We start from the raw sequence: 57,121 nt of genomic DNA on the forward strand, positions 1-57,121 counted from the left end.
CACCTGGTGCAGCACCTCGGGGCCGCCGAGAACGTCCTGGCTGATGGCCCGCATGGTGGCCGGAATACTGAAGTCCTGATTGGTCATGACTCCTAGATTGCCGCGCGCCGCCGCCCCGGGAAATGGCACGATTGCCATTATTCGATAGAATCGTGCCATGCACCTCGAGGTTGCTCGTCCGCATCGAGTCGTCGTCCTGGCCCTGGACGGCGTCTACCCCTTCGAGCTGGGGATCCCCAACCGAGTCTTCGGCACCGCCGACGGCCGCTACGAGGTCATCACCTGCTCCCTCGACGGCCGCCCGGTCCACAGCAATTCCGATTTCGATATCGCGGTAGCCCACGACAGCACCCTGCTGGACACCGCCGACACCGTCGTCATCCCACCCTGCGATGTCCGCCCCTACCTGGATAACGGCCTGCCGCAAGAGATTTCGGATGCCCTGGCACGAATCCGCCCCGGCGTCAGACTCGTCTCCATCTGCACCGGCGCGATTGTCGTAGCAGCCGCGGGCCTGCTCGACGGCCGCACCGCCACCACCCACTGGAATTTCAGCAGCCGCTTCCGCGAAACCTTCCCCCAAGTCCACCTCGACCCCGACGTCCTCTACGTAGACGACGGCGACATCCTCACCTCAGCCGGAGCCACCGCAGGCGTAGACCTCTGCCTCCACCTAATCCGCCGAGACCACGGCAGCGAAGTGGCAAATATGGTCGCCCGCCGCTGTGTAGTCCCACCCTGGCGTGAGGGCGGCCAAGCCCAATTCATCGAACAGCCCGTCCCCGCAACCACTTCCGCGGGCACCGCCGAAGCCCGCCACTGGGCCCTGGAAAACCTCCACCTCCCCCTCTCCATGACCGACCTCTCCGCCCAAGCCCGCATGAGCCCCCGAACCTTCGCCCGCCGCTTCCGAGACGAGGTCGGCATGCCCCCCGGCCGCTGGCTCATCCAACAACGCATCTTCCGAGCCCGAGAACTCCTCGAATCCACCGACCTCGCCATAGACCGCATAGCCGGAGAAGTCGGATTCGCCACCGGAGCCTCCCTCCGCCAACACCTCCACGAAGCCATAGGCGTCTCCCCCCTCACCTACCGCCGCACCTTCCGAACCAGCACCACCCTCGCCGAATCCTGAACCACTGGAGAGCATCTCAACAGCGTCTGATCGTCAGCGCACCCAATCCTTGAGGGGTTCGGTATCCATGTCGATGTCCACGGGCTCGGGAAGATGCACCACGCCGCCGAACGGCACAGTCAAAATGCGTTCGTACCGACCATCATTCGGTTCGCTGTAGACCTTTATTTCGCACGAGCCCCGGTCGATCAGCAGGTAGACGGGAATACCGGTATCGGCATACGCCCGCGGCTTCTCTCGCCGATCACGACGCTCGGTGTCCTGATCGTTCGACGTCACCTCGACAACCATGAGCACCGGCATGGGATCTGCCCATTCGCCCACGCCGACGAACGAGTCGGCACCCGCCAACGCACCGTCTGGTCGAGCGCGACCCTCTCGGTATCGATCGACCTTCAAGCCTCGTCCGGGAGTCAGGAACAACTCGGGACGGACCATAAGGAACAAGCGAATCAACCACTGGATGATCAGTCCGTGGTCCCCATCAGGCAGTGTCTTGGCCCCCAGGTGCCCGCCGATGAACTCGAGTCGCACACCTTCCGCAATACGATCGGCCGCCCGTGCGAGTTCCTCGAACTCCTCAGCGGTCATGAGTGACTCATGCACGTCGGCCATGTCCTGACGATACGGGGATGCCACTGGTCAACGGGGCAAAGATGACGCCAGAATATCGTGATTGCGGCGCGTCGACTCGGTGGCGCGTCGGGGCGCCCGGCGATGTTGTCGGTTGCCTACTTGGGAACGTGGAATCTCGCAATGAATCTCAGTCCGGGCACTACGCCGAGGGAGCTCTGGTGGTGGGATTCGGCTCGTTTTCCCACCACCACAGCTCCCTCACCGGTTCGGGCGTCGTTATTGTGCGCTCTCCAGTTGGTGCGCGACCAGGTCGAGGAATGCGTCGACTTCTTCGCGGTGGTATGCCGCCACGCCTGCGGGCGCGGTGTGGAATGCCGTGGTGCGGACCTCGTCGGCGGTGAGCCCGTTCGGCCCGTGGTGGGCGAGGGTGGCGGCCAGGCGATCGAGGAAGGCTCCCACCTCGTCGGCCGGGTAGCCCGAGAATCCGAATGGGGGAGCGGAGAACTGGATGCGGAGAACGTCGTCGTGGGTGAGGGGGTCTTCCTCCCGCCCGGCGGGCAGTCTCGTCCGACCTCTGCGTAGGAACTCGAGGTCGACACAGAGCTGGTCGAGGAACTCATCGACCTGCTCGATGTCATAGCCCCGATTGCCTGGCGTGGGCCCGTCGAATTCGGCCATCCGGATATCGGCTGTGCTGAGGTGATCGCGTCCCAGCAAGGTGTCGGCGATGCGCGCGCAGAAGGCGTCCACCTGGGCGGGGTGGTAGCCGTGCTGCCCCGGCGCTGCGTTGCCGAAGCGCTTGCGGCGGACGTCCTCGGGAGTCACGCGGGTCATTGTGCCAATGGGGTCATGTCCGAATTGCTGCCGCCCCAGTCGAATCCGGGCGGTTCGGTCAGTCCTTGCGGACGCCGTCGATGAGCAATCGGCGTATGGCCTGGCTGAGGTCGTCGATCGCCTTCGCCTCCGGGCGGCGCAGGCCGTGGATGATGGCGGCGAGGAGCATGCCGGTGACGGCCCGCGCGGTATTGACGGGGTCCAGATCCGCACGCAGGTAGCCGAGCTCCACACCGTGTTCGAGGTAGCCCGCCGTCAGCGTGTCGGCGGTATCGAGCAGGCCGTACAGGCGCGCGGTGAGTTCGGCGTCGATGCCGGTGGCCTGGAACAGCAGCAGTTGCGGCACCCGGTGATCCTCGAGCAGGAGGCGATTGAGCGAGTCGCCGATGCGATCGACCTGCGCCCGGTACTCCTCGAGACTCTCGGCCGCGTCGGGTGCGTTCTCGGTGCCCAGCGATTCGATGATGCGGGCGGCCAGATCGTCGATGACATGGTCGATGATGTCGCGCTTATTGGTGAAGTACCGGTAGAACGTCCCGTGCCCGATGCCCAGCTCATGGGCGATATCGGCAATGCCGGTGGCGTGATAGCCCTTCTCGGCGAACAAGGCGAACGCGGTGTCGATGATCTCCTGGCGGAGTTCGGCCTTGCGGCGTTCGATTCTCGAGGATGGCTTCGTCACGACCCCGATGATACGGTGATCATAAACGGAATGAGATGTCATTCCGTGACATGTGATTCATCTCTTCAGGTTCTTGAATACAGGAGGTTCGGCGTGGCACCTCAGTACGACGCCATCGTGGTCGGGGCGGGATTCGGCGGCATGGGGGCCGGCATCCAGCTGGATCGGCTCGGCCTGAGCAATTTCGTGATTCTGGAGCGCGAGGACGACCTCGGCGGCACCTGGCATGTGAACCACTACCCGGGTCTGGCCGTGGACATCGCCTCGGTCACCTATTCCTATTCTTTCGAGCCCAACCCGCACTGGTCGCGCCTGTTCGCGCCGGGCACCGAGCTCAAGAAGTACGCCGAGCATGTCGCCGACAAGTACGACCTGCGCCGCCGCATGCGCTTCAATACCGTCGTCGGCGGTGCGCGCTGGGACGAGGAACACCAGCACTGGGTGGTCGCCATCGAGAACGGTGAATCCCTCACCGCCCGTTATATTCTCGCCGCTACCGGCTTCCTGTCGCAGCCCTACACCCCGCCGTTCCCGGGTATCGACACCTTCAAGGGCAAGATCATCCACACCACCGCGTGGGAGGACGATTTCGACCTGACCGGCCGCAAGGCCGCCATTATCGGCACCGGCGCGACGGCCGTGCAGCTGATCCCGGAGGTCGCCAAGAAGGCCGCGGCCCTCACCGTCTTCCAGCGCACCCCGATCTGGGTCGTGCCCAAGGTCGACACCGCCATTCCCAAGCCGGTGCAGAAGCTCTTCGAGCGAGTTCCCTTGACCCAGAAGGCCGCTCGCCTGGCCAACACCACCGCGCTGGAAGCCCTCATGGTGGTCGGCGTGCTGCACTTCAAGCAGGCCAAGCCGCTGAACAAGGCCGCCGGTGTGCTGGCCAAGGCGCATCTGCGGGCCTCGGTGCGCGATAAGGAAACCCGCAAGAAGCTCACCCCGGATTACGACTTCGGCTGCAAGCGCCCCACGTTCTCGAACCTCTACTTCAAGACGTTCAATGAGGACCATGTGCGCCTGGAGACCAACTCCATCGATCACATCGAACCCGATGGCATCGTCACCGCCGACGGCCACAAGACCGAGATCGACACCCTGATCCTGGCCACCGGATTCAACCTGTGGGACGTCAACTTCCCGGCCATCGAGATCATCGGCCGCGAGGGCGTCAACCTTGGAAAGTTCTGGCGCGACAATCGCTTCCAGGCCTACGAGGGCATCACCGTGCCGAAGTTCCCCAACTTCATCAGCCTCAACAGCCCGTACTCCTACAGCGGCCTGTCCTACTTCACCACCATCGAGGCCCAGATGAAGCATATGGGCCGCCTGTTCGGTGAAATGTTCCGCCGCGGTGAGAAGGTCTTCGAGGTCACCGAGCACGCGAACACCGAATTCCTGGACCGCGTGACCACGAAGCTGGATTCCTCGGTCTTCTACAGCGGCCAGTGCTCCACTGCCCGCAGCTACTACTACAACCAGCACGGCGAAGCGGCCCTGCTGCGCCCGACGAGCACCCTCAACGCCCATCGCGAAGCCGTCAGCTTCCCGCTCGACGACTACACCTACGGGACGAAGTCGGCCTGATCGGGCGGGCACTGCGCGGTCGGCAAGTCGGCGCCGACCGCGCAGTCGCGTGTCCGCAGGGCACTCACTTCGAACCGGCAGGTTCGCTCCAAGTCTGTGAACAATCGAGTCGGCGAGGCCTGTCTCAGCCATTGCTGGCAGACTGTGGGGGAAACGCACCCATCCGACCATTGACTAAGGACTGACTTCGACGATGGACCTTCTGCTGCCGCTGCTGCTGGTTGCTCTGCTCATCCCGATGTTCCTCGGTGTCCGCCGCCAGAAGCGCGAGATGGCCAAGGTGACGGAATTGCAGGACAGCATCAAGATCGGCGACCGGGTCGTCACCACGTCGGGGCTGTACGGCACCGTGGTCGACTCCGATGAGACGACCGTCGATCTGGAGATCGCCGAGGATGTCGTCACCACCTGGCTGCGCCACGCCATTCGCGAAGTGCGCACCGAGGATGTTGTCGAGACCACTCCCGATGATGCCGCCGAGCTCGATGAGGCCGCCTCCTCGAACGGCGCTGCCACCAACGGCACCGCCGATCACGCCGCCGCCAATGGCGTCGAAGCCGCCGAGGATGCTCCGCGGCTCACCAAGGACTGACATTCCCAGCGCCATCGGCTGCCGTGATCCGGCGGCCGATGGCGCTGCGGTGTGTACCCGCTCGTTCCACACCCGATTCCGCCTAGGAGATAAGTACTGTGCCACCTTCCCAGGGAACGGCGCACCCACTGCGCCTGCTCGGCGTCTACGCCGCACTGGTGGCCGTCATGTTCGGCCTGATCTTCTTCACCGGAGACAAGTCCGCGACGCCCAAGCTCGGCATCGACTTGCAGGGCGGCACCCGCGTCACGCTGACCGCCCGCACGGTCGACGGCGGTAAGCCGAGTCAGGACAGCCTGCGCCAGGCGCAGACCATCATCGAGAAGCGCGTCAATGGCCTCGGTGTCTCCGGCTCGGAGGTCGTCATCGAGGGCGACAACCTGGTGATCACGGTCCCGGGTGAGGATGGCGCGCAGGCGAAGTCGCTGGCGACCACCGCCAAGATGTATGTGCGCCCGGTGCTGCAGACCATCGCCCCGCAGGTGAAGGACGGCAAGCCGGTCGGCCAGGCCCCGGCTTCGGGAGCTCCCTCGGTCGCGCCGTCGGGCGCTCCGGCGGTCCCGCCGACCGACGCCAATGCCCCCACCACCGAGCCCGCCGCGCCGACGACCGAGGCTCCGGCCGCACAGAATCGGGTGTTCCCGGCCCAGGCGCCGACCACCCCCTCGGTGCCGCCGACCACCCCCGGTCAGCAGACCACGCAGCAGCAGCAAGCGGCGGAGATCGCGGCGGCGAAGGCCTTGCGCCAGAGCACCGATCAGACGATTCAGCAGACCGCCATGCTCACCATGGACTGCTCGAAGCCGGATCCCTTGGCGGGCAATGACGATCCGACCCTGCCGCTGGTGGCCTGCTCCTCCGACGGCACCGCCGTCTACCTGCTCGACAAGAGCGCCCTGGACGGCCAGGAGATCAGCAATGCCTCCGCGCAGCTGGACACCAAGTCCTCGCGCTGGGTCGTGAATGTGGACTTCAAGTCCGCCGGTGCGGACACCTGGGGCAAGCTCACCACCCAGTACCTGCAGAAGCAGCTGGCCTTCGTGCTCGACTCGAAGGTCGTCAGCGCGCCCCGCGTGGAGTCGGGCGGCCAGTACGGTGGCAGCACCCAGATCTCGGGCAGCTTCAATGGCACCACCTCCAAGGAATTGGCGAACACCCTGAAGTACGGTTCGCTGCCGCTGTCGTTCCAGACCTCCGAGGCCGAGACGGTTTCGGCCACGCTGGGTCTGTCCTCGCTGCGGGCCGGTCTGATCGCCGGTGCCATCGGCTTGGTCGCGGTGCTGCTGTACTGCCTGCTCTACTACCGCATGCTCGGCTTCCTGGCCGGTTTCTCGCTGCTCGCCGCCGGTGCGGCCGTGTACGCGCTGATCGTATTGCTGGGCAGGTCCATCGGATTCACCCTGGACCTGGCCGGTATTGCCGGTTTGATCATCGGTATCGGTATGACCGCCGACTCCTTCGTGGTGTTCTTCGAACGCATCAAGGATGAAATGCGGGAGGGCCGCAGTTTCCGGTCCGCGGTGCCGCGCGGCTGGTCTCGCGCCCAGCGCACCAACCTGTCGGGCAAGACGGTCAGCTTGATCGCTTCGGCGGTGCTGTACCTGCTGGCGGCCGGCCAGGTGAAGGGCTTCGCCTTCACTCTGGGTCTGACCACCGTGCTCGACGTCATCGTGCTGTACCTCGTCACCTCGCCGCTGATGATGCTGGCGTCGCGCTCGCCGTTCTGGGCGAAGCCGTCGGTGAACGGTCTCGGCGCCATTGCTCAGATTGCCCGTGAACGCAAGGCCGGCGCCGGCGTCCTCGTGAAGGAGGCGTGATCATGCGCGATTCCAGTAGCCCTGTGATGGACACCGATTCGCAGCTCGACTTCGAGTCGGACCAGTCCAAGCACAGCCTGTTCGAGCGGTTGTACACCGGCACCGGCGGTTTCGAGATCGTCGGCAAGCGCAAGTTCTACTACCTGCTGAGCCTGCTGTTCGTGGTGATCGCGGTGGCGAGCATCGCCGTGCGCGGTTTCACCCTGGGCATCGACTTCGCGGGTGGTTCGCGGATTCAGCTGCCCGCGGCCGGTGATGTCACCACCTCGAAGGTGGAGGACGTCTACAAGGCCACCCTCGGCCACGATCCGGTGACCGTGCAGAAGGTGGGCTCGGGTTCCGCTGCGGCCATTCAGGTTCGCTCCGACACCCTGAACCAGGATCAGACCGATCGCCTGCAGACCGCGCTGTTCGAGGCCTTCCACCCGAAGGATTCGAGCGGCCAGGCCAATCGCAATGCGATCTCCGTCGCCGAGATCAGTGAGACGTGGGGTGGGCAGATCACCCATAAGGCGCTGCTCGCGCTGGTGGTGTTCGTCCTTTTGACCATGATCTACATCGCGATTCGGTTCGAGCGCGACATGTCCATCGCGGCCATCGGCTCACTGTTCTTCAATATGATCGTCACCGCGGGCATCTACTCGCTCGTCGGTTTCGAGGTGACGCCCGCGGCGGTCATCGGCCTGCTCACGATCCTCGGCTACGTGCTGTACGACAACGTGGTCGTGTTCGACAAGGTCGAGGAAAACACCCGCGGCGTATTGCATTTGAGCAAGCACACCTATGCGGAGAAGGCGAACCTCGCCGCCAACCAGACCCTGATGCGATCGATCAACACCACCGTCATCGGCATTCTGCCGATCATCGGCATGCTGGTGATCGCGGTGTGGCTGCTGGGCGTCGGCACGCTGAAGGACCTGGCGCTGGTGCAGCTGGTCGGCATGATCGTCGGCGCGTACTCGTCGATCTTCTTCGCGGTGCCGCTGCTGGTGTCCATCAAGGAGCGCTTCGGCCCGGTGGCCGCGCACACCAAGAAGGTCCTCAATCGCCGTTCCGGTAAGTCCGAGGAGCGCGTGAGCGCGGCGGCGACGCAGCGCGCGGGTGTGGCCGGTCGTCCGGTGGCGCGTGAAACCGCCGCTGCGACCAATGGTTTCGCGGGCAGCCGGGATGGTTCCGGACCGCGCCGGGAAGGCGCCAGTCCGCGCCCCGGATCGCGGCCCAGCGGGAAACGACACAAGAGAAGGCACTGACGGGAATGCGCAGGGGGTCGCAAACGGTGAGGCGGCAAGAGATCGAATCGATCGATGACAGCAAGAGGACGTCTCACCGGCCCCCGGGGCGCTCCGGTTCCGGACGTCTCGGCGTGCGTGCGCGCAGCGGTTTCGTGGTGGCGGTGGCGGGTGTCCTGAGCGCCGGTCTGCTGGCCGGATGCGGGGGCAAGAATCAGGTGCCCTCCATCGGCTACGGCGTGGACGCGGTCGTCGCCAGCTATAACGGCGGCAGCACGCTCGGCGCGAACAGTGGTGCGGCGGCGGTGTTCTCGCGCGTCCTGACCGGGTTCTTCTACACCGGTCCGGACGGGCAGCCGGTGGCCGATACCGATACCGGCACCGCCAAGGAGGTGCCGGGCGAGGCGCAGACCATCCAGTACCGGTTGAATCCGGACGGCGTCTACTCCGACGGTGCGCCCACCTCCTGTGACGACCTGGTGCTGACCTGGGCCGCGCGCAGCGGCCGGTTCACCAAGGCCGGTCCGGGCGGGCCGGTGCCGCAGTTCGACGCCGCGAGCACCGCGGGTTACAGCGATATCGAGCGGGTGGACTGCCAGGCGGGGTCCAAGGACGCCACCGTGGTATTCCGCCCGGGCAAGCATTATTCGGCGTGGAAGACGCTGTTCAATGCCTCCGAGCTGATGCCCGCGCACGTCATCGCGACCGCGGTGAAGGTGCCGAACCTGGTGGCCCCCTTGCAATCCGGTGATCCGGGCACGGTGGAGCGGATCGCCGACTTCTGGAACAACGGCTGGAAGCTCACCCCCGGCAAGCTGGATCTGACGGCGCTGCCGTCCTCGGGGCCGTACCGGATCGAATCCTTCGATGCGAAGGACGGCCTGGTGCTGACCAAGAACGAGAAGTGGTGGGGCAATCAGGCCAAGACACCGCGAATTGTGGTGTGGGACCGCAACTCCGGGCTCAAGGACAAGGTGTCGTCCAAGGCGATCGGCGTGCTCGATGTGGGTGCGGGATCCCTCGGTGATGTGAGCCTGAGCGGCTTCTCCTCGGAGAATATGCCCGGGCGCGGGGCGGAGCAGCTGGTGCTGGGCACCGGCGGTGTCTTCGGCTCCGCCGACGCCCGGCGGGCCTTCGCGCTGTGCGTGCCGCGTGCCGAGCTCTACGACAAGCTGGGGCATCCGGGATTCACGGCCAAGTCCGGCCTGGGCTCCGGACCGCTGAATTCGCGGACGGTGCAGCAGGATTCGCTGTACTACCCGGTGGTGACCGGCGCGGCGGACAAGTTCAAGGGCGGCGACAAGGGCGCGGCCTCGCAGGCGGCCCAGTCCAGTGGCTTGCAGAACCAGACGGTGCGCATCGGCTATCAGCGTCCCGATGAGCGCCGCGCGCAGACCATCGCCATGATCACCGATTCCTGTAAGGCCGCGGGCGTCACCGTGGTCGACGCGGGCAGTCCCGATTTCGCCGCCTCGCAGCTCACCGAGGGCAAGGTCGATGCCATTCTGGGCGGCACCGCGGCCCTGCCGGGCCCGTCCGGATCGCTCTCAGCTACCGATGCGATTGCGGCATTGCGCACAGGTCAGGGCCTGAATTTCGGAAGGTTCGGGAATGGCCGCTACGATGCCATCTCGGATCAGCTTGCGGCGGAGGAGAACTCGACCACCGTGCTGAATCTGCTGACCGAGCAGGAAAACCTGCTCTGGAGCGAGATGCCGTCGATCCCACTGTTCGCCGGGCCGCGCACCATCGCCTTCGGTGACGGCATGGAGAACGGGATTGCCAGTCCCACCAAGGCCGGTGCGGGCTGGAACATGGATCGCTGGGTGCTGAAACGGTGATGGCCGTGGTGGCGTGGTGATAAGAGGAGTGGGTGGAATGAGCAAGCACGAGATGATGGAGACGGCCGAGGTCGTCGGCGGGCGCACCGCCCGGGCCGCCGAGGCGGTCGAGCGGCTGACCCGCTGGCATGACGACTTCCCGACGCCGGGAGTGCGTTTCGCCGATCTGACGCCGGTATTCGCGGACGCCGAGGGCTTCCGCACGGTGCTGGACTGCTTCGCGTCCTGCGCGCCGGACGCGGACCTGGTCGCGGGCGTGGACGCCCGCGGCTTCCTGCTGGGCGCGGGCGTGGCCGCACTGCTCGGCACCGGCGTCGTGGCCGTGCGCAAGGCGGGCAAACTCCCGCCGCCGGTCATCAGCCGTGAGTACACCCTCGAATACGGTTCCGCCGCACTGGAAATCCCCGCCGACGGCATCGATCTCAAGGGCCGCCGTGTCCTGCTCCTCGATGACGTCCTCGCCACCGGCGGCACCCTCGCCGCCGCCGCGGAGCTCTTCAAGGCCGCGGGCGCCGAAATCATCGCCGCCGCCGTGGTTCTCGAACTAGGCTTCCTCAACGGCCGCGACCGCCAGGGCGACTACCCCCTGACCTCCATCGTGAAGCTCTGAGCACGCCCGTTCCGCATGAAAGCGGTGGGGTTGCGACCGAGAGTCGCAGCACCACTGCTTTTCATCTCGCAACGCCCTACCTGGCCACCACACGGGCGACGAATCCGCTGACGATCAGCCAGAAGATCGCCGCGAGGCCATAATTCAGGACTATGTCGAGGTTGGTGCTCCCGGTGTGGAACAGGCCCGGGAAGAACAGCGCCAAGGGCTCGGCGAGCGATTTGATGAAGGTGTAGAACTTATTGGCCGGGTCGGCGTTCAGCACCTGCATCAGGATGTACAGGCCCTCGGTAAGGGCGAACAACGCACCGACGGCACCGATGATGCGGGCTGCGGTGGCCTCATTGTGGGCGGTGTAGGGCATAGCGACGGAATGCCCGTTGTGTGCCGGAGGAAAACGGGCGTTCAGCGTGTCTTCAAGTGTCGCGGCGTCAGGTGTGGCTCGGTGCTACGCCACCATGCGGGCGATGAATCCGGTGACGACCAGCCAGAAGACGGCCGCCAAGCCGTAGTTCACCACAATGTCGAGGTTGCCGTCTCCGGTGTGGAACAGTCCGGGGAAGAACAGGGCCAGTGGCTCGGCCCAGGACTTGATGAGGGTGAAGAACCGGTTGGACTGATCTGCCCCGAGCACGAGCATGAGGATGTAAATGGCCTCGATGACGGCGAACAGCCCACCAACCCCCGCGACGACGCGTGCGCCGACGCTTTCGTGATAGGTGCGGTATAGGTAAGGCATATTCCGGTGATGCCCACCGACCGCCGTTTCAAACAGGCTGTGCGGTCTCGGCTGTGTCGTCTGTAAACCCAGCTCCACGGTCCGTGAAAGCGGGTGTCGGACATGGCATGATGACCGGGTGATCACCGCGGCAGCCGGGAGCGTTCGGGCGTGAAGTCCAAATACCTCGTCGGCGGCGCACTGGGCGCGGCCCTGGCCCTGGTGACGCTGGTGCTGGTGATCATCCTGCCCGCCTCCGAAACGACTTGCGGTGCGGGCACGCCGGTGGTCGCCTCCGTGACCAGCGCGCTCACCGAACCCAATTGCCCGGCCACCGGGCTGGCCGCCGAGACCGGATTGCAGGACGGCGCGCTGCGGGTGCTGCGCTGTACGGTCGCGCGGTTCGGGACCATGGATATGCGCGGGGTCATCAATGACGACGCGTACCCGGACCATCGGGCAGGCCGCGCGGTCGAATTCATTGTCGGCGCGGATCAGGCCAAGGGTGATTCGATCGTGTCGTTCCTGCAGGAGAACGCCGCCGCCTTCCGCATCGACTACGTGATCTGGAAGCAGCGCAGCTGGACTCCGGGGGCGTCGGCGGGCATCGCGTGGAATCCGCTCGAGGATCGCGGCGATACGGCCCGCAATCACATGGATCGGGTGCAGGTCACCATCAAGGCGGCCGCCTCGACGTCGACCGTGCCGGTGGTCTCGCCGAGCGTTTCGCTCGCGGCCATGCCGGGGACGGTGAACGAGGCGGGACGGCTCAGCGGTGCCGGGCGTCGCCAATACCCGCTTGCCGCAGGCGCTTTCACCATCTCCGATGTGTTCGGTGCGCGCGGCGGCACGCATATGGGCGTCGATATGGCCGCTCCCGCGGGCACTCCCATCTACGCCGCCTCCGATGGGCTCGTGGTGGCGTCGGGTCCCGCTTCCGGTTTCGGCGACTGGGTGGTCATCGACTCGCTCGACGAGAGTGGCAAGCGCTATTCCACCGTCTACGGGCACATGTACGACAATGGCATCTTCGTGCGCACCGGGGACATCGTCACCATGGGTCAGCACATCGCCGATGTCGGCTCCAATGGTGAATCCTCCGGTGCGCACCTGCATTTCGAGGTGGTGCCGGGTGGGCGACTGACCGGCGGGCATCAGGTCGATCCGATGCCGTGGCTGTCCGGCGCGAGCCTGCCGACCGCGACGGTGCCCAACTGTGAGAACGGATTCGGCACCGCGGGAGGCAATCTCGCCTCCGGCAAGGTGCCGCCCGAGCTCGAGGTCTGGTACCGCCGCGCCGGGTCGCTGTGCCCCGAGATCAGCTCCTCGCTGCTGGCGGCACAGGGGCAGGCCGAATCCGGGTTCCGCCGTGGCCTCACCTCACCCGCCGGGGCGCAGGGGTTGGCCCAGTTCCTGCCGAGTACAGCGGCCTCGCTCGCCCCCGACGGGCAACCGTATGTGATCGACGCCGACGGAAACGGCACCGCCAGCCTGTGGGACGACGGCGACGCCATCATCGGCCAGGGCCGCTACATGTGCGCCATCGCCCAGACCGTGAAGGGCTGGATGCAGGAGGGCAAGGTGTCCGGCGACCTGACCGAGCTCACCGTGGCCGCCTATAACGCCGGTGAGGGCGCGGTGCTCGCCTCCGGCGGCATGCCCAACCAGGTGCCCGGACACTTCAGTGAAACCCGCCCCTACGTCGCGAGAATCCTTGCGGCGGAAGCGAGTTTCCGCAGCATGGGCAGTGGCGGCCGATTCACGCCTGACGCCGCGGCCGCGCTCGGCCCGCAGATCGTCTCGGCCGGGCACGAATGGCTCGGCACCCGTTGGGTTTTCGGCGGCGGCGGCACCGGCGGACCCACCAATGGCGGCTTCGACGAGGCCGGTCTGGCGGTAGCCGCGGTGTTCACCGCCAGCGGTGGCACCATCACGCTGCCGAGCACCGCCGAACAGCAGTGGGAGATCGGCACCGAGGTCTCGCTGCTCAAGGCCACCGCCGGTGACCTGGTGTTCGGCAACTTCGGCCCGCGTGGCCCGGCGACGGTCGGCATCTATCAGGGCAATGGCCGGATGATCTACGCCGAACCCAATGGGACGGTCGCCGAGACGCCCTTGTTGAACGGGATGAAGGCACGTCGCATCGGGCAGTGAATCGCTGTGGAGACGAGCGGTGAATCGCCGCTGAGACCTGGCTCACGGATTTTCGTACTTGCCACGTCGCGTCGATGTTCGCTACCTTGGATCTCGTTCTTATCCCCTCCGATCGGAGTCATTGCGTTGATCTTCTGAGGTAACCGCTGTGTGGCCCGCATTCGCGCGCCGCGTTTTTCGCGTTTACTTCCTCAGGAGTCCGCATGTCATCTTCTCTGTCTATTTCCGATCTCACCTTCGCGTGGCCGGACGGCACCCCCGTATTCGACGGTCTCGACGCCCTGCTCGGACCCGGCCATATCGGCCTGGTCGGCAGCAATGGCGCGGGCAAATCCACGCTGCTGCGGATGATCACCGGTGAACTGCGCCCCGCGCGCGGTTCGGTGACCGTGCCGGGGCGGCTCGGCTACCTGCGTCAGGACCTCGGCTTGGCCGTGGGGCAGCGGGTGGACGAGGTACTCGGCATCGCCGAGATCCGGAAAGCCTTGCACCGCATCGAATCCGGCGGAGGCATCGATGCCGACTTCGATATCGTGGGCACCGCCTGGGATATCGAAGAGCGGGCGGTCGCACTGCTCGGCCGACTCGGATTGCACTATGTCGCAGGGGATATCGCGCACCTGGACCGCCGCCTGGACACCTTGTCCGGAGGCGAGACGGTGCTGCTCGGCCTGGTGGCCGAACTCCTGCGCGAGCCCGACGTCCTGCTGCTGGACGAGCCGACCAACAATCTCGATCAGGTGGCGCGCGAGCGCCTCTACGAGGTCGTCGGCCAGTTCTCCGGCACCGTGCTCACGGTCAGCCACGATCGCGGCCTGCTCGACCTCGTCGACACCGTCGCCGAGCTGCGACAGGGCGAAATCCGTTTGTTCGGCGGCAATTTCGCCGACTACGAGCGGATTATCGAGGCCGAGCAGGAGGCCGCCCGTGCCACCATTCGCGATGCCCGCAGCGATGTCCGCAAACAGGCGCGCGAACTGGTCGAGGCCCGGGTCAAGCTCGACCGCCGGGAGCGCTATGGCCAGAAGATGTGGGACACCAAGCGGGAACCCAAGATCGTCATGGGCGAACGCAAACGGCAAGCCCAGGTCTCGGCGGGCAAGCTGCGCAATAACCACATCGGCAAGCTCGAGGAGGCGAAAGATCAACTGACACAGGCTCAGGAGCTCCTGCGCGATGACCGGGAAATCCGGGTCGACCTGCCCGATACCCGGCTCTACCCGGGCCAGGACGTGATCGACCTGGAGAACGTGACATTGGCGTGCGGTCCGACGGTGACCTTGAAGATCACCGGCCCGGAACGCATCGCGCTGACCGGCCGCAATGGTGCGGGCAAAACGACTCTCCTGCACCGCATCTGCGCGGAATCACCGAAGGTCCCGTTCCGCATGCTCCCGCAGCGCCTGGACATCTTCGACGAGTCCAAGTCGGTATTCGAGAATGTCGCGGCCACCGCGCCGCACGCCTCGGCCGAGCAGATCCGAGCGCAACTGGCCCGCTTCCTCTTTCGAGGCAGCGATGCCGACCTCCTCGCCGGAGCCCTCTCCGGCGGAGAACGCCTCCGGGCGGCCCTGGCCATGCTCCTGCTGGCCGATCCCGCTCCGAAGCTGCTGCTGCTCGACGAGCCGACCAATAACCTGGATCTCCCCAGCCTCGATCACCTCACCGAGGCCCTGGCGAGCTTCCAAGGCGCGCTGATCGTGGTCAGCCACGACCCGCGTTTCCTCGCCGATATCGGCGTGACCCGCCGAGTCGAACTCTCGGCCGACGGGCTCACCGACAGCCCGGCCGAATAGGAGGGAGTTCGCATGTCATCCACCGTCCTCTCCATCACCGACCTCTACTTCATCTGGCCGGACGGCACCCCCGTCTTCGAGGGTGTCTCCGGCCTGCTCGGCCCCGGCCACATCGGCCTCGTCGGCAGTAATGGTGCGGGAAAATCCACCCTGCTCCGCCTGATCGCCGGTGAACTACATCCCGCGCGCGGTTCGGTGACCATGTCCGGCAGCCTTGGCTACCTCCGTCAGGATCTCGGCCTGGCCGCCGGACTGCGCGTGGACGAAGTGCTCGGCATCGCCGACATCCGAAAGGCACTGCACCGCATAGAAACCGGCACCGCTACTCCCGCCGACTTCGAAGCCGTCGGCACCGGCTGGGACATCGAGGAACGAGCGCTCGCCCTACTCGGCAGGCTCGGATTGCACTATGTCGCAGGGGATATCGCACAGCTCGACCGCCGCCTGGATACCCTGTCCGGCGGGGAAACAGTCCTGCTCGGCCTCGTAGCCGAACTGCTGCGCGAGCCCGACGTGCTGCTGCTGGACGAACCGACCAATAATCTCGACACCATGGCGCGGCACCGCCTCTACGAGGTGGTCGGGCAGTTCCCGGGCACCGTGATCACGGTCAGCCACGACCGGGAACTCCTCGACCTCGTCGATGGCGTCGCCGAGCTCCGCGAGGGCGAAATCCGTTTGTTCGGAGGCAATTTCACCGAGTACGAGCGGATCATCGAGGCGGAGCAGCACGCCGCCCGTTCGGCCGTCCGCGATGCCCGCAATGACATGCGCAAGCAGTCCCGGGAACTCGTGGAGGCCCACATCAAGATCGACCGCCGCCGTCGTTACGGCCAAGCCATGCAGGACAGCGGCAGCATCCCCAGGGTCGCGGCGGGCAGGCTCAAACGCAAAGCCCAGGTCTCGGCGGGGAAGATGCGCACCCTTCACATCGGCAAGGTCGACGAGGCCAAAGACCAACTCACCCAGGCCGAGGAGAAGCTGCGCGACGACCGCGAAATCCGCGTGCGCCTGCCCGAAACCCGGCTCTACCCGGGCCAGGACGTCATAGATCTGGAAGATATCCCACTGGCATGCGGTCCGACCGTAACCTTGAGCATCAACGGCCCGGAACGCATCGCCCTCACCGGCCGCAATGGTGCGGGCAAAACCACTCTCCTGCACCGCATCTGCGCGGAACCGCCGAAGGTGCCGTGGCGCATGCTCCCGCAACGCCTGGACATCTTCGACGACTCCAAGTCGGTGTTCGAGAACCTGGCCATCGAGGCCCCGCACGCCTCCGGAGAACAGATTCGAGCCCAGTTGGCGCGCTTCCTGTTCCGCGGCACCGCCGCCGACGTCCTCGCCGGAGCCCTCTCCGGCGGCGAACGACTCCGGGCGGCCCTCGCCATGCTCTTCCTCACCGACCCCGCCCCGAAACTCCTCCTCCTCGACGAGCCCACCAACAACCTGGATCTCCCGAGCCTGCGACACCTCACCGAGGCCCTCGCGGACTTCCAGGGCGCACTCATCGTGGTCAGCCACGACCCGCGCTTCGTGGATGAGATAGGCGTGACCCGCCGCCTGGAGCTGACTCCAGACGGGCTGGTCGGTTCGCTGCGGGGGTGAGTCGAAACGGACGCGATTCCGTATCGGAGCAATCCGGACGCAATGCCGCCTCGCGGTGTCGGGGCAGGCGGGTAAGGTTCAAGCCTCCGGACCGCTCCCGACGGGCGAGATTCGGCGTCCCGGTCTCGAAATGAATCCAGGACTAAAGTGGGTGGTCTGGGTGGTTGAACGGTCCGATGAGGTGCCCCGAATCGAGGCCGGGATAGGTGGTGGAATGACACAGCATCTGGAGAAGGCGAACGCCGAGCAATCGGATGACGGCGCGCCTGCGACTCCTCCTGCTTCGGCGCAGCCCGCTCCCGCGCCTCGTAATGCTCCCGCCGCCGTGCCCACTTCCGCGTCCCGTCGCGTGCGTGCCCGGCTGGCGCGCCGGATGACCGGGCAGCGGGGGATCGCCGCCGTCAAGCCGGTCCTGGAGCCGCTCGCCACCGTGCATCGCGAGCTGTACCCGAAGGCGAATCTCGCCCTGCTGCAACGGGCTTTCGATGTGGCCGATGAGAAGCACTCGCATCAGTTCCGCAAGTCCGGGGATCCGTACATCACGCATCCGCTGGCGGTCGCGAACATTCTGGCCGAGCTCGGCATGGATACCACCACGCTGGTCGCGGCCTTGCTGCACGACACCGTGGAGGACACCGGGTACTCCCTCGAGGAGCTGACCAACGACTTCGGGTCCGAGGTCGCGCACCTGGTGGATGGCGTCACCAAGCTGGACAAGGTCAATCTGGGCGCTGCCGCCGAGGCCGAGACCATTCGCAAGATGATCATCGCCATGGCGCGGGACCCGCGCGTGCTGGTGATCAAGGTCGCGGACCGGCTGCACAATATGCGCACCATGCGGTTCCTGCCGCCGGAGAAGCAGGCCAAGAAGGCGCGCGAAACCCTCGAGGTGATCGCCCCGCTGGCGCACCGCCTGGGTATGGCCACGGTCAAATGGGAGCTGGAGGACCTCGCGTTCGCGATCCTGCACCCCAAGAAGTACGACGAGATCGTGCGCCTGGTGGCCGATCGTGCGCCATCACGTGACACCTATCTGGCGAAGGTGCGCGCGGAGATCGTCAATACCCTAGCCGCGAGCCGCATCAATGCCATCGTGGAAGGCCGTCCCAAGCACTACTGGTCGATCTACCAGAAGATGATCGTCAAGGGTAAAGACTTCGACGACATCCATGACCTGGTCGGCATCCGCATCCTCTGCGATGAGGTGCGGGACTGCTATGCCGCTGTGGGCGTGGTGCATTCGCTGTGGCAGCCCATGGCCGGGCGGTTCAAGGACTACATCGCGCAGCCGCGCTATGGCGTCTACCAGTCGCTGCACACCACCGTGGTCGGCCCGGACGGCAAACCCCTGGAAGTGCAGATCCGCACCCAGGACATGCACCGCACCGCCGAGTTCGGCATTGCCGCGCACTGGCGGTACAAGGAGACCAAGGGCAAGCACTCCAATGATTCGACCGAGGTCGATGACATGGCGTGGATGCGGCAGCTCCTGGACTGGCAGCGGGAAGCCGCGGACCCGGCCGAGTTCCTGGAGTCGCTGCGCTTCGACCTGAAGTCGCCGGAGATCTTCGTGTTCACCCCCAAGGGGGATGTGATCACGCTGCCGCAGAAGTCCACTCCGGTGGACTTCGCGTACGCCGTGCACACCGAGGTCGGGCATCGCTGCATCGGCGCGCGCGTCAATGGTCGGTTGGTCGCCCTCGAACGGCAGCTGGAGAACGGTGAGGTCGTCGAGATCTTCACCTCGAAGGCGCAGAACGCCGGTCCGAGCCGGGACTGGGCCAACTTCGTGGTGTCCCCGCGTGCCAAGGCCAAGATCCGGCAGTGGTTCGCCAAGGAACGCCGCGAAGAGGCTCTGGAAGCGGGCAAGGACGCGATCTCCAAGGAGGTCCGTCGCTCGGGTCTGCCCTTGCAGCGCCTGATGAGCGTGGACGCCATGAGCTCGCTCGCGCACGAGCTGCACTACACCGATATCTCGGCGCTGTATGCCGCGGTCGGTGAGAACCAGGTGTCGGCGCATCACGTGGTGCAACGGCTCATGGCTCAGCTCGGCGGGGTCAGCGATGTCGAGAACGAGCTGGCCGAACGGTCAACGCCGTCCACGGTTCCGTCACGCCAGCGCACCACCGGCGATGCGGGCGTGGAGATTCCGGGTGCGCCCGGCACGGTCGCCAAGCTGGCCAAGTGCTGCACCCCGGTGCCCGGCGACGAGATCATGGGCTTCGTGACTCGCGGTGGCGCGATCAGCGTGCACCGGACCGACTGCACGAACGCGGATTCGCTGCGGGCCGAGCCGGAACGCATTATCGAGGTGAAGTGGGCTCCGTCGCCGTCCTCGGTATTCCTGGTCGCCATCCAGATCGAGGCCCTCGACCGCACTCGCCTGCTGTCCGATGTCACCAAGGTGCTGGCCGATGAGAAGGTCAATATCCTGTCGGCGGCCGTCACCACTTCCGGTGACCGCGTTGCCATTTCGAAGTTCACCTTCGAGATGGGCGACCCCAAGCACCTCGGCCACCTGCTGAATGTGGTCCGCAATGTGGAAGGCGTCTACGACGTGTACCGGGTGACCTCGGCCGCCTGACCTGTACGAACCGGGTAGTCCCATCGACCGCCGAGGCGCTTGCGAGTGCCTCGGCGGTTTTCTTTGCGCCAATATGCAACCGATGGTTGCGCGACCGTGACTGGTCGGCTAGCGTGATACGCAACCAAACGTTGCACATGGAGGAAGCATGACAAGCCTGGAGTACGGCAGCATCGAACGGGAGATCCATGTCGACGCGTCGCCCGAGGTGGTCTTCGACGTCGTGAGCAGCCCCGAGCACATTTCGGAGTGGTGGACCGATGACGCCTCGTACGAGGTGAAGCCCGGCGCGGTCGGGGAGCTCGTCTGGGGCGATCGGGTGAATGTCGTTCCGATGCAGGTGGTGACCGCCGAGCCGTATCGACTGTTCTCGTTCCGCTGGTGCTACCCCGATGACAAGGTCGACGACTCGGTCAACTCGATGCTGGTCACCTTCGAGCTCACCCCGAACGGCACGGGCACCACGATTCGGATGGTCGAAACGGGTTTTCGCGAGATGGGCTGGGAGGCGGCGAAACTGGAGGAGACATACCTCGACCACTCCAATGGCTGGGATACCTTCATCCCGCGTCTCGGGGATTACGTGGCACGGCTGGTGTCGACCCCATGAGCACCGCCGTCGACGACGACCTGTGGTCCGCCATCGGCGATCCCACCCGTCGGCGCATGGTCGACCTGCTCCTGGCCGCCGGTGACGGCACCGCCACCAGTCTCAGTGAGCAGCTCCCCGTCACCCGCCAAGCCATCGCGAAACACCTCGGTGTCCTGGACCGAGTGGGCCTGGTGCACGCCACACCCGCCGGGCGCGAGCGCCGGTACCGGGTGGACGAGGCCCAACTTGCCCGCGCGGTAGCGCAACTGGCCTCGGTGGGGCAGGCGTGGGACGCCCGGCTTCGACGCATCAAGTCTCTCGCCGAAGCGATCCAGCGCGCGAAGAACGAGCGCGCCACACCGTAGTGAATGTCCCAATGTAATCCGAAAAATCAACGCTGGAAAGAAGATTCGAAATGGTAGACATCCTGCACCAGGTCGGAATCAAGTCGACCGTGGCCGACGTATACACGGCCCTCACCACCATCGAAGGCCTCTCCGGCTGGTGGGCGACCAACACCGAAGGCAAGGGCAATGACATCGGCGGCGTGGTCAACTTCCACTTCGGCCCCGGCGACATCGACACCAAGGTCGTAGAACTCGACCCCGCCAAGCGTGTGGTCTGGGAGGTGGTCGGCGGCCCCGAGGAATGGATCGGCACCCACATCATCTTCGACCTGAAGCAGTCCGACGAGTTCGCCAATGTCCTGTTCAAACACGAGGGCTGGAAGGAGCCGGTCGAATTCATGCACCACTGCAGCACCAAGTGGGCAGTCTTCCTCCTGAGCCTCAAGTCCCTGGTAGAAACCGGCAAGGGCGCCCCCGATCCCCACGATGTCAAGATCGACAGCTGGAACTGACCCATGACGCCACCTCCGCCGAGAGCCCCGCTACCGGTGGAGGTTTCGTCATGCCTAACTGATCTGCCGCATCAACCCCACCGCATCAAAACTCGGCCAGAACTCCGCAACCTTCCCATCAGCCACCCTGATGAAGTTCATAACCCCGATACTGACTTCCCGTCCAGTAGCCGCCACCCCATTGAACTCTCCCGTATGAGTCCCAGTCCAAGTCCACCGACTGGCCACCAAATCCCCATCCGCAACCTGCGCCTCGAGCCTGTGCTCATACCCCTCGAACGCCCCCATGAACGCCCCCACCCCCTCCCGATACCCCGCCAAATCCACATCCCCCACCCCCATCATGTGCGCCACGAACCCAGGCGCAAACAACTCCCCCTCAATCTCCCCCCACTGCGTCTTCCCCGCAGCAATGGCATCCATCTGCGCATGAAACGCCACCGCCACAGCTCCCAGTCCAACCATCTCAATACCTCCGATTTCCGCATACCCGCGCCTAAACCGTACGTGCAATTCACTTGCGGCACTTACTATCCCGCCCCCGCCCCGGCGTGCCGCCCCCTGGCGAGTCGAGACGGGAGGTCGAAATCCCATCGCCGACACCGCCTTGAAGGTCGTACGGTCACGGAATGCCTGACGCGATCTTCGCTCACCATCGCCTCGCACCCCTCTACGACGCCTTTGACGGCCCGCGCGACGACTTGACGCCTTATCTCGCTCTGGCTGATGATCTGGACGCTCGCAGCATTGTCGATATTGGTTGTGGTACAGGTGCTCTGGCGATTCTGCTTGCTGAATCCGGGCGCGGCGTCGTAGCTGTGGACCCGGCATCAGCATCGCTCGAGGTGGCGAAGTCGAAGGCTGGAGCGCACCGAATCACGTGGTTGCACGGGGACGCGACGACTCTTCCGCCTGCCGCTGCCGACCTGGCCCTGATGACCGGGAACGTAGCCCAAGTCTTTCTGACCGATGAGGCCTGGTCCCAGACTCTCCACTCCATCCACTCCGCACTTCGCCCCGAAGGCCACCTCGTCTTCGAGACCAGGCGGCCGGACCGCCGGGCCTGGGAGGACTGGGCTGCGGCCGCTCCCATCACCATCGACATCCCGGGAATCGGCAGGGTTGAAGAGCGGCTCGAGCTCATTGCCGTCGAACTCCCTTACGTGTCCTTCCGTCACACCTACACTTTCCGGTCCGACGGGACCGCCATAACCTCGGACTCAACGCTCCGCTTCCGCCCTCGCGGCGAACTCGAATCCACGTTGGCTGCTCATGGATTCACCGTGCGGGACGTCCGGCAGGCACCGGATCGTCCGGAGCGTGAGTTCGTTTTCATTGCGAAGCGTGGAAACTGAGGGCTGTGGTCAGCCATTGGAAGGCGGGGATGGTGGGTTCTTGGGGTGGGCGGCCGTTGGCTTGGTTGAGTAGTTGCCAGTAGCGCTCGATTTTGGGGTTGGTGACTGTTTCCAGCCAGGCGAGTAGGGAGATCGATTCATTCTCGGACAGGTTTGGGGGGAGGATTCGGGCGAGGATGGGGCGGGCTTGGTCGGAGTCTGGGGGGATGTTGGCGGTCAGGGCTTGGCCTGCGTGTTCGAGGACCAGGGGGCGGATGGTTAGGCCGAATTCGATTCGGTTGTCGGATCCGCTGTGGATGGCCATGCGGCGGAGAGCCCGTTCGAAGGACTCGTCGGCGACCAGTTCGGCTAGGACCATCCAGGCGTCGACCTGCTCTACCGGGGGCTCATCCGCTAGGGCTGTGGGCATTTCGCGCATGAAGGAGGCGATGATGAGGGCGTCCTCGTTTTCTACTCCGGCGAAGACTCGGTCGATGAAATCGTTGATGATCTGTTGGCGCTCTCGCACCGACATTCGGGCCAGTTTGTGCATGAATGTCATCTCCTCTGAGGTACTTCCGCGTTTGGCGACCGTGCTCAGGACGGCACGGTTCAGTCGTAGGGTTCGGATTTGCGCGTCGAGGGCGTGCACGTGGGTTTCGGCTACTTCCGCCAGGGTGGATTGGCGGTCGAGGACGCGTTGCACGGACGGGAGGTCCAGGCCGAGTTGGCGGAGGGTGTGGACCAGTTCGAGGCGTTCGATCGCGGCCACGTCGTAGAGGCGGTAGCCGTTCGCGGATCGGGTCGTCGGTGGGATGACTCCGGCGTCGGACCAGAAGCGGATGGTGCGCGCCGGTAGTCCGGTTCGGCGGGCCAGCTGTCCGATCGTGTAGCGCTCGGTGTCGTCGTGCATGGCATCAAAGCTGCACCTTCCACCCACTGTCAGGTCAAGCCGATTTGGCGATCGACAGGTTGGACCTGGTTAAGGGGGCTGGGGGTGCGGGCGGATAGGGTGGTCTGCCCCCATCACCGAGGAGAGTAATGACGACGTTCGAGAATGTGGCTGTCACCAAGAAGGCCAATGTGTACTTCGACGGCAAGTGCGTGAGCCACAACATTGTGTTGGCTGATGGCACGAGCAAGTCCGTCGGGGTCATTCTCCCGGCGTCGCTCACGTTCACTACGGGCGCGCCCGAGATCATGGAGCTGCTGGAGGGGGAGTGCAAGGTGACCCTCGCCGGTGAGACCGAGGCCGTGACGTACCGGGGTGGGGAGTCGTTCAACGTTCCCGGCAATAGCTCGTTCCAGATCGAGGTTGTGGAGCCGGTGCACTACGTGTGCCACTTCGGCTGATCTGCCGATGCCAACGTCCGAGCGGGGCGGCACCGAATCGGTGCCGCCCCGCTTTTGCGTTTCGGGTCAGCTCGCCAGTGCCGTGCGGGAGGCGGAGGTGATTGCCGCGGTGACGGTTTCGGGCGCTTCGAGCATCACCAGGTGCCCGCAGTCGGGAAGGCGGATCGCCTCGACGGGGGAGAGGGACTTGTCGAGGCGGGCGCCTGCCCGGGCGGAGAGGATGCGGTTCTTCTCGCCCCAGATGGTGGTGATGGGCGGGAATGCCGGGCCGGGGTGGAAGTGGTCGAGGACGTTCAGGTTGGGGAGGTCGCGGGCGATGGCGGCCGGGGGGAGGAGGCGGCGGGGTTCGGCCCAGCGGTGGCGGAGGGTGGTGAAGGCGGTGTGGGTCATGTCCCGGCCTCGGGGGCCCAGCTGCTCGCGGACCACCCAGCCCGCGGCGGGGAGGGGGAGGCGGATGGCATTGGCGGGGGTGTCGAGGGGGATGCGGGAGGCAGCTCGGGCGAGCCAACCGGTCGGTGTGGGGCGCAGCGTGGCGGCCGTGAGCGGGCTGCACAACACCAGGGCGCGCACATTCTGCGGAGACCGGCGGGCATACATCAAGGAGAGCGCACTGCCGAAGCAGTTGCCCACCAAGGTGACGTCGCTCAAATCGTGGGCGGCGATGAACTCCGACAGCATGTCGACGTAGTTGTCGATGGTGTACCCGGTGGCGGGAGTATCGGATTCGCCGTAGCCGAAGAGATCGAGGGCGTAGACGCTGTGCGTGGTCTTCAGTGCCTCGAACTGATTCGCCCAGATGCGGCGCTCACCACCGATATTGTGCAGGAAGACGATCGGGCTTCCCGACCCGGCGTGATCGTATGCGACGGACACGCCATGGAAATCGAACACCTGCATCGGGCGCTCTCCTCATTGAGTAGCGGTGCTGTACTGCGTATTCGGCCTGGAGGGCCGTCAGCACCGACATACCCCTCGCGTGGTCGTGCCAACCATGCTAGCTGGTACCGCGAGTAACACAAGGATGGGTTCAAAGCGCCCGATCGCTGGTCAGAGAGCCGTCTCGGAGTTCACCTCCCCGGTACGTAACCAACTTTGCAATTCGGTCATGCCTCGGTCACGATCGATGATCGGGTGGTAATCGAAATCGCGAGTGGCGGCGGCGGTATCGTACGTACCGGTCCGGGTCATTACCGCGACCGAGTAGCGCGAGAGCGGCGGCGTCCAGCGCGCCGCGATATACGGTGTGCGCCTGAGGAATTCGATCCCGTCGACCAGCAGGTTGACCAGCCGCGGATCCAGTTTGCGGCGGGGCGGTTGGTATCCCATCTCGGTAATGACCTGGCCGAGGAAGCGCCACACGTTCGTCTGCTCGGCATCGGCGATGAAATAGGCGTTGCCGCCGACCTTCTCACCGGCAGCGGCCTTGACGCAGGCCTCCACAATATTGTCGACATGGCATAGCGACGCGTACACCTCCTTCCCGAAGGACAGATCCGGCAGCGTGCCCGCCGCGGCGCGATCCAGTAGCCGCACGATCGGACCGGACCGATCACCCGCACCCCAGATCGCCCGCGGCCGCAGCGCGCAGGTGGTGAAACCCGGTGCGTCGGCCTTGAGGACCAGGCGTTCGGCGGCGGCCTTGGTCTCGCAGTAATAGTTGAGATAGTGCTCCGGATAGGGCACCGACTCGTCGATCTCGACCTGATCCCCGCCATCCCGGTCCATGAGCGCGCTCGGGCTGGAAATGAACACGAACCGCCGCGCACCCCCGTCCTGGGCCGCGGCCAGCAGTCGCGCGGTGGCGGCGACATTCTCCGCCCAGAACTGTTCCCGCGTCCCGCGCTCGTCCACCCGCGCGGCGCTGTGGAATACGATATCCACGCCCTCGACCGCGCGCTCGAGCGATCGCGCATCACCGAGATCGCCGGTGACCACCCGAACCAGATCGATCACCGGCTCGAGATCGCGCAGATTGCTGGTGGCCCGCACCAGAATCGACACCTCATGCTCGCCGTCGCGCACGAGCCGCCGCGTCAGCGCGCCCCCGAGGAACCCCGAGGCCCCCGTCACCAATGCCTTCACTGGACCTCCCGCAGTCCGCTGTCATTGTGGTTCCGCCACCGGCTCGCGAACTCGTCCGCCGCCATGCCGAGGAAGGCGGGAATCAGCCCGGAGCGCGTGTAGGCCCAGCCGAATAGTGGAATGAATTGCTGCACAAGGCTCTTCATGACATCCCCTAGTCGTCGAGCTGGCGTGCCGCCCAGACCGTCAGCTTCTCGCGGCCGATCTTGGCGTTGTGGCGGATATCGACCGGGAATTTCGGGTGGAACAGGAAGGCGGTCACCGGCTCGGCGATCTCGAACTCGCTGCGCCGCACCGTCAGTCGCTCCTCGACCGCCTTCTTGTCGGCCCCGGCCTCGAGCTCGACGCACAGCACGGGCTTCTGCGCCCCACGCTCACCGACCCCGACCAGCGCGGTCCGCGCCACGCCCGGCACCACATTGAACACCTGCTCCACCTGCACGGTGAACATCGGCCCGTCCGCGGTCTCCAGGCGCTGAGTCTTGCGCCCGCAGAACCGAATTCGATCCTCCTCGTCGATCCAGGCCAGATCCCCGGTGCGGTGCCAGACCGTCTCGCCGTCGACGATCTTCCCGGACCGATTGGCGGATTCGGGCCAGAAGTACCGGGTGCTGACATTCGGCCCGGCCACCACCAGCTCACCGATCCCGCGTGAGGCCGCCAGCCCGGCCAGCCGCGCCTCGGCATCCGCCCACGTGGGCAGGTCGTCATCGGTGATGGCGATAATGCGCGCCCGCACATCCAGCGCGGGCTTGCCCACGCACACACCCTTCCCGTCATGCGCCTGTTCGACGAGATCGCCCAGTAGTTCCCGTGATTCGATGGTCGCCATGGGCAGCGCCTCGGTGGCCCCGTATCCGGAGTACACCCGCGCGTCCTCGGCTAGCACATCCCGCAGCGCGGCAATGCACCAGTCCGGCACCGGCGCGCCACCGGAGTAGATGCTCTCCAGCGTCGCCAGTTTGTCCCCATGTTTCTCGATATGCGCGAGCAGCGGAATCAGCACCGCGGGCGAGGCGAACATGGTCTTCACCCCGAACCGTTCGACCGCGTCCACCACATGCGCCGGATCGGTCGCGCCCACCTTGGAGGGGATCAATGGTGGTAGCACACAACGTGATCCGAGCAGCAGCTCGAGAATTCCGGCCACCGGCGCGGTAATGAGCGAGGTCCCCGGCGCGACGTGATCGCGCGCCGCATCCACCTGATCGATCATGGCGCTGAGATTGCCGTGCGTGAGCACCACCGCCTTGGCGGGCCCGGTACTGCCCGTGGTGTAGGCGATGAGCAATGGATCGCTGTCCGGTGCGGGCTCCCGATCCGGCAGTGCGGCAGTGGGTTTGCGCCCCCAGCTCTCCAATGTCGGCCCGCGCCAGAAGCAATGCCCCACCGTCACAGCGACTTTCACCTTGCGGAAGTAGGCGCGGAACACGATCCGCACCGCCTGCGCCTCGGGCACGCCGATGAACGCCTCGGCGTCGGCGGCCTGCAGGCAGCGCAGCATCTTGAACAACCCCATGCCGGGATCGATCACCACGGGTACGGATCCGATCTTGAAGAGCCCGTACAACACCGCGTACAGCTCCGGCCCCGGCCGCACCAGCACGATGGTGCGCGTTCCGGGTGCGATTCCGGCGGCGGTGGCCTGCTCCGCGATGGCGTCGGACCAGTCGTCCAGCTCGGCGTAGGTGAGCTGGGTGTACTGCGGCAATCCCGCCGCGGTCTTGCCGTCCGGATGGATCACCGCCTCCCGTTCGGGATGGGCGGCGACGATATCGCGGAACCGGTCGAGCGCGCGCCAGTAGGTTGCGGTGGTCACTACATCACCTCGATGAATTTCGTGCGCAGGGGAATTCGAATGGAGATCGGATTCGCGAGCGCGGGAATTGTGAATACGGAATACGGCACACGTCCCCCTGAGAATTGGCGTGCAATGCCATGGGCGGTACCGGTGAGGGTACCGCAAGCCCTGTGCCCCCGCTAGCGAGAGAAGTCGTAAATGCATTGCCAGGCAACCTGTTTGGTGTGTCTTGCGGTACCGACACGAGTTCTTCCGGACCCCCTATCGCACCCCTATCCCACAACCCCTTACGTGTTGGTGAATACCGCTGACCACCTGCTGTTTCAGATCGTGGGCGCGCGGAAAGACCCTGTTACCACAGTGATTTGTGATGCCTGTGTGACTCCGAGTTACCCGTCGGTACCGGTACCATCCGATTCAGCATCGGGGCTACTGGATAACGACGGCGAAGACCTCGGAAAGCATTCGAATCGCGTTCGCCGCACCAGAATTCGAACAGCCGTGAAAACAGACCAGAGAGTAGGGGGCCATGCGTACACGCTTCGAATCGATCGGTGCCTACACACCCAGCACCATCCGCTCCACGGAAGATGTGATCGCCAGCCTGTCGGTGCCCAGGGGATTGGACCTGGAACGCATCACCGGAATCAAGAATCGGCATGTCTACGATTCCGATCCGGACCATTACGAATCCTCGTTCGCGCTCGCCATGGAGGCGATCGGGGACTGCCTCGCGCACTCCGATTACACCGCGGACGAGATCGACGTGGTGATCAATGTGTCGATCACCCGCTTCCGCGGCCCCGGACACCACTGCTACGCACCATCTTTCGCACTCATGCTGCGCAATGAGATCGGGGCCTTCAACGCGCTGCACTTCGATCTCTCCAATGCCTGCGCGGGCATGATCACCGGTGTGCTGCTGCTGGATCGCATGATCAAGAGCGGTGTGGTGCGCAATGGCCTGGTGGTCAGCGGCGAGCAGATCACGCCCATTGCCGAGACCGCGGTCCGCGAGATCAGCCAGCCCTATGACCCGCAGTTCGCGGCGCTCACCGTCGGGGACGCGGCCGTCGCGGTCCTGGTCGACAATCGCGGTGACGACCATGACGAGATCCACTACATCGAGCTCATGACCACCTCCGCCGGCGCGGAGCACTGCATCGGCATGCCGAGTGAGAAAACCACCGGCATCGCCATGTATACCGATAATCGCGCGCTGGCCAGCGAATCCCGCTATCAGCAGGGCATCAGCCGCATTGCCGACTACTTCTCCGCGACCGGACGCGCCTGGGAGAGTGAGAAATTCGATTACTGGATTCACCACCAGTTCAGCGGCCCCGCGATCGACTACATCGCCAGCCTGACCGAGCGGCATTTCGAGACCCCGATGCCGCAGCTGCTCGACGTCTACGCCGAGTACGGCAATACCGCCTCCACCTCGCACTTCCTGGTATTGCACGAACACCTGGCCAAGCAGGCGATTCCGAAGGGCTCCAAGGTGCTGCTGGTGCCCGAGGCATCCGGCGTCGTCTCCGGGCATCTCGCCGCGACCATTTCCCGACTGGAGGCCTGACATGAATACAGCATCGCGTAGCGATTCGATGAGGGGTGGTGGCCGGGTGACGGGTGGGCGTACCGCAATCGTTTCCGCCGCCGTATGCACCGACACCGACACCGCGAGCTATTTCGAACTGGCCACCCGCGCCGGGCGCAAATGCCTGGAACAGGCGGGGGTATCGCCGGATCAGATCGGCCTGGTGATCAATGCCGGGGTGTTCCGGGACAACAATATTGCCGAGCCCGCGGTGGCCGCGCTGCTGCAGAAGCGTCTGGAGATCGGGCTGGAGTATCAGACCGGTCGGGTGCCCGCGTTCTCGTTCGACCTGTTGAACGGCGCGACGGGCGTGGTTCATGCGCTCATGGCGGCCCAGAGTTTCACCTCCCTGGGCGATCTGGAGTACGCCCTGGTGCTCGCGGGCGACACCCACCCCTCCCTGCGACGTGATGTCGAGGATTTCCCGTACTCCGCCACCGGTGCGGCGCTCCTGGTGAGCGCCTCCGCGGCGGCCGGGGGATTCGGCCGCCTCTACACCAGTGCGGCCCGGGACACGGTGACCGCCGACGCGTGGGCCGATCTGGAGGCGGCCGGGCTCGAGGGCCGGTCCGCGGTCACGGTGCGCACCGGACACGGCGATCCACTCGCGGCGAGCGAGGCCGTGGTGCGGGCCTGCCTGGCGGGCGAGCACCTCGACAGTCGTGATTTCGCCATCGGTGACGCCATTGTGCTGGCTCCCGCGCCGGTGCCCGGATTCCGGGAGCGGTTGGCCTATCGGCTGGGTGTGCCGTCGACCGCGATCGCCGGAGTCGACCCGGCCGTGGGCGACCCCTACACGGCGGCACCGGTGCACGCGTACGTCGGCGCGGGTGAGCTCGGGCTGCTCGAGAATGCCCGGACCGTGATCTTCCTGGCGGCCGACGACAGCTCCGCGGCCTGCCTGGCCTACCGCCCGTACCCGCTTTCGGCCACGAGTTCCACTAGGGATGGACAGTTCAAATATAGTGATGTGTAACGGATTTCATCCGGTGGTCCGCCGTGAACGGCCGCTCGAGCGTTCCGGCGGCCACCGGAAACCGTTGTGCCCCGGCTGAAACCGGCCGCCCTCCGGCGGCCACCGCTGCAATGATGCCGCGCCAGCACACCAAGCTCGCCGTGCCATCCCCTCCAGTCGGGTGCGTCCGAAAAGAGGAAGGGACTGGGTTATGCAGCGGCCGGTCGCGCGGAGAAGAGATCAGGACGAGACGCTCGGGGAGCTGCTCGATGATGCGGAGGGGACTCGGCTGCGGACCGCGCGGGCGGTGGCGGTGCTGGGCGTCGCCGCGACCGCGGATCTGGCGGCGGAGTTGGTCGGCGCGGAATCCCTCGAAACCCAGCGGGTGCTCACCGAACTCACGGCCGCGGGGGTCGTGGAGGGGGAGCGGTGCGCGCATCCGGCGATCGCCGCCCGTCTATTGCGCGACCTGCCCGACAGTGAGACGCGGGCACTGCACGACCGTGCGGCGGCCCTGCTGCACCGTGCGGGGCTGCCCGCCGCGGTCGTGGCGCGGCATCTGGTGCAAGCGGGGGAGGCGCGCGGCTCCTGGGCGGCGCGGGTGCTGATCGTCGCCGCCGACGAATCACTGGGCGAGGACGAACTCGAGCGCACCGCAAGGTATTTGGAGTCCGCCTACCACGCCAGCCGCCGGGCCGATGAGCGCGCGGCCATCGCGGTGCGCCTGGTCACGGTGGAATGGCGGATCAATCCGTCCAGTCGCACCCGGAACTTCGGCCGTCTCAAGGCCGCCCTGCGCACCGGCCGGGTGCCCTATCCGGAACTACCCGCGACCGTGCTGCACATGCTGTGGCACGGTTACACCCTGCACGCCGACCATGCGTTGAATCGCCTGGATCGTGGACCCGGCGACGCCGAGGTCACCGATGCGCGCCTCGACTTCCTGTGCGCCTGGCTGCGATACACGCATCCCACGCAGGTGAGGGGGCATCGGCAGTTGTTCACCGGCCGCCCGCGCCTGGCGGGATACGCTCCGGCGGACCGGGAATGCCCGCACCGGCAGGCCAGCGATCTGCTCATCGCCATGTGGACCCAACATCCTCCTGCGGAGATCGCCGCGGCCGCCCAGCGCATTCTGGCAGGTCACCGCCTGACGCTGGATACGGTCGAGGTGCTGGTGACCGCCGTCGACTGTCTCATCCATACCGACCGGCTGACGACCGCCGACGCCTGGTGCGCCGCCCTGCACGCGGAGGCCGAGGCGCGCTGCGCCCCCACCTGGCAGTCCATCTTCGTCGCGGCCCGGGCGGAAACGCTGCTGCGCAAGGGGAATCTGGCCGCCGCGGCCGAGCATGCCGTGCTCGCCCTCAATCTCGTGCCCGCCGAACACCTCGGCGTGTGGGCGGGCCGCCCGATCGCCGTCCTGGTGCGCGCCCTCACCGCGCAGGGCAAACACACCGAGGCCGCCGCGCACTTGCAGAGACCGGTCCCGCGCGCCATGTTCGAATCCCGCTTCGCCCTGGCCTATCTGAGCGCCTTCGGCGAGCACTGCCTGGCCACCGGCAATCCCGAGGAGGCCATCCGCCACTTCCGCCGCTGCGGCACCCTCATGCAGGAGTGGAATATGGACTTCGCCTGGCTGACGCCGTGGCGCAATGACCTGGCCGCGGCCTATCTCGAGCTCGGACAGCAGTGGCAGGTGCAAACATTCGCGACCGCCCACCTGGACCTCATCGGTGGAGCCGATCGGCATCGCAGCGGGGGAGCCGCCCTGCGACTGCTCGCCGCGACCAGTGACGCGCACCGCCGGGTGGCGCTGCTGCGCCGCGCGGTCGCCATTGCCCGCGCCGGAGCCGACGAACTCGAATTGGCAATGGCCCTCCATGATCTGGGCGATGCGTACCGGGCGATCGGTGATGTCGAGAAGGCCCGCTCTCTTCTCCGCGACGCCGCCAGAGCGGCCGCCACCTGCGGTGCGGAGCCGCTGCAGGATCGAGGGGGCGATATCCGATCTCTCTCCGCCCCGCTCGCCCGGACGCCGCAGCCGTCCACCGGCCTCGATGCCCTGAGTCAAGCCGAACGCCGAGTGGCCGAACTCGCCGCCCACGGCCGTCGCAATCGCGATATCGCCGCCGAACTGGCCATCACCACCAGCACCGTGGAACAGCACCTCACCAGGGTGTATCGCAAACTTTCGGTCGCGCGTCGCAGCGAGTTGCGCTTCGCGCTGGTCGAAGTGGAGGGAACAACGGCCGACACCGCCGTCGGATAGCAGCTGTTCGAAAGGGGTTGAGATGCACGCGAATGTGGTAGACGAGCCGCTGGAGGGAGCGGCGTACGAAGCGGAACCGCTACTGCCCGAGGACGATCCGTTCTATCTGTCGCCCCGGTCGCTGAGTCGGGTGAAGCCCGGCACGATCCTGCGCACACGGCCGGTCGAACTGGCATTGCTCGGCTGGATACCGCAGCGAATCTCGGCCTGGCAGTTGCTGTTCCGCAGCACGGATCTGAACGGGAAGCCGGAGGCGACCGTCACCACCGTCCTGCTCCCTTGGGGCGCGGATCCCGCGGAACCCCGGCCCCTCGTCTCCTACCAGTGCGCGATCGATGCGGTTGCCTCGACCTGCCTGCCGTCCTACGCGTTTCGTCGCGGCGCCCACGCGCTGGGCGCGATCCCGCAATTCGAGTTATTGCTCATCGCCCATGCCCTGACGCGCGGCTGGGCGGTATCGGTGCCCGATCATGTCGGTACCGCGGGCCATTTCGGCGCACCCCGCGAGCCCGGCTTCCGCACCCTGGACGGCCTGCGCGCCACCCTCTCGTTCCTCGATCGTCCGGCGGATTCCCGTGTGGCGCTGTGGGGATACTCCGGCGGCGGCCTGGCCACCGTCTGGGCGGCCGAAACCGCCGCGTCCTACGCTCCCGAACTGAACATCATCGCCGCCGCGATAGGTTCCCCCGTGGGCGATCTGGAATCCACCTTCTTCCGCCTCAACGGTTCCCTCTTCGGCGGCCTGTCCACCCTGTGCCTGGCGGGCCTGCGCCGCGCCTACCCCGATCTGGATCGCAGCCTGCGCGAGCACCTCGACCCCGCATCCCTGTCGCTGCTCCATCGCGCCGAAACCACCGGCACCATCCAAATCCTCCTGCGCAGCAGAGGAACCCGCATGGACGACCACGAGGGCGGCGCACTCGCCACCCTGCGCACCCTCCCGCACGTGCGCACCGTCCTGTCCGACCTGCAACCCGGCGACCATCCACCCGACTTCCCGGTACTGACCGTGCAAGCGGTGCACGACTTGATCATTCCCTGCGGCAATGTCGACCGCCTGGTCGATCGCTACCGAGCCGAAGGCACCTCCGTCCGCTACCTCCGCGACCTCACCGGCGGCCACATCTCCTTGGGCCTGCTCGCGGCCCCGCTCCTGGGGAACTGGCTCGCAGACCGTTTCGCCGATCGCCCCCTCCCGCGCGGCACCACCCAAACCGTCCTGTCCCTGGCCTTGTCGCGTGCCGCCGTCCGCGGCTACCTGAACCTGGCGAGTGTCCTGGTCCGCGCCCTCGCAGGCGGCTCGTTTTGATCTTCGGTCATGACGGGGCGTGACTGGGCGGGATGGCGTTGTACAGGAATCGGCCGGGGCCTGGGGGCCTCGGCCGATTCTGTTGTGCTGCTTGGTTTTAGCGGGGGGCCATGCGGATTGCGCCGTCGAGGCGGATGGTTTCGCCGTTCAGCATGGGGTTTTCGACGATGTGGCGGACCAGGGCGGCGTATTCGGCGGGGTCGCCGAGGCGGGCGGGGTGGGGGACCTGGGCACCGAGGGCGGCGATGGCCGAGTCGGGGAGGGTCGCGAACAACGGGGTGTGGAACAGGCCGGGGGCGATGGTCATTACGCGGATTTTGAGGGGGGCCAGGTCGCGGGCGACGGGGAGGGTCAGGCCGACTATGCCGCCCTTGGAGGCGGAGTAGGCGGCTTGGCCGATTTGGCCGTCGTAGGCCGCGACGGAGGCGGTGTTGACGATTACGCCGCGTTCGCCGTCGGCTTCCTCGGCGGCGGAGATGCGCTCGGCGGCCAGGCGGATGACGTTGAACGTTCCGATCAGGTTAACGTTGATGATCTTGGTGAAGCTGGCCAGTGGGAAGGCGCCCTGCTTGCCGACGGTCTTGATGGCGTTGCCAATGCCCGCGCAGTTCACCGCGATTCGCAGCGTGCCGAGGGCGCTCGCGGCGTCGAGGGCGGCCGTGACATCTTCCTCGCTGGTGACATCGCCGGGGGCGAAGACGGCGCGCTCGCCGAGTTCTTCGGCGATCGCCTTGCCCTCGGACGAGGGAAGATCGAGGATAACGACCTTCGCGCCGGCCGAGTGCAGTTCCCGCACAGTGGCCAGACCGAGACCCGAAGCGCCGCCGGTAACGACCGCGACAGTGTCTGCTGTTTTCACAAAACCTCCATAAAGCATTGGTCTTGTTAATGTAGATTCTGGTGCGGCCGTGCGGAAGACCACCCCCCGGCGTGGTGTGCACACCCCGCTCGACGGGCTGCTATGCGTACGCGCGCGCGGATTCTCAGGCACGCCTTCCGGCGCGTCGAGTCGTTGGAATCCTGCTCATGCGAGAGAATTTTCGATCGGGACCGTCTTGACTGCGGCGCACCCGGCGGCGCGGTGTTGACGGGCTCCTGTTTCGACAACCGACCACAACACCGTCCGTCACGACCGATGCCGAGAGGGTCCGACGATGAAGAGCGACGCGCCCGGCGCAGCGGGGGCCGGTGGAATGTTGAAGTCGTACAAAAAGGTCTCGCGCTGGTACCCCGCGCTGGAGCCCGCACCCGAGGGGACCGCGCCCGATCAGGCGCAGGACGACTCGGTGCTCGACAGCGCAATGTTGGACAATGAGGGCGGCCCCGCCCGATTCCCGCACTACATTCGCGAGGACGAGCCCGAACTCGACATTCCGCCGGTGCCGGAATCGGTGCTGCGGCGCAGCCACTTCAGCGGTTCCTGGTCGGATTGGATGCGCGATCGCGAATCCGGCTCGCACGCACCGCGACTGCGCTACCGCGCTCCCGCAGGCGAACCCGCCACCGTGGTGGAGTTCCCGTGGGACGGCGAGGAAGACGAGCCGCGCCCCGCTCGGGACCGTTCGAAAGGCCGCGGTAACCCGGAAGACCGCAGTGATACCGAGAGCCGTGCGCAGACCCGCACGAGCGAGAACGACCCGGCCTCCGCCCTGCTGGACGCCGTGGACGACGCTCCGGAACCGCGCGACGCCTCCACCGCCCGACGGGCTTTCGCCATAGCTTTCCTGATCGTTGCCATCCTGTTGCTAGCCGCTGCGGGAGGGGTTGCTCTTTATGTGCTCAACTCCCACAGTGGCACTTCGCAATCCATCGGCACACGCGCAGGGGATGCCGGTTCCGGCTCGAGCGCGGGCCCGGCGGCGTACAACGAAATGACGGCCATCGCGGGGATCGGCGACCATGGTCCCGCCGCGAGTGTTCCGGCCGGATAAAAGGGAGAGCTGAGACAAATGGATCAGGACTGGAGCCGCTGGCTCGACGAGGTGCCCGAGGAGGGCGAATCGTCGGGCCGCGCCGCGCGTTCCAAGGCTCCGGTGGTTCGTCTGCGTAAGCGCCGTGGTGACTCCGGCGAGGACGCGCCCGCGCAACGTCCGATCCTGGTGGTGGGCGGTTGCGGCGGCGCGGGCACCACCACGACCGCGCTCGGCATCGCGGGCGAGATCGGCGCGGCCGGTTCGCAAACCGTCGCCGTGGACGCCACTTTCGCGGGCAGCGATCTCGCGCTGCGCGGGGCGGATGAGCATCTGAGCCCGATCAGCCTGCAATCCTGGTTGTACGGCCGCGGCGATGACGAGGCCGCGCCGCTCAAGGAATGCCTCTCCCTGGCTACCTCGGGAATCGGCCTGCTGTGGCGCGATCCGGCCCCGCTGCGCCGTCGCGCCACCTACCTGACGGTTTCGCGAGCGATCGACGAGGCCGGGTATACCCCCGTGTACGACGGCGGCTCCCCGATCGCCGGACGCCACCTGCGTCCGCTCCTGGAGGACGCGGATATCGCACTGGTGCTGGCGATTCCGGCCCGCGCCGATGCCGCCAACCGCCTGCGCGTGACCCTCGAGTGGCTCGACGATCAGTTCGGCGGCCAGGGCGACGGGCAGGGCGGCGGAATTGTCGGCGACACCACAATCGTGATCTCACATCAGTTGCCCGGCAACGACTCTCGGATTGCTGATCATTTGCGAGAGCATTTGGACGGCTGGGTCCGCGAAATCAATGAGATACCCTATGATCCGCACCTGGCGCGCGGAGAGTTGGTGCGGCACAGCAACCTCGCTGCCGAGACACGCCGCGCGTATCGCCGCCTGCTTGCTGGAGTGGCATCATGACCGCAGCCATGAAGGAACGCCGATCCTCCTCCGAGACCGCCATGGCGGCCGGAGTGGTGCCGCCGCCGGAAACCCGCCGAGCACCGATTTGGGACCGACCCGTACCCGGCGGAGGCCGAGCGCCATTGGTGTGGCTGCTCGGTGTGCACGGCGGCGCGGGAGCCTCGACTCTCGCGCATGTGCTTGCCCCCGCCGCTGATTCGTACCGCCGCTGGCCGGGCGGCTTCGAACGCGAGTCCCCCTACGTAGTACTCATTGCCCGCGAGACCATCGCGGGCCTGACCCGCGCCCACGACCTGCTGCGCCAGCATCACGCCGGACTGGCCGGTCCGTGCGAGGTGCTCGGCCTGGTCACGGTCGCCGCGCGCCCCGGCCGCATCCCCGTCGAGATCCGCCGCTACCGCGATGTGGTCGGCTCGCTCGCCGGACAGGTGTGGCAGGTGCCGTGGCACGAGGAATGGACCCTGGTCGAACCCGATCAGCTGCCCGTGTGGTCGCCCGGCGACGCGGTGCCGCAACAGCGCAAGCGCAAATCCGATCCGCTCGAGGAGATTACGCAGGATGTGCGGGAGCTCGGCTCCGGCATCGTGGCGGCGGTCCAGGACGCCCTCGACGCACCTCGGCCCGAGCTCACGGACCCGGAGGAGTGAGCCATGGCGGCGCTCGGAATGCTTTGCGCGCGAACAGCTTCCCCACTACCGGGGTCGGAAGAAAGCTTCGCCGAAGGAGTAGTCTTGGCCGGTTGGACGGCGCGGCCGTCGAACGGCGAGATTGTTACTAGCAGTTCGCTTTTGGAGAAGGACAGACAATGAGCATGATCCTCGCCGTACACGACGCGTACAGCCAGATCCTCGCCCAGGTCGGGAATCCGACCCCCGAGGCGCCACCCGCGTCGGACAAGCTACTCAAACTGGTTCGTTACTTCACTTGGTTCGTGTTGTTGTCGGGAGTCTTGGGCATCACCTACGCGGGCGGCCGGTTCGCCTGGGAGAAGTGGACGGGAGGCGGCTTGGAATCGCCGAAGATGGTGGCGGGAGCCATGATCGGAGGGATCATCGCGACCAGCGCGGGTACGATCATGAACGCAGTGATCACCTGATGTCCGCCGCCATGGAGGCCGTACTGGCCTACAAGCAGATGCCGGCGGATGTGATCCGGCCGATCATGCAACTCATCGACTGGTTGCTGTGGTGCGTACTGCTGTTCTGCATGGCTTGGATGATCCTGGCCGCCGGCAGACTGTGGTACGCGTTCCGCGACGACCTGGCGGCCAACGACGCGACGCACGGGGTGGTGATGAGCCTGCTGGGCGCGATCATGGCGAGTTCGGCGAGCGGTATCGCACTCGCCCTGCTGCCGAGTTAAGGGCTCGGGCGGAATTGTCCATTGGCACACACACTGTGGAGGCGCCGGAATGAGCGAGAAGGAGTCGCCGGAGCGCGACCGCGTCTCGTTCGGCGTCATCGCCTCGGCAGCCGTCGTGGCGTTGATCGTCATCGTCGGGGCGGTCGTGTACTTCAATCGCGACACCACCTCGAATGCGAAAGTGGAGGGATCGACCCCGGCTTCGGCCGATGCGGGCGCCACCGGTTTCGCCGCACCCGACGTGGATCTGTTCGGCCGCAGGGTCGACGTCCCCAACAACCCCGCGGGGCAACCGCTTCCGCAGGATCCGTCCAAGCAGCACCGCCCCTCCGATCAGGAGTGGCTGACCGCGGCCCCCGCGGGCACCGTGGATCCGCACGGCTGGCAGCGGGTTTACGGTGCGTCCGTTCCGTTCTCGACCTCGGACGGTCCCGCGCGCTTGGAAAACGGTCTGGCCGTGGGCTATTCGCACACCCCGCAGGGTGCGGCGCTGGCGGCGGCGCAGATCACCTACCGGCTCAATGCCCGTCCCGCCGACCGCGAACTGTATGTGCGGCAGGTGCGGGTGTCCGCGCAACAGGTGGCCGCCTACGACCAGGCGCTCGCGGATCAGCGGCTGCCCAAACAGCAGTCCGAGAAGGTGACCAGATATCTGGTGGCGCCCGATGCGTTCCAGGTCGAGAACTACGCCGACGATATGGCCATCATGCGGCTCGCCGCACGCGGGCCGGTGGTCGACGGCCGGCAGCTGTGGGCCGCGGTGCGGCTGATCATGGTGTGGGATGCCGGGGACTGGCGGCTGAAGCCGTCGACCTCCACCTCCGCGCAGACCGAGTACGTGGATTCCCTTGCGGGGTGGACGCGGTGGTAATGGACCAAACGGTGATTGACGCGGTGATGATTGACCCAATGGTGATAAGAGCATTGCGACCCATCGAAAGGTGGACCACATGCTGCTGAGGCGTATCGTCACGATCTTCGCGGTCGTGTTCACTGTCATGATCGCGACCCCCACGGTCGCGTATGGGCAGGGATACGGTTTCGACCAGGCGTGCAACGAATTACACGACTCGCTCGACGGCCTCGGCGTCCCGGGAATCTCCCTCGGTGATGCCGCCTCGGCCGCGTGCAAGGCCGGCAATGTGGCCACCCACCCCGGCGACGCGGCCGCGACCGTGCGCGACAAGGCGTGGGACTCCACCTTCGGCAAGGTGGTGGACTCGCTGATGAACGGCCTCGGTGAGGCGCTCATCCTGGCATTGACCTTCTGGATGAAGGTGCCCAATGAACGGGTCTCCGATTCCGGGGCGCTCTTCACCAAGATCAACGACTACACCTATCAGGCACAGATATTGCTCCTGATGGTGTCGGTGATCCTGTCCGGCATGAGACTCGCCCAGGCGCGGCGCGGAGCCGCGGTCAGTGAGGCCACCGAATCGTTCCGGATGTTCGCCAGAGTGATCTTCAGCTCGTGGATGCTGGGCGCGGTGATCGTGGCCGCCACACAGGCCTCGGACAAGTTCTCCGAGTGGATCATCAATGACTCCACCGACGGCAATGCCAAGAACCTCGCCGAACTGATGGTGAAAACATCCAAGCTGCAAGCGTTCTCGCCGGGCTTGGTATTGATCATCGCCATTGTCGGCCTGCTCGGGGCGCTGGCGCAGATCGTGCTGGCCATCGTGCGCCAGGGCCTGCTCGTCGTCGCGGCGGGCGTATTGCCGTTGGCGGCAGCGGCTTCCGGCACCGATACCGGAAGACAGTCCTATCCCAAGCTGCTCGGCTGGATCATCGCCTTCATGCTGTGGAAACCGGTGGCGGCCATCGTCTACATGATCGCCTTCACCACCGCTGGGCATGTGGATGACCTGACCGCCACCGCCGCGCTGCCCGATGCCGATCAGGCCCAGCGCATGCTGGTCGCGATCGTGCTGCTGTGCAGTGTCGCGTTCGTGCTCCCGGCGCTCATGCGCCTGGTCACGCCGGCGGTCGCCATTGTCGGTAGCGGCGGTTCGGGTTTGACCGCGACGACGGGCACCCTGGTCGGTGTCGCGGCGCTCGGCGCGGTCGGTTCTCGCGCGGTGGCCGCTCCCCGAGCGGGTGCGGGTGCGGCCGGATTCGTCGGGCCGGGTCGTGGTCGCAGGCCACCGGGCGGTAGTCCGTCCGGTGGCGGGGGAGGCGGCGGAGGCCGTCCGGTACCGCCGCCGCGTCCGGCTCCTAGCGGCGGCGGAGGTGGCGGAACGCCGACCGCGAGTCCTTCCGGCGGGGGAGGCGCGGGCGCAGTACCGTCAGGCGCGACCCGGGTCGCCAACCGAGTTGCCCAGGTGCGTGCCGCGACCGCCAGCCTGAACAGGGCCGATTCGGCCATGGGCGACGTCGCCGGTGACCGCTGGACCAATCGTTCCCCCGACCTCGGCAGGAGCACCATTCCGCGATGACCATGACCGACAGCTACGAGCGCCGCGCGTACGGCTTGTGGCAGAAGCCCCGCAGCGCAGGCCTTTTCGGCCTGCGCTGGGGCGAGACCGTGGTCGGTTTCGCCGTCGTGATCACCGCGCTGCTCACGGCGCTGATCGGTGGGCCCAAACCGGCCCTGTTCGTCGCCGGATTCGGTCTGGTCGTGATGGTTCCACTGGTGTGGCGGACGGGGGGCCGCTCCGGCTATGAGAACGGATTGATGATGTTCAACTGGTTACGCGGCCGCAGCAAGGGCGAGCACGTGTATCGCGGCGGCCGGTTCTCCCGGGTGCCCGGCGGTGTCACGCGGCTGCCCGGGTTGATGGCTCCCTCGCGCTTGTATGAGGGCATCGACGCCGGTGGCTACAGCTTCGGCATGATCCACCTACCCCAATTCGGCCAGTACACAGTGGTTCTGCGCGCCTGGCCGCAGGGGCACGAGGCCGTCGATCAGCCGGTCATCGATCGCTGGGTGGCGGCGTGGGGGACCTTCCTGGCCTCGCTCGGGCAGACCTCCGACATCGTGGCCGTGGTGCCGGTCATCGACACCGTGCCCGAGACCGGAAACCGTTTGCTCACCGAGGTTTCCGCGATCACCCGGCCGGATGCGCCGGATCTGGCGCAGCAGGTCATGTACGAGCTGGCGACCGAGTTGCCGCAGGAGCGTGTGCAGTTGCTGCCGCGGGTGGCCATCACGTTCAAGGCCACTACGGCGGAACGGCGTAAGAATCCCGCCGAGGAAGCGGTCGAGATCGGCCGTCGCCTGCCCGGCATCTGTGCCGCGCTGGCCGAGGCGGGCGTGCGCGCCCAGCCCATGTCGGCCGATGAGGTCATCTCGTTCATTCGCCGCAGTTACGACCCGGCCGCGCAGGCGGATCTGGAAGTGGCGGCGGGCGAACCCGGTGGGCACGGCCTGGATTGGGCCGATGCCGGGCCGGTCTCGCACGAGGAGCGCTGGGACCACTTCATTCACGACGGTGGGCGTTCAGTCACCTGGGAGATGGATACCGCGCCCGAGGGAGCGGTCGACGAGCGCGTGCTGCAACGACTGCTCGCACCGAATCCCGAAGTGCCGCGCAAGCGCGTGACCATCGTGTACCGCCCGCACTCCGCGGGTGATGCCGCCCAGATCGTGGATGACGACTACAAGAACGCGCTGGTGGCCCAGCAGAGTGAACGCGGCGTCGTCTCGGCCGCCGCGACCATTCGCGTGGGAGCCACCCAGCAGGCCCGCGAAGAGCAGGCCCGGGGTCACGGTGTGACCCGCTTCGGGGCCCTGGTGACCATCACCGAACCCCTGCGCGGCGACCTCCCGCGCATCGAAGCCATCACCCGAGACCTCTCCACCCAGTCCCGGCTCAAGATCCGGCGATGCTACCGCTACCAAGCAGCCGCCTTCGCGGCCTCCCTCGGCTGCGGCGTCATCCTCCCGGAACACGCCACCATTCCGAAAGCACTTGCGGGGTAACCACCATGGCACGTGACTTCGAACCACCAGTGCGCGAACGCGACGCCGCGGCGGCTCCCACCCGCCGCAATTCCCGCCGCGACCCGGCCCCACCGGATCAGCCGGAACTCGCCCTCGAAACCCCGGACCAGGCCCCCGCCTCCCGGGTAGCCCGAGACGAGCACCGCCCCCGCCGAGGCACCCTCCCCGACCGCCGCCTCCTGCGCCGCGACACCCCCATCGACTACGCGGCCCTAGCGGCCGAGCAGACCGAGGAAACGCCCCCGGAGGCCCGGTCCACCACGCGCACAGGCGATTCGAAGTCCCCCACCCGAGACCCGCGCCCGGACACCCCAACCCGTCCCGACGCCCCCCGGGCACCCCGCCCAACGGACGAGCAGTCCCCGGTACTCCGCCGCCCCTCCACCCCCCCGACAACCCCTCCCCGAGAGTCGGATTCGGAATCCGCAGCCCGCGAACACGCCCGCCGCATGGCAGCCGTCCGCCGAGCCCAAGAGGAACTCCGAAACGACCTCCCCACCCGCGAGCACACGCCGGACACCCACCCACCCCGTTTCCGTCCAGCCGAAACCGGTTCGGACCGGGTAGCCGGGACACGGCCCACTCGTGAAGGCGCAGCCGAGCCACACACGCCCCGCGGCCGAACTTCAGACCGTGCGGCTGAACCCCGCCGAGGACACGAGCCGAGCTCCGAGCACCCACCCGAAATCCGGACACGCTCGGCGAGTCCGGATTCCGCCGAAGCGGGCACGCAGAGCGCCTCGGTGAACGAGTTGCCGTACGAGCCCACCCCGGGCGCAGGCAGTGCGCCCCGTGGCCGCCCGGTCGAGACCTCGTCAGTAGAGCCAGTCCAGACCCGTTCGCCACGAGGAACTTCGGTCGAACCGGGCACAGGAATCGACCCGGCGATCGAAGCCGGGACCGGCACCGGTCCTATGGCCGAGGCGCCGCCCGAGAATATGCCTGCAGGCGAGGCGCGAGCGGTACTGGGACGGCCGGACGAGATGCGGCCCGGCCAGTTGGACGCGGTCGACGTGCGTTCATCGCGCGGAACGTCGGCCGAAGCCAGCAGCGGCAGCGGTCCTGCGGTCGAGGTGCGGCCCGAGCCTGGAACGGGCGGCCAGGGGCGAGCGGTACGCGGGCGATCAGGCGAAACGCCTTCGGCGCGTGAGGCTCTCGTTGGTCCGGGGACTGACACCGGGACAGCCGTCGATGCGGAGTTGGAGCAAGGGGAGGCGCGCCGGGAGCGTGCCGCCCGGAGTCTGTCGATCGATGTGGCGTCAGGGGACGAGGCCCCCGCCGAGGCGCGTACACCGCGTGAGACTTCGGTCGAAACACGGCCTGAGCAGACGCCCTCGGAACAGGGGCGGTCGGTCGAGAAGCGTTCGGCGGGTGAAGCCGCCGTCGAGGCGGTGACCGGAGTCGATCCGGATTTCGAGGCGCTGGCGGGGCTGTCACGTGCGGAGGAGGCGGGGGCACGTGGCGCTTCGGTCGTGGAGACCGGGCTCGGGGCTGCCGGTGAGGCGCGAGTAGGTCCTGGTCGGACTGTTGAAAAGCGGTCGGAACGATCGGTAGCCGTCCCGTCGGACAGTGGTGCCGAGGTGACGGGCGCGGCTGGTTCGGGTGGGGGGCGGACGGATACGCCTTCGCCGCGTGAGGCTTCGGAGGGGTTGGGGCGCAAGGCGTCGGCGGAGGCGCGGGGGCGCGGGGCTGAACGGGTCGAGGGGGAGCGGATGCTACGGCGACGTAGGCGCGAGTCGGATCCGCTGGCAGGGGAGAGTCAGAGCGGTGCGGAAGGTGCCGGGCGGGAACGGGTTCGGGGTGGCGAGCCGCGGGTGGAGCGGGACGGTCGGCGTGGCGAGGAGATTGATGGTCGCGGGCGGGCGGTGCGTGGCGGGGAGGGGTCCGGGCGTGAGCGGCGCGCGGAGGGTGAGCGAGAAGTGTTGCGCGGGAATGGGAGTGACGGGCGCAAGCGGCGCGGGGACGCCGAGCGGACGCATGCGAGTAGCCGGGCCGGGTCGGCTGGGAATGCGCGGCGACGGTCCGAAGACGAGGCGGCCGGGGAGCGGGCTGGGCGGGGGCGGTCGGCGCGGGGGCGGCGGACCGAGCAGGTCGATCGGCAGCGGAAGACGGGACGTAAAGGTAAGGCGAATAGGGATCTTTCGAACGCTGGCGGTGAAGCCGCTCGGGAGGCCAAGCCGGTCAAGGCTGCGAAGAAGAAGCAGACTGGGCCGAAGCTGCTGGATGATTCGACTCGGGCGAAGTTGGAAGTTACTGCGCGTGAGGGGAATGGGATTCGGGCGGCGCTGGCTACGTTCCGGCTGCATACCGATGAGTTGCGGCGGCGGAATTTCGCGGCTCGGGTGGAGCGGATTCAGTACGGGAGTTTCGACGAGTTCGATCGGACTACCGCGCAGCTTACTGATCGTGGGTATATGGGCGCGGGTGGCGGGCGGATGAGTGTGGTTGGGCGGCCGGTGGAGTACCGGGCGACGACCGCACAGGTGGCGGGGCTGTGGCCGTGGTCGGTGGGTGCCGGTGCGCCGCTGATCGGGACGCCGCTCGGGTCGCATCTGCATACGGGTGCGCCGGTGTGCTTCGACCCGATGAACTGGTTCATGCGGGGCAGCTTCATTACCGCGCCGAGCCTTTTCGTGTTGGGGCTCAATGGTTTCGGTAAGTCCTCGCTGGTGCGGCGAATCGTGCTGGGTGGTGTGGCGCAAGGGATTACGCCGCTGATCCTGGCGGACGTCAAACCCGACTATCGCAAGCTGGTGGAGCTGGTCGACGGTCAGGTCATCGACCTGGGTTACGGGCACGGCAAGCTGAATCCGCTCGCGGCCGGTGTGCTCGGTTCCATCGTGCCGCGCCTGAATGAATTGCCCGAGTTGCAGGTTCAGGTATTGCAGGATCTGCGGGCCCGCCAGGTCACCCTGGTGGCCGGTCTGGTCGAACTGGTGCGTGGCGCCCGGGTGCGTGACTACGAGGAGACGCTGATCGCCACCGGTCTGCGCATCCTGTACCGGGACGGCAGTAGATTCACGCCCGATCAGCCGCCCATCATGGAGGATCTGCTCACCGTGATTGTCGAGGGCGGAGACGAACTCCAGCTCGACGCCGGTGCGGACAACCCCGAGGAATATCAGAACGCCATCAAGGGCCTGCGCCGCTCCCTGCGCGCCCTCACCCAGGGCCCGTTCGGCGCGATCTTCAACGGCCACACCACGACTCCCATCGACACCACCGCCACCGCCGTCTGCATCGACGTCTCGCACATCCCGCAGGGCGACAGGAAGCTCAAGGCCGCCGTCATGCTGGCCTGCTGGGCCGACGGTTTCGCCTCGGTGGAGGCCGCGCATGTGCTCGCGGACGCGGATCTCGGCCCGCAGCGCTACTTCCAGGTGGTCATGGACGAGCTGTGGCAGGTGCTCGGCCTCGGCGACTTCATGGTCGACCGGGTGGACGAGCTGACCCGTCTGCAGCGCGGAATCGCCACCGCGCTCATCATGATCAGCCACACCATCAAGGACCTGCAGGCGCTCGGTTCCGAGGCCGCCATCGCCAAGGCGCTCGGCTTCCTGGAACGCGCCCGCGCCAAGATCTTCGGAGCCCTTCCGGCCGAGGAGATCTCACGCCTGGATTCCACGGTCCCGTTCACCTCCGCCGAGGAGGACATGGTGACCAGCTGGTCCGCCCCGCAGGCCCTCACCGGCGAGGCCCTCAAACCGGGCCAGCAGCGCCCGCCCGCGCCCGGCACCGGCAAGTTCCTGCTCAAGATCGGCGAGGACCGCCGCCCGGGCATCCCGTTCCACATGGAGTTCACGCCCTCGGAGAAGGAGAGCGGAATCCATGACACCAATCAGCGTTTCAGCGAATTCACCGAGCAGACCGCCCGCCGCGGCACGGACGAGGGGAGTGCCGCATGATGCCGCATCGGTCCTATCGAAGAGTGTCGCCGGAGGTTCGGCAGGCGGCGGTGGCCCAGGTCATCGCGTTGACCGCGAAAATGCGGTCCGAGTCCGAGGCATGCCGGGTGGTCGCCGATCAGATCGGCGTGCACACCAATTCGGTGCGCAACTGGGTTCGCGCCGCCGAAAGCCCCGGCCTGGAACGCATGGACGCGGTCGCCCTGCGCCGCAAGGTGGCCCTGCTGCAACAACAGCTGGCCGCCGCCGCCGAAATGAACCGCACCCTGGTGGAGACCCTCAACCATTCCAAGCGCGGCACATGAGGCGATCGAGCGGACACGCCGACTCGGGAAACCCGCTGGTATCGCCCGGTATCCGGCCGGGGCGACTAGCCTGGAACCAAGGTCCGGTGCTGCACCGCCGGCGCGGACCGGACGGTTCTGGACCGGCGGTGCAACCCGCGATCGGGGTGGTGATGCTGGTGGTGAGCGTCGCTTTGCTGGTCACCGCGTGTGGCAGCGGCTCCGGCTCCGGTGGCAATTCCGGTCAGGGCACGAGTAATCCGCCCACCTCCACCACCCGCTTGCTGGAAGATGCCCCCGCGCCCGACCCCACCACCGCCGAGGGTGTCGCCGTGGCCGCACTGCGTGAGATCTACACCTGGTACCCGGCCACCGAGACGCAGGACGCGGCTCTGGCCAGGGCGCGGAAATGGCTGGGTCCCACCCTGATCCGTACACTGGATACACCCACCACCAGCGTCGAGGCGCCGAAACCCTCGTTGCAGTGGGCAGAGTGGGGCAAGGCGGGCGCGCACGTCGAGGCGTTCGCCTTCGCATCCGGGGCCAAGGCTCCGGCCGGCACCGACCCGAATCGGCAGCAGTACAAGATCGGCATCGAGCAGACGGTCGTATACCCCGATGGGCGGCGTGCCACGCTGCCCTCGACCACGGTCGTCGCCACCGTCGTACGCAATGGCGGCAGCTGGCTGCTGGACGAATTCCGTTGAGCAGCAACGACGTACAGGTCATCCCAGGAGGATAGAGATGGCGAAGACACCGGTGAAGGACCCGGCCGATCCCGGTCCCGACACCACCCTGTACCTGATCTACGCGGGTTTCGCGATCCTCGGAACCTTCTGGGTCGCAGTGCAACTGGGTAATCAGCTGTCCACCCCCAAACAGGACATGCCGATCAACCCGATCGCCATCGGCGTGAACATGGCCAAGGGCAATCTGAAGTGGCCGGTCGCGGCCACGGCGATCGTGGTGCTGATCGTGCTGGCCGTCCTGGCCTGGGTGATCGTGCGCAAGCGGATCGAGAAGCGCGGCAAGGTGGGTCGACTGCCGGTCGACGACAAGGCCGATTACATGGGCTCGGGCAGCGCCATCAAGACGCTGACCGATGCGGGCGTGCGCGAGAAGGCTCAGCAGCTCGGCATGAATCTGGGCCGCGATGACGTCCCGGGCGTCCCGATCGGCGTCTCCGTCGCCGACGGCACCCTGCTCTACGGCTCGTATGAAGACCTGCACGTGGACATCTGGGGACCGCGCCAGGGCAAGACGACCTCGCGGGTCATCCCGGCCATCCTGTCCGCCATCGGTCCGGCCCTGGTCACCTCGAACAAGCGCGATGTCGTGGACGCCACCCGCGATGTCCGCGAGGCGAAGGGCAGTCGCACCTGGGTCTTCGACCCGCAGGGCGTCGCCGACGAACCGGTCACGTGGTACTGGGATCCGCTGGCCTGGGTCGATCCGCGCCGCCCGGGCTATGACGGCCGGGCCGCCAGCCTGGCCGGGCACTTCGCCGACGGCGGCGACAATGTGGTCGCCGCGAGCGGCAATGGCGACACCTACTTCGACCAGGAAGCCGAGGAACTACTGGCCTCGCTCTTCCTGGCGGCCGCGGTGGCCGGACGCCCGATCACCGATGTCTGGGATTGGGTGACCAATTCCAATGACACCGAGCCCATCGAAATCCTGCGCCACGCAGTCGATTTCGGCGTCCCCTCGGAACTTCGCGGCGGCTACCACTTCGTGGCCTCGGGCCTGGCGCAGCAGTACAACGTCGATCCGCGCACCATCAGCGGTATTTTCGGCACGGCCAAGAAGATGATCCGCTGCCTCAAGCTATCCACCGTGCAGCCGTGGGTCACACCCCCGCACGATGAACAAGCGGGCCGCCGCCAGTTCGACGAACTGGAATTCATCGAGCAGAACGGCACCCTGTACTGCCTCTCGCTCGAGGGTCGCGGTTCGGCGGGCCCGCTGGTCAGCGCGTTCATCGAGGCGGTCATCGACGTCGCTATGCGCAAGGCGTCACGCTCACCGCGCGGCCGCCTGCCGATCCCGCTGCTGGCCGTGCTCGACGAGGCCGCGAACGTGGTGCGCTGGAAGGATCTGCCGAAGCACTACAGCCACTTCGGATCTCGCGGCATCGTGGTCATGACGGTCCTGCAATCCTGGGCGCAGGGCGCGCGCTGCTGGGGCGTCGACGGTATGGAAGCGCTGTGGGCCGCGGCCAATATCAAGGTGTTGGGCAGCGGCGTCGACGACATCAAGTTCCTGCAGGAGCGGGTCGAGGCCATCGGCGAATACGACAGCATCTCGTCCTCGGTCTCGGAATCCAAAGGCGGCAAGAGCTATTCGCGCTCGCTCGGCTCCTCGAAGACCTTCAATGTGCACGGCCTCGCCACCCTCCCGCGCGGCCGCGCCATCGTCTTCTCCTCGGCCAATCCGGCGGTGCTGATCAAGGCCGTGCCGTGGTGGGAGGGCGAATACTCGTCGGCGGTGAGCAATTCCATCACGGCCCACGACCCGATGCCCCAGCGCAAGACCACGATCGGCGACCTGATCGACGAACGCGTCATGCTCGAGAAGGAAACACCGCAATACGACGAAACAGGATCGATCGAGGAGGTCCGCCCGCTGTGACCGAACAGCAGCAACAACCCATGGTGTACGGCAGTGTGGTCGAATTCGTCGAGAACTACCTGAGTCTCGTCTACCGCCGCCAGGTCACTGATATCAGCGATACGGTGTGGTGCCCGGAATGGTGGCAGCACGCCGAGGCGGTGGCGCGGCTCGATGCCATGTGGCGGGCCTGGGAACACTATCGCCACGACGGGAAAACCGGTCTGAGCGTGTGGTTCCTGGACCATGCGGATCCGCATATGGCGAAGCTGTTCGACCCGAAGGGTCCGTTCAAATATTGCAGTGTCCGCAATGGGCACAAGGACATGCTGACGCCGCTGCCGCTCAAATCCCCGAAGGACGGGATGTTCAGCGAACCGCCGCCGGGCGGCTTCATCCGCTGAGCGTGCGCCATCGCGCCGTGCTGAGCGTGCGCTATCGTAATTCGCTTGCGATCCGCCCGGTCCGACCCGGAGAATCAGGGCTCGCCCCGGAGAATCAGTACTGACTCAGCCGAGGGCGCGAGCCCTCAGCTGATCGTGCGGGCGACAGGTTCCTTCTGGCGTGCACGGGCCTCGAGTTCCCTGGCCCGGCGTTGTGCGACAGCGGTTTCCTGCTCGCGCGTGAGGACTGCCTCGGCCGCGGACTGCGCCTGCCCGACCTCCATGAGCATGCGCACAGCCGCCAATTCAGGCGAGATGCCCATGCGATTGAGGTGCTGAGCCAGAGCGGTCCGGCGTTCCACCGAATCATGGCGGACCAGGCTCTTATTGACGGCGGCCTGCGTGGCGGCCATGCGAGTGGCTTCGGCCTGCGCCGCGAAGCGATCCTTCTCGAGGGAAATACCCTTGTCGAGCGGTGGCTTCTCGATCATCCGCGCGAGTTCGAGATTGCGCGGGTCCTTGGCCTTGGAATCCGCGGCCTCCCGGAGCTGACGCTCACGGGCTTCCTTCTGCCGGGACTCGGTGACCTTGACGCGGGCTTCCGCCTCTTTCTGGCCACGTTCCCGGGTACGCAGCGCGACAAGTGTCGCGAGCTGCAACATTTGCCTCATCATCGCCGCGGTTTCGCGGCCGATGTCGTCGAGTTCCTCGGCCATTGCCTGCTCCCCGATGCTGCAGTGATCACTATGGATGATTGTGGTGCTTCGTCACGGTCACCGCCACACGAACGGTAGCTCGGGTAGCTGTGGCCCCGCCTGCAAACGTGGACACCGGGAGCACTGGAGGCGCGGGGTGTGCCCGATGGGGGTTACCCGGTGGGCCTTACTACGCCGCTTCGTACTCCGTTCTACGAGATTACCAGCGAAAACTTGGATACCGCCGTACGTGCGCGTCGCGATCCAGCATATATCGCACAATTCCGGCAGGTGGCGGAAAACTTCGGATTTTCTTTGGTTAGGAATGCCTTACACCGAAGGTTCGATGGAGGGTTGGGGGGCGTTTTGCCGGAAAAGGTTCGGGCCCGGCATCGAGACGATGCCGGGCCCGAAAAACCATGCCGGTCAGTTGATTTGGACCGACGAGATGTTCACATCGGTGGCCGGCTTACCGTCCTGTCCGCCTCCGGTGACACCCGCCTTCGCGATCTTGTCGAGGGTGGCCAGACCTGCCTCGTCCACAGTGCCGAAGATGGTGTACTGCGGCGGCAGCTGCGAATCGCCGTAGACCAGGAAGAACTGGCTACCGTTGGTGCCCTTGCCGTCGGTCTGATCCGGACCGGCATTGGCCATGGCGAGCACGCCGCGCTTGTAGGCGACCGGGTACTGCGCGGCCTGATCGGTCGGGTCGTACTGATCGGTCGGGTACTCATTGTCGAACTGGTACCCCGGGCCACCCATGCCGGTGCCGGTCGGGTCACCGCACTGCAGGACCTGCAAACCCTTGCTGGTGGTCATGCGGTGGCAGCTGGTGCCGTCGAAGAACTTCTGCTTGGCCAGGCTCTCGAAACTGTTCACCGTGCACGGCGACTCACCGGCGTTCAACTCGATCGGGATCGCGCCCGCACTGGTGTCGATGGTGGCCTTGACATTCCCGGCCGTCGAGATGTTGTCGGTGCCCGGCTTATTGACCGGCTTGTCCGAAGGACGCGCCGAATTGCGGTAGTCGCAGGTGACCGAGGCTGGCTTCGGCTTGGCCGAGGGCGGAGCCGCCGCCGAGAGCGACGCATCCGGCGACTCGGAGGCCGCGGTGGTGCTGCTGTCGTCGCTGTTCTTGTTCACGAAATAGAAGCCGAGACCCGCCGCGACCGCCACCACGACGACGCCCAGGGCCGATGCGGCGATCGTGATCTGCTTACGCTTACGTGCCCGCTGCGCACGGGTGGCGAGTTGACGCTCCAGCTTCCGTTTAGCCGCGGCGCGTCGCTGTTCATTGCTCGGCACTACTTGTCCCTCCGTGTCGGTAGCCATCGGGGTAAGAGTGTGCCATCACTTCCTGAGACGTTTCTCTATAACCCGTGTTACGCCGCGCCCGGGCTGTGCCTTATACAAGAACCGCCTTATACAAGAACCGGTTGGACTTGCGATAGCTCCGTGGGGAAAACTGGACGCCGTGACCAAGACCAGCAGCTTCCGTGCCCCGAAGGGGGTCCCCGATTACATTCCGCCCACCTCCGCGGAGTTCGTCGCCGTCCGGGACGGCCTCGTACATTCCGCGCGACTGGCCGGATACGGGCACATCGAGCTGCCGATCTTCGAAGAGACCGCCCTGTTCGCGCGCGGCGTGGGTGAATCCACCGACGTGGTCAGCAAGGAAATGTGGACCTTCGCGGATCGCAATGGCGAGAGCTTCACACTGCGGCCCGAAGGCACCGCCGGCGTCATGCGCGCGGTCATCCAGCACGGCCTCGACCGCGGCCAGCTCCCGGTCAAGCTCTGCTACGCGGGTCCGTTCTTCCGCTACGAACGCCCGCAGAAGGGCCGCTACCGGCAGTTGCAGCAGGTCGGCATCGAGGCCATCGGCGTCGACGACCCGGCCCTGGACGCCGAGGTGATCGCCGTGGCCGACGCCGGATTCCGGGCACTCGGACTAGACGGCTTCCGCCTCGAGATCACCTCGCTCGGCGACGAGACCTGCCGTCCGCAATACCGGGAACTGTTGCAGGAGTTCCTCTTCAAGCTCCCGCTCGATGAGGAGACGCGCCGCCGCGCGGAGATCAACCCGCTGCGCGTGCTCGACGACAAGCGGCCGGAGGTCAAGGAGATGACCGCCGCCGCGCCGCTCATGATCGATCACCTGTCCGAATCGGCCAAGGCGCACTTCGATCAGGTGCTCGGGCACCTGGACGCGCTCGGCGTCCCGTACGTGGTGAACCCGCGCATGGTCCGCGGCCTCGACTACTACACGAAGACGACCTTCGAATTCGTGCACGACGGTCTGGGCGCGCAGTCCGGCATCGGCGGCGGCGGTCGCTACGACGGGCTCATGGCCGAACTCGGCGGCCAGCCGCTGTCCGGAATCGGCTTCGGCATCGGCGTGGACCGCACGGTCCTCGCCCTCGAAGCCGAGGGCAAAACCGCCGTCCAAGGTCCCCGCGTCGACGTATTCGGCGTGCCCCTGGGCGATATGGCCAAGCAGCGCCTGGTCGAGATGGCCGGAAAACTGCGTGCCGCGGGCATCAGCGTCGATCTCGCCTACGGCGGGCGCGGCGTGAAGGGTGCGATGAAGGCGGCTGACAAGTCCGGCGCGCGCTTCGCCCTGGTCCTCGGCGACCGTGAGGTGACCGAGAACGAGGTCGGCCTCAAGGACCTGAGCAATGGCGAACAGCGGCAGATCCCCCTGGATGACGTCGTATCCGCCGTCACGACCGCCCTTGCGGCCCAACAGAATTGACCACCACCTGCGGCCCGGACGGTAACCCGGCCGGGCCGCAGCATCCGCCCGGCCCCCGAATAAGCCGATTCCACCCGCCCGGGCCGCACCGCCGCCCACCCCTCGAGTAAACGGATTCCACCCGTCCAGGCCATAGCCGTCGCCCCAACCGGGACTTTCGACCGTCAGCATGCAGTGGTGCGGGTAAACGCCGAGAGGCCCACTCCTCCACTGCATGATCACGCCCTCAGCGGATCTGAGAACGCCCTCTCACCGCGGCATGAACCACCGAGCAGCGACACCGGATAGCTGTGTCGGCTGGCCGGGGGTGAGGGAATTCGGGGGAGCAGGGGGCGAATCCGAGCATGGCGTGCGGTGGGCTGGTAGCGTCGCGGGCCGTGCCTGAGACGGTGGCTTGCCGGGTCGGTACACCCATCCTCACTTGGACGAATGCGCAGCCGTGACTGAACAATTCAAATCCGAGCCTGCCGACGAGGTCGGGCTCGATCTCATTGCACCCGAGATGTACGCACCGGCTTTGCGGCGGCTTGCGCTGGCGGCGCTCGGCGTCGGGATCGGGATCGGGTTATTGCTGGCTTTGTGGGTGCATTGGCCGGTGGCGTTGGGGGTGGGGATTGTGATCGGCGCGCCCACCGCGCTGTATGCCATTGCGGTGCAGCGTCGGCGAATTCGGCTGTCCGGCAGTGTTATTCGGGCGCGCACTTGGATGGGGGAGCGGCGGCTCGATTTGAGCGCGGCCAATGGGGTGGAGATCCTGGTTCGGGCGGGGCGGCTGAGTCAGATCGTCTTGCGGGTGACCTCGGGGCGCGACACCCAGGAGGTGCCGCTGGCCATGTACACAGACTCCGGCAGCGGGCGTGAAATGCATATTCTGGGGCTGCGCAGGCTGGCCGATGCGCTCTCCACCTGCCCGCTCGCCGCCGCGCTCGCGGTATCGGATGTCCTGGTGCGGCAATTGCGGGCAGAAGCCCGCGATGCGATCGCCGAGGAGCGGCCGCTGTATCGGGCCGTGCATATGGTCCGAGATCGGGACCAGGTGTCGGCGGTCGTGCTCAGTGATTCGGATATCGCCGCGCTCACGCGTTAGGCGGCAATCGCATCGCCCTACCGGTATTGATCGGTGTAGCAACATTGCGGCGACACCCTGTCTGAATTGGTCGACTTGCCGAGTATGTGACATAACATGGCCGCCGCAGAGCGTTGCCGGTGATCGTCACTTCGGCTCGGAGGTCGGACTTTTGGGCTCGCGAAAGCTGGTACGCCATGTCATTGGTGGTTGCTGCATTGCCGGATGCTGCACGCTGGTGGCGAGTGCGGGAGTCACCGCCGCGTATGCCGAGCCCGCGCCCGGACCGGACCTACCGGCCGCGCTGATCGCCGCGCTGGACCGGGACCTGCACATCGATGCCGAGCGGTATCTGGCGCGCGCGGAATCCGCACAGCGACTGGCCGATTTCGAGACCACGGCGCGACTGGCCTATCCCATGACATTGGCGGGTGTGTGGATGGACGGCGATATCCCCGTCGTCGGTCTGGCCGATGGCACGAGCCGCGAGCAGGCGGGTCGGACCGCTGAACGAGCCGGTTTCACGGTCCGGCGGGTCACCGATAGCGCCGCCACCCTGCATAAGCGCCGGGACGCCGTAACCCGCTGGGCCGCAACGCAACCCGCCGCTATCGCGGCGTCCATCCTCGATGGCGGCATCGACTACGCGGGAAATGCGGTGACCGTGCGCGCCGTCGGACACCCCACGCTGCCCGCCGAACTGGGACCGGTGCGCGTGCTCGCCGCCGGACAATCGGTGCGCGGCCCACTGAGGGTGCCGGTCGAGTCGCCCTCGACGCCGGTGCTCGCCGCCACGACCGCCGGAGGCGAGATGAGTGGCGGGCAGGCGTACTGGTTCCCGATGGGCGGCGGGTACAAGGGCGGATGCTCACTGGGGTTCAACGGAACCGATGCGCAGGGCAATACGGTCTTCGTCACCGCCGGTCACTGCGATCCGATGCGGAACGATCCCGGCCGTGACTCCGAGGAACAGCGGCGCGTCTACCGCGACATCACGAGGGGGCCGGACGGCAAAGCCGAATTGGGGACCGCGTTCGGTCATTTCGCGACATCGAACCTCGGACCCTATGACTACGGCATCGTGCGCGTCCATGACCAGTTCGCGGCCAACTTCCAGAACAACCTGGTGTCCGCCGAAACCAAGTCCTTCCCGACCGAACCGGGGCAAGCCGGAGCTCCGGGATCCGGCGGCGGCTCGAACCTCGCCCTGCCCAGCGGTAGTGGAGAAGGTGCGACGGCGGCCCGCACGGCCGTCACCGCCACCGCGCCCGCGCCGGTTCACATCGACGGCGTCGCCTCCCCGGTCATCGGTGCGCCGGTGTGCAAGTCCGGCATGACGACCGGCTACACCTGCGGCACGATCACCGCCGTGGACCGGGTCGGCACCGAGACCGACGGGAAGACTACGAATACCTTCGAGGGCTTCTTCATCGCGCAACTCTGCGCGTATCACGGTGACAGCGGCGGTTCGGTCATCACCGGCACCAAGGCACTCGGCATGTCCGCCTCGGGCAGGCAGGGCGACGGCTACTGCGCGGCGGACGGGACACTCAATGTCCAGCCGATCGGCAGGGTGCTCACCGACAATCCCGGACTGCGGATCCGCACCAGCTGATGATGCGACCATGCGGGTTGTCTCGTTGCTCACGGCGAATGGGTGCGGGCGGTGAGCCTGGTTAGGGTGGATTCGGAGTAGCCGACGAATTCAGGAGCAGCCGTGAGCAATGCCGCCAAGCCCGTAACCGTCACCGTGACCGGCGCCGCCGGACAGATCGCCTACGGGTTGCTGTTCCGCATCGCCTCCGGTGCGTTGCTCGGCTCCGACACTCCGGTGCGGCTGCGACTGCTCGAGATTCCCGCCGCTGTCTCCTCGCTCGAAGGTGTGGCGATGGAGCTCGAGGACGGTGCGTTCCCGCTGCTCGCCGGAATCGATATCTCCGATGATCCGTGGGTCGGGTTCGATGGCGCGAATGTAGCGCTGCTGGTCGGGGCGCGACCCCGGACCTCGGGCATGGAGCGCGGGGATCTGCTCGCCGCCAATGGACCGATCTTCACCGATCAGGGCCAGGCCATCAATGCCAATGCGGCCGAGGATGTGAAGGTGCTCGTGGTCGGAAACCCGGCCAATACCAATGCCTTCATCGCCATGAGCAATGCGCCCGACGTGCCCGCCGAGCGATTCACCGCGCTGACCCGTCTCGACCACAATCGGGCAATCGCGCAGGTGGCCAAGAAGACCGGGGCCGCGGCCGTCGATATCCAGCGGATCGCCATCTGGGGCAATCACTCCGCCACCCAGTATCCCGATCTCTCGCACGCCACCGTGGCCGGTCGGCCCGCCCTCGAGGTGATCGACGATCAGGCCTGGGTCGCGGACGATTTCATTCCCACCGTGCAGCAGCGCGGCACCGCGATCATCAAGGCGCGGGGTGCGTCCTCGGCCGCCAGCGCGGCGAGCGCGGCCATCGACCACATTCACGACTGGTCGCTGGGTACCGCGCCCGGTGAGTGGGTGTCCATGGCCGTGCCCTCGGACGGGTCCTACGGGGTGCCGGAGGGGATCATCAGCTCGTTCCCGGTCACCTGTGCCGACGGGCGCTACAGCATCGTGCAAGGCCTGGAGGTCGACGAATTCTCGCGCGCCCGAATCGATCTCAGCGTCGCCGAACTCGAGGCCGAGCGCGATGCGGTGATCGAGCTGGGCTTCGCCAAGCGGTCCTGATCTTCTCCGGGCTCAGCCGAGCTTGGCGATCACATTGTCGCCGTACCACTTGATCTTGGCGATCTTGTCCTCGAGGGATTCGGTGTCCTGTTCCTTGGCGTAGGAATTGCGGAATCCCACGATCGCATCGGTGATGCCCTTGTCCTCGAGGCGCTTGACCCCGTCGGGGGTGTAGGCGTCCAGCGAGGCGGCGTGGATCTCGAACTCGCCGGGATTGTCACGCTCGCTACGCAATTCATTGATGCGGGCCAGGTACTTGTCGAGCTCCTCCGGCTTGCCACCGGCGTGCATCCAGCCGTCGGTCAGGCGGACCGCGCGGCGCAGGGCCGCATCGCTGTGGCCGCCGACCAGGATCGGGAGGGGTTCGGTGGGGGCGGGGGTGAGCTTGATCCTCGGGAAATCGTAGAACTCACCGTGGTATTCGAAGTACTCGCCGGTGGACAGGCCCTTCACGATCTCGATGCACTCGTCCAGGCGCTTACCGCGGCGCTCGAACGGGACGCCCATGATCTGGAAATCCTCCGGCCACGGGCTGATGCCGACGCCCAGGGCGAAACGGTTATTGCTCAGGCGGGCAAGCGAACTCGCCTGCTTGGCCACCAGCACCGGCGGGCGGATGGGCAGCTTGAGCACGAACGGGGTCAGGCG

The 57,121-nt window shown here is 66.5% G+C and carries 53 protein-coding genes (2 of these 53 running past the window's edge); 37 read left to right on the forward strand and 16 right to left on the reverse strand.

The window, feature by feature from the left end; all coding sequences use genetic code 11:
- Positions 1-87 carry the start of an NADP-dependent oxidoreductase gene (locus AB0N05_RS09855; protein ID WP_364690133.1) on the reverse strand. The gene continues 879 nt to the left of window position 1, outside the view, so 87 of the gene's 966 nt are visible here — the first part of the coding sequence; its start codon is at positions 85-87; its stop codon lies off the left edge, out of view.
- 70 nt (positions 88-157) lie between these two features.
- Here AB0N05_RS09855 and AB0N05_RS09860 point away from each other — a divergent pair, with 70 nt between their 5' ends.
- Complete coding sequence (locus AB0N05_RS09860) at positions 158-1,135, forward strand: helix-turn-helix domain-containing protein (protein WP_364690136.1); 978 nt, start codon at positions 158-160, stop codon at positions 1,133-1,135.
- A 33-nt stretch (positions 1,136-1,168) separates the two neighbouring features.
- On the opposite strand, the gene AB0N05_RS09865 is transcribed toward AB0N05_RS09860, so the two are convergent.
- The 3 genes from AB0N05_RS09865 to AB0N05_RS09875 form a co-directional block, all read right to left on the reverse strand.
- A complete protein-coding gene (locus tag AB0N05_RS09865) occupies positions 1,169-1,750 on the reverse strand; it encodes a Uma2 family endonuclease (RefSeq protein WP_364690139.1) in 582 nt (193 codons plus the stop codon).
- A gap of 237 nt (positions 1,751-1,987) precedes the next feature.
- Complete coding sequence (locus AB0N05_RS09870; RefSeq protein WP_364690142.1) at positions 1,988-2,545, reverse strand: DivIVA domain-containing protein; 558 nt, start codon at positions 2,543-2,545, stop codon at positions 1,988-1,990.
- Positions 2,546-2,603: 58 nt separating this feature from the next.
- Entirely contained in the window at positions 2,604-3,227 is a 624-nt protein-coding gene (locus AB0N05_RS09875; protein WP_364690145.1) for a TetR/AcrR family transcriptional regulator, read from the reverse strand.
- Positions 3,228-3,320: 93 nt separating this feature from the next.
- On the opposite strand from AB0N05_RS09875, the gene AB0N05_RS09880 reads away from it, so the two are divergent.
- The 6 genes from AB0N05_RS09880 (at position 3,321) to AB0N05_RS09905 (ending at position 10,903) form a co-directional block, all read left to right on the forward strand.
- A complete protein-coding gene (locus AB0N05_RS09880) occupies positions 3,321-4,814 on the forward strand; it encodes an NAD(P)/FAD-dependent oxidoreductase (RefSeq protein WP_364690148.1) in 1,494 nt (497 codons plus the stop codon).
- A gap of 193 nt (positions 4,815-5,007) precedes the next feature.
- On the forward strand, positions 5,008-5,406 hold the full coding sequence (yajC, locus tag AB0N05_RS09885; protein WP_364690151.1) for a preprotein translocase subunit YajC: 399 nt from the start codon (positions 5,008-5,010) through the stop codon (positions 5,404-5,406).
- Positions 5,407-5,504: 98 nt separating this feature from the next.
- Positions 5,505-7,223, forward strand: coding sequence for a protein translocase subunit SecD (gene secD, locus AB0N05_RS09890; protein WP_364690154.1), 1,719 nt, complete (start codon positions 5,505-5,507; stop codon positions 7,221-7,223).
- A gap of 26 nt (positions 7,224-7,249) precedes the next feature.
- Positions 7,250-8,473: a protein translocase subunit SecF gene (gene secF, locus AB0N05_RS09895; RefSeq protein ID WP_364692253.1), complete on the forward strand. Its 1,224-nt coding sequence runs from the start codon at positions 7,250-7,252 to the stop codon at positions 8,471-8,473.
- A gap of 113 nt (positions 8,474-8,586) precedes the next feature.
- Positions 8,587-10,293 carry an ABC transporter substrate-binding protein gene (locus tag AB0N05_RS09900; protein ID WP_364690157.1) on the forward strand — a complete coding sequence of 569 codons (1,707 nt, stop codon included), beginning with the start codon at positions 8,587-8,589 and terminating at the stop codon, positions 10,291-10,293.
- A gap of 37 nt (positions 10,294-10,330) precedes the next feature.
- A complete protein-coding gene (locus AB0N05_RS09905; protein ID WP_364690159.1) occupies positions 10,331-10,903 on the forward strand; it encodes an adenine phosphoribosyltransferase in 573 nt (190 codons plus the stop codon).
- A 76-nt stretch (positions 10,904-10,979) separates the two neighbouring features.
- Here AB0N05_RS09905 and AB0N05_RS09910 read toward each other — a convergent pair whose 3' ends face one another.
- The gene (locus AB0N05_RS09910) at positions 10,980-11,267 is read right to left on the reverse strand and encodes a hypothetical protein (protein WP_364690162.1); all 288 of its coding nucleotides are present in this window, start codon (positions 11,265-11,267) and stop codon (positions 10,980-10,982) included.
- An 84-nt stretch (positions 11,268-11,351) separates the two neighbouring features.
- The gene (locus AB0N05_RS09915; RefSeq protein WP_364690165.1) at positions 11,352-11,642 is read right to left on the reverse strand and encodes a hypothetical protein; all 291 of its coding nucleotides are present in this window, start codon (positions 11,640-11,642) and stop codon (positions 11,352-11,354) included.
- 150 nt (positions 11,643-11,792) lie between these two features.
- Here AB0N05_RS09915 and AB0N05_RS09920 point away from each other — a divergent pair, with 150 nt between their 5' ends.
- The 7 genes from AB0N05_RS09920 to AB0N05_RS09950 all read left to right on the forward strand — a co-directional run bounded on the left by AB0N05_RS09920 (position 11,793) and on the right by AB0N05_RS09950 (position 21,214).
- The gene (locus tag AB0N05_RS09920; protein ID WP_364690168.1) at positions 11,793-13,775 is read left to right on the forward strand and encodes a peptidoglycan DD-metalloendopeptidase family protein; all 1,983 of its coding nucleotides are present in this window, start codon (positions 11,793-11,795) and stop codon (positions 13,773-13,775) included.
- Positions 13,776-13,978: 203 nt separating this feature from the next.
- Positions 13,979-15,571 (forward strand): ATP-binding cassette domain-containing protein, encoded by a 1,593-nt coding sequence (locus AB0N05_RS09925; RefSeq protein WP_364690171.1) that lies wholly within the window; start codon positions 13,979-13,981, stop codon positions 15,569-15,571.
- Positions 15,572-15,583: 12 nt separating this feature from the next.
- Positions 15,584-17,179, forward strand: coding sequence for an ATP-binding cassette domain-containing protein (locus AB0N05_RS09930; RefSeq protein WP_364690174.1), 1,596 nt, complete (start codon positions 15,584-15,586; stop codon positions 17,177-17,179).
- A 214-nt stretch (positions 17,180-17,393) separates the two neighbouring features.
- On the forward strand, positions 17,394-19,763 hold the full coding sequence (locus AB0N05_RS09935; RefSeq protein WP_364690177.1) for a RelA/SpoT family protein: 2,370 nt from the start codon (positions 17,394-17,396) through the stop codon (positions 19,761-19,763).
- 148 nt (positions 19,764-19,911) lie between these two features.
- Positions 19,912-20,373: an SRPBCC family protein gene (locus AB0N05_RS09940; RefSeq protein ID WP_364690180.1), complete on the forward strand. Its 462-nt coding sequence runs from the start codon at positions 19,912-19,914 to the stop codon at positions 20,371-20,373.
- Positions 20,370-20,720, forward strand: coding sequence for a metalloregulator ArsR/SmtB family transcription factor (locus AB0N05_RS09945; protein ID WP_364690184.1), 351 nt, complete (start codon positions 20,370-20,372; stop codon positions 20,718-20,720). Before AB0N05_RS09940 ends, AB0N05_RS09945 begins: the two co-directional genes overlap by 4 nt.
- Before the next feature lie 50 nt (positions 20,721-20,770).
- Positions 20,771-21,214, forward strand: a complete 444-nt coding sequence (locus AB0N05_RS09950) for an SRPBCC domain-containing protein (protein WP_364690187.1) — start codon at positions 20,771-20,773, stop codon at positions 21,212-21,214.
- A gap of 54 nt (positions 21,215-21,268) precedes the next feature.
- Here AB0N05_RS09950 and AB0N05_RS09955 read toward each other — a convergent pair whose 3' ends face one another.
- Positions 21,269-21,679 (reverse strand): ester cyclase, encoded by a 411-nt coding sequence (locus tag AB0N05_RS09955; RefSeq protein WP_364690190.1) that lies wholly within the window; start codon positions 21,677-21,679, stop codon positions 21,269-21,271.
- Between the two features lie 164 nt (positions 21,680-21,843).
- Between AB0N05_RS09955 and AB0N05_RS09960 the strand changes: the two genes are divergently transcribed.
- Positions 21,844-22,569, forward strand: a complete 726-nt coding sequence (locus AB0N05_RS09960) for a class I SAM-dependent methyltransferase (protein WP_364690193.1) — start codon at positions 21,844-21,846, stop codon at positions 22,567-22,569.
- Here AB0N05_RS09960 and AB0N05_RS09965 read toward each other — a convergent pair.
- On the reverse strand, positions 22,547-23,461 hold the full coding sequence (locus AB0N05_RS09965; protein ID WP_364690196.1) for a MerR family transcriptional regulator: 915 nt from the start codon (positions 23,459-23,461) through the stop codon (positions 22,547-22,549). The genes AB0N05_RS09960 and AB0N05_RS09965 overlap by 23 nt on opposite strands.
- Before the next feature lie 128 nt (positions 23,462-23,589).
- On the opposite strand from AB0N05_RS09965, the gene AB0N05_RS09970 reads away from it, so the two are divergent.
- Positions 23,590-23,901: a pyrimidine/purine nucleoside phosphorylase gene (locus AB0N05_RS09970; RefSeq protein WP_364690199.1), complete on the forward strand. Its 312-nt coding sequence runs from the start codon at positions 23,590-23,592 to the stop codon at positions 23,899-23,901.
- 66 nt (positions 23,902-23,967) lie between these two features.
- Here the strand turns inward: AB0N05_RS09970 and AB0N05_RS09975 are convergent, their stop codons facing one another.
- The 4 genes from AB0N05_RS09975 to AB0N05_RS09990 all read right to left on the reverse strand — a co-directional run bounded on the left by AB0N05_RS09975 (position 23,968) and on the right by AB0N05_RS09990 (position 27,802).
- On the reverse strand, positions 23,968-24,798 hold the full coding sequence (locus AB0N05_RS09975; protein ID WP_364690202.1) for an alpha/beta hydrolase: 831 nt from the start codon (positions 24,796-24,798) through the stop codon (positions 23,968-23,970).
- A gap of 150 nt (positions 24,799-24,948) precedes the next feature.
- The gene (locus tag AB0N05_RS09980; RefSeq protein ID WP_364690205.1) at positions 24,949-25,983 is read right to left on the reverse strand and encodes an NAD-dependent epimerase/dehydratase family protein; all 1,035 of its coding nucleotides are present in this window, start codon (positions 25,981-25,983) and stop codon (positions 24,949-24,951) included.
- The gene (locus tag AB0N05_RS09985; protein WP_364690208.1) at positions 25,980-26,129 is read right to left on the reverse strand and encodes a hypothetical protein; all 150 of its coding nucleotides are present in this window, start codon (positions 26,127-26,129) and stop codon (positions 25,980-25,982) included. Before AB0N05_RS09985 ends, AB0N05_RS09980 begins: the two co-directional genes overlap by 4 nt.
- Positions 26,130-26,137: 8 nt before the next feature.
- Positions 26,138-27,802: a fatty acid CoA ligase family protein gene (locus tag AB0N05_RS09990; RefSeq protein WP_364690210.1), complete on the reverse strand. Its 1,665-nt coding sequence runs from the start codon at positions 27,800-27,802 to the stop codon at positions 26,138-26,140.
- A gap of 511 nt (positions 27,803-28,313) precedes the next feature.
- Between AB0N05_RS09990 and AB0N05_RS09995 the strand changes: the two genes are divergently transcribed.
- From AB0N05_RS09995 to AB0N05_RS10010, 4 genes are all read left to right on the forward strand, one after another.
- On the forward strand, positions 28,314-29,360 hold the full coding sequence (locus AB0N05_RS09995; RefSeq protein WP_364690213.1) for a 3-oxoacyl-[acyl-carrier-protein] synthase III C-terminal domain-containing protein: 1,047 nt from the start codon (positions 28,314-28,316) through the stop codon (positions 29,358-29,360).
- A gap of 1 nt (position 29,361) precedes the next feature.
- Entirely contained in the window at positions 29,362-30,357 is a 996-nt protein-coding gene (locus AB0N05_RS10000; RefSeq protein ID WP_364690216.1) for a hypothetical protein, read from the forward strand.
- A gap of 190 nt (positions 30,358-30,547) precedes the next feature.
- Complete coding sequence (locus AB0N05_RS10005) at positions 30,548-32,608, forward strand: LuxR C-terminal-related transcriptional regulator (RefSeq protein ID WP_364690219.1); 2,061 nt, start codon at positions 30,548-30,550, stop codon at positions 32,606-32,608.
- Positions 32,609-32,630: 22 nt separating this feature from the next.
- Positions 32,631-33,917, forward strand: coding sequence for a lipase family protein (locus AB0N05_RS10010; RefSeq protein WP_364690222.1), 1,287 nt, complete (start codon positions 32,631-32,633; stop codon positions 33,915-33,917).
- Between the two features lie 97 nt (positions 33,918-34,014).
- Here AB0N05_RS10010 and AB0N05_RS10015 read toward each other — a convergent pair whose 3' ends face one another.
- Positions 34,015-34,776: a 3-hydroxyacyl-CoA dehydrogenase gene (locus AB0N05_RS10015; RefSeq protein WP_364690224.1), complete on the reverse strand. Its 762-nt coding sequence runs from the start codon at positions 34,774-34,776 to the stop codon at positions 34,015-34,017.
- A gap of 295 nt (positions 34,777-35,071) precedes the next feature.
- Here AB0N05_RS10015 and AB0N05_RS10020 point away from each other — a divergent pair, with 295 nt between their 5' ends.
- From AB0N05_RS10020 to AB0N05_RS10080, 13 genes are all read left to right on the forward strand, one after another.
- Complete coding sequence (locus AB0N05_RS10020) at positions 35,072-35,848, forward strand: hypothetical protein (RefSeq protein WP_364690227.1); 777 nt, start codon at positions 35,072-35,074, stop codon at positions 35,846-35,848.
- Between the two features lie 18 nt (positions 35,849-35,866).
- Entirely contained in the window at positions 35,867-36,742 is an 876-nt protein-coding gene (locus AB0N05_RS10025; protein ID WP_364690230.1) for a hypothetical protein, read from the forward strand.
- Positions 36,739-37,392, forward strand: a complete 654-nt coding sequence (locus tag AB0N05_RS10030) for a hypothetical protein (RefSeq protein WP_364690233.1) — start codon at positions 36,739-36,741, stop codon at positions 37,390-37,392. The genes AB0N05_RS10025 and AB0N05_RS10030 overlap by 4 nt, the downstream gene beginning before the upstream one ends.
- A gap of 158 nt (positions 37,393-37,550) precedes the next feature.
- Positions 37,551-37,841 (forward strand): hypothetical protein, encoded by a 291-nt coding sequence (locus AB0N05_RS10035; RefSeq protein ID WP_364690236.1) that lies wholly within the window; start codon positions 37,551-37,553, stop codon positions 37,839-37,841.
- Positions 37,841-38,107, forward strand: a complete 267-nt coding sequence (locus AB0N05_RS10040; RefSeq protein ID WP_364690239.1) for a hypothetical protein — start codon at positions 37,841-37,843, stop codon at positions 38,105-38,107. The genes AB0N05_RS10035 and AB0N05_RS10040 overlap by 1 nt, the downstream gene beginning before the upstream one ends.
- Before the next feature lie 49 nt (positions 38,108-38,156).
- On the forward strand, positions 38,157-38,978 hold the full coding sequence (locus AB0N05_RS10045; RefSeq protein WP_364690242.1) for a hypothetical protein: 822 nt from the start codon (positions 38,157-38,159) through the stop codon (positions 38,976-38,978).
- A 79-nt stretch (positions 38,979-39,057) separates the two neighbouring features.
- Positions 39,058-40,545 (forward strand): hypothetical protein, encoded by a 1,488-nt coding sequence (locus AB0N05_RS10050; protein WP_364690245.1) that lies wholly within the window; start codon positions 39,058-39,060, stop codon positions 40,543-40,545.
- On the forward strand, positions 40,542-42,032 hold the full coding sequence (locus tag AB0N05_RS10055; protein ID WP_364690248.1) for an SCO6880 family protein: 1,491 nt from the start codon (positions 40,542-40,544) through the stop codon (positions 42,030-42,032). The genes AB0N05_RS10050 and AB0N05_RS10055 overlap by 4 nt, the downstream gene beginning before the upstream one ends.
- Before the next feature lie 5 nt (positions 42,033-42,037).
- Positions 42,038-45,958, forward strand: coding sequence for a hypothetical protein (locus AB0N05_RS10060; protein WP_364690251.1), 3,921 nt, complete (start codon positions 42,038-42,040; stop codon positions 45,956-45,958).
- Positions 45,955-46,263 (forward strand): transposase, encoded by a 309-nt coding sequence (locus AB0N05_RS10065; RefSeq protein WP_364690254.1) that lies wholly within the window; start codon positions 45,955-45,957, stop codon positions 46,261-46,263. The genes AB0N05_RS10060 and AB0N05_RS10065 overlap by 4 nt, the downstream gene beginning before the upstream one ends.
- Before the next feature lie 128 nt (positions 46,264-46,391).
- Entirely contained in the window at positions 46,392-46,949 is a 558-nt protein-coding gene (locus AB0N05_RS10070; protein ID WP_364690257.1) for a hypothetical protein, read from the forward strand.
- A 37-nt stretch (positions 46,950-46,986) separates the two neighbouring features.
- Positions 46,987-48,873 (forward strand): TraM recognition domain-containing protein, encoded by a 1,887-nt coding sequence (locus AB0N05_RS10075; protein WP_364690260.1) that lies wholly within the window; start codon positions 46,987-46,989, stop codon positions 48,871-48,873.
- A complete protein-coding gene (locus AB0N05_RS10080) occupies positions 48,870-49,256 on the forward strand; it encodes a DUF4913 domain-containing protein (protein ID WP_364690263.1) in 387 nt (128 codons plus the stop codon). Before AB0N05_RS10075 ends, AB0N05_RS10080 begins: the two co-directional genes overlap by 4 nt.
- 125 nt (positions 49,257-49,381) lie before the next feature.
- Here AB0N05_RS10080 and AB0N05_RS10085 read toward each other — a convergent pair whose 3' ends face one another.
- Positions 49,382-49,951 carry a hypothetical protein gene (locus AB0N05_RS10085; protein WP_364690266.1) on the reverse strand — a complete coding sequence of 190 codons (570 nt, stop codon included), beginning with the start codon at positions 49,949-49,951 and terminating at the stop codon, positions 49,382-49,384.
- A 405-nt stretch (positions 49,952-50,356) separates the two neighbouring features.
- Positions 50,357-51,235, reverse strand: a complete 879-nt coding sequence (locus AB0N05_RS10090) for a peptidylprolyl isomerase (protein ID WP_364692256.1) — start codon at positions 51,233-51,235, stop codon at positions 50,357-50,359.
- A 169-nt stretch (positions 51,236-51,404) separates the two neighbouring features.
- On the opposite strand from AB0N05_RS10090, the gene hisS reads away from it, so the two are divergent.
- From hisS to AB0N05_RS10110, 4 genes are all read left to right on the forward strand, one after another.
- On the forward strand, positions 51,405-52,685 hold the full coding sequence (hisS, locus tag AB0N05_RS10095) for a histidine--tRNA ligase (protein WP_364690269.1): 1,281 nt from the start codon (positions 51,405-51,407) through the stop codon (positions 52,683-52,685).
- 439 nt (positions 52,686-53,124) lie between these two features.
- Positions 53,125-53,772, forward strand: coding sequence for a hypothetical protein (locus AB0N05_RS10100; protein ID WP_364690272.1), 648 nt, complete (start codon positions 53,125-53,127; stop codon positions 53,770-53,772).
- A 217-nt stretch (positions 53,773-53,989) separates the two neighbouring features.
- Complete coding sequence (locus tag AB0N05_RS10105) at positions 53,990-55,366, forward strand: S1 family peptidase (protein WP_364690275.1); 1,377 nt, start codon at positions 53,990-53,992, stop codon at positions 55,364-55,366.
- 102 nt (positions 55,367-55,468) lie between these two features.
- Positions 55,469-56,473, forward strand: a complete 1,005-nt coding sequence (locus AB0N05_RS10110) for a malate dehydrogenase (RefSeq protein ID WP_364690277.1) — start codon at positions 55,469-55,471, stop codon at positions 56,471-56,473.
- A gap of 12 nt (positions 56,474-56,485) precedes the next feature.
- Here the strand turns inward: AB0N05_RS10110 and AB0N05_RS10115 are convergent, their stop codons facing one another.
- A protein-coding gene (locus tag AB0N05_RS10115; RefSeq protein WP_364690280.1) for a TIGR03619 family F420-dependent LLM class oxidoreductase crosses the window boundary here: on the reverse strand, positions 56,486-57,121 show its 3' portion. It continues 237 nt past the right edge of the window; the window shows 636 of its 873 coding nt (coding positions 238-873); its start codon lies beyond the right edge, outside the window — the gene reads right to left on this strand; it ends in the stop codon at positions 56,486-56,488.

Source organism: Nocardia sp. NPDC051030, assembly GCF_040683015.1.
In the GTDB taxonomy this organism is placed as follows: Bacteria; Actinomycetota; Actinomycetes; order Mycobacteriales; family Mycobacteriaceae; genus Nocardia.

Excerpts from the sequence above, each read along its gene's own strand:
- AB0N05_RS09860 (WP_364690136.1), top strand. The coding sequence starts at position 158 with ATGCACCTCGAGGTTGCTCGTCCGCATCGAGTCGTCGTCCTGGCCCTG.
- AB0N05_RS09865 (WP_364690139.1), bottom strand. The coding sequence starts at position 1,750 with ATGGCCGACGTGCATGAGTCACTCATGACCGCTGAGGAGTTCGAGGAA.
- AB0N05_RS09870 (WP_364690142.1), bottom strand. The coding sequence starts at position 2,545 with ATGACCCGCGTGACTCCCGAGGACGTCCGCCGCAAGCGCTTCGGCAAC.
- yajC (WP_364690151.1), top strand. The coding sequence starts at position 5,008 with ATGGACCTTCTGCTGCCGCTGCTGCTGGTTGCTCTGCTCATCCCGATG.
- secF (WP_364692253.1), top strand. The coding sequence starts at position 7,250 with ATGGACACCGATTCGCAGCTCGACTTCGAGTCGGACCAGTCCAAGCAC.
- AB0N05_RS09905 (WP_364690159.1), top strand. The coding sequence starts at position 10,331 with ATGAGCAAGCACGAGATGATGGAGACGGCCGAGGTCGTCGGCGGGCGC.
- AB0N05_RS09910 (WP_364690162.1), bottom strand. The coding sequence starts at position 11,267 with ATGCCCTACACCGCCCACAATGAGGCCACCGCAGCCCGCATCATCGGT.
- AB0N05_RS09915 (WP_364690165.1), bottom strand. The coding sequence starts at position 11,642 with ATGCCTTACCTATACCGCACCTATCACGAAAGCGTCGGCGCACGCGTC.
- AB0N05_RS09925 (WP_364690171.1), top strand. The coding sequence starts at position 13,979 with ATGTCATCTTCTCTGTCTATTTCCGATCTCACCTTCGCGTGGCCGGAC.
- AB0N05_RS09930 (WP_364690174.1), top strand. The coding sequence starts at position 15,584 with ATGTCATCCACCGTCCTCTCCATCACCGACCTCTACTTCATCTGGCCG.
- AB0N05_RS09935 (WP_364690177.1), top strand. The coding sequence starts at position 17,394 with ATGACACAGCATCTGGAGAAGGCGAACGCCGAGCAATCGGATGACGGC.
- AB0N05_RS09940 (WP_364690180.1), top strand. The coding sequence starts at position 19,912 with ATGACAAGCCTGGAGTACGGCAGCATCGAACGGGAGATCCATGTCGAC.
- AB0N05_RS09945 (WP_364690184.1), top strand. The coding sequence starts at position 20,370 with ATGAGCACCGCCGTCGACGACGACCTGTGGTCCGCCATCGGCGATCCC.
- AB0N05_RS09950 (WP_364690187.1), top strand. The coding sequence starts at position 20,771 with ATGGTAGACATCCTGCACCAGGTCGGAATCAAGTCGACCGTGGCCGAC.
- AB0N05_RS09955 (WP_364690190.1), bottom strand. The coding sequence starts at position 21,679 with ATGGTTGGACTGGGAGCTGTGGCGGTGGCGTTTCATGCGCAGATGGAT.
- AB0N05_RS09960 (WP_364690193.1), top strand. The coding sequence starts at position 21,844 with ATGCCTGACGCGATCTTCGCTCACCATCGCCTCGCACCCCTCTACGAC.
- AB0N05_RS09965 (WP_364690196.1), bottom strand. The coding sequence starts at position 23,461 with ATGCACGACGACACCGAGCGCTACACGATCGGACAGCTGGCCCGCCGA.
- AB0N05_RS09970 (WP_364690199.1), top strand. The coding sequence starts at position 23,590 with ATGACGACGTTCGAGAATGTGGCTGTCACCAAGAAGGCCAATGTGTAC.
- AB0N05_RS09975 (WP_364690202.1), bottom strand. The coding sequence starts at position 24,798 with ATGCAGGTGTTCGATTTCCATGGCGTGTCCGTCGCATACGATCACGCC.
- AB0N05_RS09985 (WP_364690208.1), bottom strand. The coding sequence starts at position 26,129 with ATGAAGAGCCTTGTGCAGCAATTCATTCCACTATTCGGCTGGGCCTAC.
- AB0N05_RS09995 (WP_364690213.1), top strand. The coding sequence starts at position 28,314 with ATGCGTACACGCTTCGAATCGATCGGTGCCTACACACCCAGCACCATC.
- AB0N05_RS10000 (WP_364690216.1), top strand. The coding sequence starts at position 29,362 with ATGAATACAGCATCGCGTAGCGATTCGATGAGGGGTGGTGGCCGGGTG.
- AB0N05_RS10005 (WP_364690219.1), top strand. The coding sequence starts at position 30,548 with ATGCAGCGGCCGGTCGCGCGGAGAAGAGATCAGGACGAGACGCTCGGG.
- AB0N05_RS10010 (WP_364690222.1), top strand. The coding sequence starts at position 32,631 with ATGCACGCGAATGTGGTAGACGAGCCGCTGGAGGGAGCGGCGTACGAA.
- AB0N05_RS10020 (WP_364690227.1), top strand. The coding sequence starts at position 35,072 with ATGAAGAGCGACGCGCCCGGCGCAGCGGGGGCCGGTGGAATGTTGAAG.
- AB0N05_RS10025 (WP_364690230.1), top strand. The coding sequence starts at position 35,867 with ATGGATCAGGACTGGAGCCGCTGGCTCGACGAGGTGCCCGAGGAGGGC.
- AB0N05_RS10030 (WP_364690233.1), top strand. The coding sequence starts at position 36,739 with ATGACCGCAGCCATGAAGGAACGCCGATCCTCCTCCGAGACCGCCATG.
- AB0N05_RS10035 (WP_364690236.1), top strand. The coding sequence starts at position 37,551 with ATGAGCATGATCCTCGCCGTACACGACGCGTACAGCCAGATCCTCGCC.
- AB0N05_RS10040 (WP_364690239.1), top strand. The coding sequence starts at position 37,841 with ATGTCCGCCGCCATGGAGGCCGTACTGGCCTACAAGCAGATGCCGGCG.
- AB0N05_RS10045 (WP_364690242.1), top strand. The coding sequence starts at position 38,157 with ATGAGCGAGAAGGAGTCGCCGGAGCGCGACCGCGTCTCGTTCGGCGTC.
- AB0N05_RS10050 (WP_364690245.1), top strand. The coding sequence starts at position 39,058 with ATGCTGCTGAGGCGTATCGTCACGATCTTCGCGGTCGTGTTCACTGTC.
- AB0N05_RS10055 (WP_364690248.1), top strand. The coding sequence starts at position 40,542 with ATGACCATGACCGACAGCTACGAGCGCCGCGCGTACGGCTTGTGGCAG.
- AB0N05_RS10060 (WP_364690251.1), top strand. The coding sequence starts at position 42,038 with ATGGCACGTGACTTCGAACCACCAGTGCGCGAACGCGACGCCGCGGCG.
- AB0N05_RS10065 (WP_364690254.1), top strand. The coding sequence starts at position 45,955 with ATGATGCCGCATCGGTCCTATCGAAGAGTGTCGCCGGAGGTTCGGCAG.
- AB0N05_RS10075 (WP_364690260.1), top strand. The coding sequence starts at position 46,987 with ATGGCGAAGACACCGGTGAAGGACCCGGCCGATCCCGGTCCCGACACC.
- AB0N05_RS10085 (WP_364690266.1), bottom strand. The coding sequence starts at position 49,951 with ATGGCCGAGGAACTCGACGACATCGGCCGCGAAACCGCGGCGATGATG.